Source organism: Microbispora sp. H10830 (assembly GCF_014161375.1).
Taxonomy (GTDB): Bacteria; Actinomycetota; Actinomycetes; order Streptosporangiales; family Streptosporangiaceae; genus Microbispora; species Microbispora catharanthi.
In genome coordinates this window covers 1-57,671 of sequence record NZ_JABBWX010000020.1, presented here as the reverse complement: position 1 = coordinate 57,671, position 57,671 = coordinate 1, and the positions used below count along the sequence as shown (strand labels likewise).

Annotated in this window: 49 protein-coding genes (1 of these 49 running past the window's edge); 28 read left to right on the top strand and 21 right to left on the bottom strand. The window is 72.1% G+C overall.

The annotated features are described in order from the left end of the window. Positions 1–828, bottom strand: partial view of a serine/threonine-protein kinase gene (locus tag HHX35_RS42845; RefSeq protein WP_220506292.1) — the 5' portion only. It extends 660 nt beyond the left edge of the window; 828 of the gene's 1,488 nt are visible here — the first part of the coding sequence; the start codon lies at positions 826–828; its stop codon lies beyond the left edge, outside the window. A gap of 32 nt (positions 829–860) precedes the next feature. Next, positions 861–1,829 carry a YihY/virulence factor BrkB family protein gene (locus HHX35_RS36445; protein ID WP_259405718.1) on the bottom strand — a complete coding sequence of 323 codons (969 nt, stop codon included), beginning with the start codon at positions 1,827–1,829 and terminating at the stop codon, positions 861–863. A 220-nt stretch (positions 1,830–2,049) separates the two neighbouring features. On the opposite strand from HHX35_RS36445, the gene HHX35_RS44095 reads away from it, so the two are divergent. The 5 genes from HHX35_RS44095 (at position 2,050) to HHX35_RS36425 (ending at position 5,861) form a co-directional block, all read left to right on the top strand. Continuing rightward, positions 2,050–2,184: a hypothetical protein gene (locus HHX35_RS44095; RefSeq protein WP_259405717.1), complete on the top strand. Its 135-nt coding sequence runs from the start codon at positions 2,050–2,052 to the stop codon at positions 2,182–2,184. Between the two features lie 311 nt (positions 2,185–2,495). Next, positions 2,496–4,178, top strand: a complete 1,683-nt coding sequence (locus tag HHX35_RS36440) for a nitrite/sulfite reductase (RefSeq protein WP_182903172.1) — start codon at positions 2,496–2,498, stop codon at positions 4,176–4,178. Next, entirely contained in the window at positions 4,142–4,330 is a 189-nt protein-coding gene (locus HHX35_RS36435) for an Insertion element protein (RefSeq protein WP_139574713.1), read from the top strand. The genes HHX35_RS36440 and HHX35_RS36435 overlap by 37 nt, the downstream gene beginning before the upstream one ends. 59 nt (positions 4,331–4,389) lie before the next feature. Then, positions 4,390–5,118, top strand: a complete 729-nt coding sequence (locus tag HHX35_RS36430) for a phosphoadenylyl-sulfate reductase (protein WP_182903171.1) — start codon at positions 4,390–4,392, stop codon at positions 5,116–5,118. Further along, a complete protein-coding gene (locus HHX35_RS36425) occupies positions 5,115–5,861 on the top strand; it encodes a sirohydrochlorin chelatase (RefSeq protein ID WP_310739544.1) in 747 nt (248 codons plus the stop codon). Before HHX35_RS36430 ends, HHX35_RS36425 begins: the two co-directional genes overlap by 4 nt. An 81-nt stretch (positions 5,862–5,942) precedes the next feature. Here the strand turns inward: HHX35_RS36425 and HHX35_RS36420 are convergent, their stop codons facing one another. Beyond that, a complete protein-coding gene (locus tag HHX35_RS36420) occupies positions 5,943–7,322 on the bottom strand; it encodes an MFS transporter (RefSeq protein ID WP_182903170.1) in 1,380 nt (459 codons plus the stop codon). Positions 7,323–7,615: 293 nt separating this feature from the next. Here HHX35_RS36420 and HHX35_RS36415 point away from each other — a divergent pair, with 293 nt between their 5' ends. Together HHX35_RS36415 and HHX35_RS36410 are read left to right on the top strand one after the other, a co-directional pair. After that, a complete protein-coding gene (locus tag HHX35_RS36415) occupies positions 7,616–8,503 on the top strand; it encodes a LysR family transcriptional regulator (RefSeq protein WP_182903169.1) in 888 nt (295 codons plus the stop codon). Between the two features lie 111 nt (positions 8,504–8,614). After that, positions 8,615–9,442 (top strand): class I SAM-dependent methyltransferase, encoded by an 828-nt coding sequence (locus HHX35_RS36410; protein ID WP_182903168.1) that lies wholly within the window; start codon positions 8,615–8,617, stop codon positions 9,440–9,442. 96 nt (positions 9,443–9,538) lie between these two features. On the opposite strand, the gene HHX35_RS44090 is transcribed toward HHX35_RS36410, so the two are convergent. Next, entirely contained in the window at positions 9,539–10,561 is a 1,023-nt protein-coding gene (locus tag HHX35_RS44090) for a hypothetical protein (protein WP_259405716.1), read from the bottom strand. Between the two features lie 77 nt (positions 10,562–10,638). Further along, positions 10,639–11,328, bottom strand: a complete 690-nt coding sequence (locus tag HHX35_RS36400) for a DUF1707 domain-containing protein (RefSeq protein WP_182903167.1) — start codon at positions 11,326–11,328, stop codon at positions 10,639–10,641. Positions 11,329–11,448: 120 nt separating this feature from the next. On the opposite strand from HHX35_RS36400, the gene HHX35_RS36395 reads away from it, so the two are divergent. The 6 genes from HHX35_RS36395 to HHX35_RS36370 all read left to right on the top strand — a co-directional run bounded on the left by HHX35_RS36395 (position 11,449) and on the right by HHX35_RS36370 (position 18,771). Further along, positions 11,449–12,954: an ankyrin repeat domain-containing protein gene (locus tag HHX35_RS36395; RefSeq protein ID WP_310739543.1), complete on the top strand. Its 1,506-nt coding sequence runs from the start codon at positions 11,449–11,451 to the stop codon at positions 12,952–12,954. 74 nt (positions 12,955–13,028) lie between these two features. Next, entirely contained in the window at positions 13,029–14,675 is a 1,647-nt protein-coding gene (locus HHX35_RS36390) for an isovaleryl-CoA dehydrogenase (protein WP_182903166.1), read from the top strand. 92 nt (positions 14,676–14,767) lie between these two features. Beyond that, positions 14,768–15,196, top strand: coding sequence for an OsmC family protein (locus HHX35_RS36385; RefSeq protein ID WP_079314144.1), 429 nt, complete (start codon positions 14,768–14,770; stop codon positions 15,194–15,196). A 115-nt stretch (positions 15,197–15,311) separates the two neighbouring features. Beyond that, on the top strand, positions 15,312–17,432 hold the full coding sequence (glgX, locus tag HHX35_RS36380; RefSeq protein WP_182903165.1) for a glycogen debranching protein GlgX: 2,121 nt from the start codon (positions 15,312–15,314) through the stop codon (positions 17,430–17,432). Between the two features lie 158 nt (positions 17,433–17,590). Next, positions 17,591–18,469, top strand: a complete 879-nt coding sequence (locus HHX35_RS36375; RefSeq protein ID WP_310739542.1) for an AzlC family ABC transporter permease — start codon at positions 17,591–17,593, stop codon at positions 18,467–18,469. Beyond that, positions 18,466–18,771 carry an AzlD domain-containing protein gene (locus HHX35_RS36370; RefSeq protein ID WP_182903164.1) on the top strand — a complete coding sequence of 102 codons (306 nt, stop codon included), beginning with the start codon at positions 18,466–18,468 and terminating at the stop codon, positions 18,769–18,771. Before HHX35_RS36375 ends, HHX35_RS36370 begins: the two co-directional genes overlap by 4 nt. A gap of 29 nt (positions 18,772–18,800) precedes the next feature. On the opposite strand, the gene HHX35_RS36365 is transcribed toward HHX35_RS36370, so the two are convergent. Beyond that, entirely contained in the window at positions 18,801–19,910 is a 1,110-nt protein-coding gene (locus HHX35_RS36365; protein WP_182903163.1) for an ATP-dependent DNA ligase, read from the bottom strand. Continuing rightward, positions 19,894–20,631, bottom strand: coding sequence for a pyrimidine reductase family protein (locus HHX35_RS36360; protein ID WP_182903162.1), 738 nt, complete (start codon positions 20,629–20,631; stop codon positions 19,894–19,896). The genes HHX35_RS36365 and HHX35_RS36360 overlap by 17 nt, the downstream gene beginning before the upstream one ends. A 324-nt stretch (positions 20,632–20,955) precedes the next feature. Here HHX35_RS36360 and HHX35_RS36355 point away from each other — a divergent pair, with 324 nt between their 5' ends. The 3 genes from HHX35_RS36355 to HHX35_RS36345 all read left to right on the top strand — a co-directional run bounded on the left by HHX35_RS36355 (position 20,956) and on the right by HHX35_RS36345 (position 24,312). Then, positions 20,956–21,822 carry a tyrosinase family protein gene (locus HHX35_RS36355; protein ID WP_182903161.1) on the top strand — a complete coding sequence of 289 codons (867 nt, stop codon included), beginning with the start codon at positions 20,956–20,958 and terminating at the stop codon, positions 21,820–21,822. Positions 21,823–22,043: 221 nt separating this feature from the next. After that, positions 22,044–22,883, top strand: a complete 840-nt coding sequence (locus HHX35_RS36350) for a class II glutamine amidotransferase (RefSeq protein WP_182903160.1) — start codon at positions 22,044–22,046, stop codon at positions 22,881–22,883. Positions 22,884–22,908: 25 nt separating this feature from the next. Next, the gene (locus HHX35_RS36345) at positions 22,909–24,312 is read left to right on the top strand and encodes a glutamate decarboxylase (RefSeq protein ID WP_182903159.1); all 1,404 of its coding nucleotides are present in this window, start codon (positions 22,909–22,911) and stop codon (positions 24,310–24,312) included. Positions 24,313–24,468: 156 nt separating this feature from the next. Here the strand turns inward: HHX35_RS36345 and HHX35_RS36340 are convergent, their stop codons facing one another. Next, entirely contained in the window at positions 24,469–24,753 is a 285-nt protein-coding gene (locus tag HHX35_RS36340) for a hypothetical protein (RefSeq protein ID WP_182903158.1), read from the bottom strand. Positions 24,754–25,242: 489 nt separating this feature from the next. After that, complete coding sequence (gene ligD / locus HHX35_RS36335) at positions 25,243–26,238, bottom strand: non-homologous end-joining DNA ligase (RefSeq protein WP_182903157.1); 996 nt, start codon at positions 26,236–26,238, stop codon at positions 25,243–25,245. A gap of 410 nt (positions 26,239–26,648) precedes the next feature. Here ligD and msrB point away from each other — a divergent pair, with 410 nt between their 5' ends. Then, positions 26,649–27,050, top strand: a complete 402-nt coding sequence (gene msrB, locus HHX35_RS36330) for a peptide-methionine (R)-S-oxide reductase MsrB (RefSeq protein WP_182903156.1) — start codon at positions 26,649–26,651, stop codon at positions 27,048–27,050. A gap of 3 nt (positions 27,051–27,053) precedes the next feature. Here the strand turns inward: msrB and HHX35_RS36325 are convergent, their stop codons facing one another. Then, on the bottom strand, positions 27,054–27,647 hold the full coding sequence (locus HHX35_RS36325; protein WP_182903155.1) for a hypothetical protein: 594 nt from the start codon (positions 27,645–27,647) through the stop codon (positions 27,054–27,056). 143 nt (positions 27,648–27,790) lie between these two features. Between HHX35_RS36325 and HHX35_RS44880 the strand changes: the two genes are divergently transcribed. The 3 genes from HHX35_RS44880 to HHX35_RS36310 all read left to right on the top strand — a co-directional run bounded on the left by HHX35_RS44880 (position 27,791) and on the right by HHX35_RS36310 (position 31,039). After that, positions 27,791–29,638: a sensor histidine kinase gene (locus HHX35_RS44880; protein ID WP_182903154.1), complete on the top strand. Its 1,848-nt coding sequence runs from the start codon at positions 27,791–27,793 to the stop codon at positions 29,636–29,638. Beyond that, complete coding sequence (locus HHX35_RS36315; RefSeq protein WP_310739541.1) at positions 29,623–30,276, top strand: response regulator transcription factor; 654 nt, start codon at positions 29,623–29,625, stop codon at positions 30,274–30,276. The genes HHX35_RS44880 and HHX35_RS36315 overlap by 16 nt, the downstream gene beginning before the upstream one ends. Positions 30,277–30,403: 127 nt before the next feature. Further along, positions 30,404–31,039: a hypothetical protein gene (locus HHX35_RS36310; protein ID WP_182903153.1), complete on the top strand. Its 636-nt coding sequence runs from the start codon at positions 30,404–30,406 to the stop codon at positions 31,037–31,039. Here the strand turns inward: HHX35_RS36310 and hemQ are convergent. Then, positions 31,011–31,712, bottom strand: coding sequence for a hydrogen peroxide-dependent heme synthase (hemQ, locus tag HHX35_RS36305; RefSeq protein WP_139574695.1), 702 nt, complete (start codon positions 31,710–31,712; stop codon positions 31,011–31,013). The genes HHX35_RS36310 and hemQ overlap by 29 nt on opposite strands. An 86-nt stretch (positions 31,713–31,798) precedes the next feature. Then, positions 31,799–33,229, bottom strand: a complete 1,431-nt coding sequence (hemG, locus tag HHX35_RS36300) for a protoporphyrinogen oxidase (RefSeq protein ID WP_182903152.1) — start codon at positions 33,227–33,229, stop codon at positions 31,799–31,801. A 276-nt stretch (positions 33,230–33,505) separates the two neighbouring features. On the opposite strand from hemG, the gene HHX35_RS36295 reads away from it, so the two are divergent. Next, positions 33,506–34,684 (top strand): ROK family transcriptional regulator, encoded by a 1,179-nt coding sequence (locus HHX35_RS36295; RefSeq protein ID WP_182903151.1) that lies wholly within the window; start codon positions 33,506–33,508, stop codon positions 34,682–34,684. 64 nt (positions 34,685–34,748) lie between these two features. Here the strand turns inward: HHX35_RS36295 and HHX35_RS36290 are convergent, their stop codons facing one another. From HHX35_RS36290 to HHX35_RS36260, 7 genes are read right to left on the bottom strand one after another with little or no spacing between them, the layout of a single operon-like run. Continuing rightward, entirely contained in the window at positions 34,749–36,074 is a 1,326-nt protein-coding gene (locus tag HHX35_RS36290) for an alkaline phosphatase family protein (RefSeq protein WP_182903150.1), read from the bottom strand. Next, on the bottom strand, positions 36,074–37,207 hold the full coding sequence (eboE, locus tag HHX35_RS36285) for a metabolite traffic protein EboE (RefSeq protein WP_182903149.1): 1,134 nt from the start codon (positions 37,205–37,207) through the stop codon (positions 36,074–36,076). Before eboE ends, HHX35_RS36290 begins: the two co-directional genes overlap by 1 nt. A 2-nt stretch (positions 37,208–37,209) precedes the next feature. Further along, positions 37,210–38,052, bottom strand: coding sequence for a TatD family hydrolase (locus tag HHX35_RS36280; protein WP_182903148.1), 843 nt, complete (start codon positions 38,050–38,052; stop codon positions 37,210–37,212). A gap of 5 nt (positions 38,053–38,057) precedes the next feature. Beyond that, positions 38,058–38,561 (bottom strand): EboA domain-containing protein, encoded by a 504-nt coding sequence (locus HHX35_RS36275; RefSeq protein ID WP_182903147.1) that lies wholly within the window; start codon positions 38,559–38,561, stop codon positions 38,058–38,060. Next, positions 38,527–39,378 (bottom strand): sugar phosphate isomerase/epimerase family protein, encoded by an 852-nt coding sequence (locus HHX35_RS36270; protein ID WP_310739540.1) that lies wholly within the window; start codon positions 39,376–39,378, stop codon positions 38,527–38,529. Before HHX35_RS36270 ends, HHX35_RS36275 begins: the two co-directional genes overlap by 35 nt. Beyond that, the gene (locus tag HHX35_RS36265) at positions 39,375–40,220 is read right to left on the bottom strand and encodes an SCO3242 family prenyltransferase (protein ID WP_182903146.1); all 846 of its coding nucleotides are present in this window, start codon (positions 40,218–40,220) and stop codon (positions 39,375–39,377) included. Before HHX35_RS36265 ends, HHX35_RS36270 begins: the two co-directional genes overlap by 4 nt. After that, positions 40,217–41,359, bottom strand: coding sequence for an inositol-3-phosphate synthase (locus tag HHX35_RS36260; RefSeq protein ID WP_182903145.1), 1,143 nt, complete (start codon positions 41,357–41,359; stop codon positions 40,217–40,219). The genes HHX35_RS36265 and HHX35_RS36260 overlap by 4 nt, the downstream gene beginning before the upstream one ends. 410 nt (positions 41,360–41,769) lie before the next feature. Between HHX35_RS36260 and HHX35_RS36255 the strand changes: the two genes are divergently transcribed. The 3 genes from HHX35_RS36255 (at position 41,770) to HHX35_RS36245 (ending at position 47,633) form a co-directional block, all read left to right on the top strand. Then, complete coding sequence (locus HHX35_RS36255; protein ID WP_182903144.1) at positions 41,770–42,909, top strand: sugar phosphate isomerase/epimerase; 1,140 nt, start codon at positions 41,770–41,772, stop codon at positions 42,907–42,909. A gap of 125 nt (positions 42,910–43,034) precedes the next feature. After that, positions 43,035–46,346 carry a PQQ-dependent sugar dehydrogenase gene (locus HHX35_RS36250; RefSeq protein ID WP_220506291.1) on the top strand — a complete coding sequence of 1,104 codons (3,312 nt, stop codon included), beginning with the start codon at positions 43,035–43,037 and terminating at the stop codon, positions 46,344–46,346. A 168-nt stretch (positions 46,347–46,514) separates the two neighbouring features. Continuing rightward, on the top strand, positions 46,515–47,633 hold the full coding sequence (locus HHX35_RS36245) for a DUF4349 domain-containing protein (protein ID WP_182903143.1): 1,119 nt from the start codon (positions 46,515–46,517) through the stop codon (positions 47,631–47,633). 11 nt (positions 47,634–47,644) lie between these two features. On the opposite strand, the gene hemE is transcribed toward HHX35_RS36245, so the two are convergent. After that, a complete protein-coding gene (hemE, locus tag HHX35_RS36240) occupies positions 47,645–48,682 on the bottom strand; it encodes a uroporphyrinogen decarboxylase (RefSeq protein ID WP_182903142.1) in 1,038 nt (345 codons plus the stop codon). A 567-nt stretch (positions 48,683–49,249) separates the two neighbouring features. Between hemE and HHX35_RS36235 the strand changes: the two genes are divergently transcribed. Both HHX35_RS36235 and HHX35_RS36230 read left to right on the top strand, forming a co-directional pair. Next, on the top strand, positions 49,250–49,846 hold the full coding sequence (locus HHX35_RS36235) for a DUF3000 domain-containing protein (RefSeq protein ID WP_139574684.1): 597 nt from the start codon (positions 49,250–49,252) through the stop codon (positions 49,844–49,846). Positions 49,847–49,849: 3 nt separating this feature from the next. Next, positions 49,850–51,073 carry an HRDC domain-containing protein gene (locus tag HHX35_RS36230; protein ID WP_182903141.1) on the top strand — a complete coding sequence of 408 codons (1,224 nt, stop codon included), beginning with the start codon at positions 49,850–49,852 and terminating at the stop codon, positions 51,071–51,073. 129 nt (positions 51,074–51,202) lie between these two features. Here the strand turns inward: HHX35_RS36230 and HHX35_RS36225 are convergent, their stop codons facing one another. Further along, the gene (locus HHX35_RS36225; protein ID WP_182903140.1) at positions 51,203–53,626 is read right to left on the bottom strand and encodes a hypothetical protein; all 2,424 of its coding nucleotides are present in this window, start codon (positions 53,624–53,626) and stop codon (positions 51,203–51,205) included. A gap of 237 nt (positions 53,627–53,863) precedes the next feature. Between HHX35_RS36225 and HHX35_RS36220 the strand changes: the two genes are divergently transcribed. Then, positions 53,864–55,048, top strand: coding sequence for a thiolase family protein (locus tag HHX35_RS36220; protein WP_182903139.1), 1,185 nt, complete (start codon positions 53,864–53,866; stop codon positions 55,046–55,048). After that, positions 55,045–57,150, top strand: coding sequence for a 3-hydroxyacyl-CoA dehydrogenase NAD-binding domain-containing protein (locus HHX35_RS36215; RefSeq protein WP_182903138.1), 2,106 nt, complete (start codon positions 55,045–55,047; stop codon positions 57,148–57,150). The genes HHX35_RS36220 and HHX35_RS36215 overlap by 4 nt, the downstream gene beginning before the upstream one ends. Positions 57,151–57,671 lie beyond the last annotated feature (521 nt).

The window sequence follows — 57,671 nt, the reverse complement described above, 5'->3', positions numbered from 1 at the left end:
GACCGCCACCTCCTCCCGGCCGAGCAGCCGGTCGAGAAGCCGCTGGGCGCTCGGCCGCCTGGCCGGGTCCTTGTCCAGCGCCTGCTCGACCAGGGTCCGCAGGCGCTCGTCCATCCCCGTCAGGTAGGGGACGTGGTGCGCGACCCGGTAGAGCACCTCCGGCATGGGGCCCGAGCCGAACGGCGGCCTGCCGGTGGCGGCGTACGCGACCACGCAGGCCCAGGCGAAGACGTCGGCCGCGGAGGTCACCGGCTCTCCCCGCGCCTGCTCGGGTGACATGTAACTGGGCGTCCCGATCACGGTGCCGGTCCGCTCGGCCAGCGTGTCGGCGAGGTGGGCGACGCCGAAGTCGATCACCCGGGGGCCGAGGGGCGAGAGCAGGATGTTGGACGGCTTGAGGTCGCGGTGCACGATCCCCGCCTCGTGGATGGCGGCGAGGGCCGTCGCGACGCCGACGGCGAGCGCGTCGAGGTTCGAGCCGGACAACGGCCCCTGCGCGTCGATCACCGACGACAGGTCAGGACCGTCGACGTACTCGGTGACGAGATAGTGCCGGTCGCCGTCCCGTCCGGCGTCGAGGAGCGGTGCGGTGCAGAACCTGGCGACCCGCTTGGCGGCCTCCGCCTCCTTGCGGAATCGGGCGCGGAACTCCTCCTGGGCGGCCAGCTCCGGCCGCATGACCTTGAGCGCCACCTGGCGGCCCCCGGGGTCGCGGGCGAGATAGACGATGCCCATGCCGCCCTCCCCCAGGCGGCGTACGGGGACGTAGGGGCCGATCGTGCGCCGGTGGGTCGCGGTGGGGTCACCGGTGGAAGGCTGTGCGTCCATCGACGCCATCCTTCCACCGCTACCGGGCTAGATCAGCCTTTATCGGACTTGCGGTGATGGTGCTCGTGCCTGGTGGCGCCGCCCAGCGGCCACAACCGGTCCACCTCCGCGTTCAGCGTCGCCCCGATGAGCACGGCGAGCGCGGTGATGTAGAGCCACAGCAGCACGGCGATCGGCGCCGCAAGCGAACCGTAGATCGACAGCGGGGTGAACCAGGCCGCCAGCACCTCGCGCAGGAACGCGGCGCACACGATCCAGATCACCAGCGCCAGCACGGCCCCCGGGGTCTCGCGCCACCAGCGCGTCCGGTGCGGCACGCTCACGTGGTAGAGCAGCGTGAGCATCAGCACCGAGCCGATCACGACCACGGGCCAGTAGAGAACGGTCACGAGCGCGGCGTACCTGGGCAGGGCGGTGGACATCAGGGTGGGCCCGATGACCAGGACCGGCATGACGACCAGCCCGATCAGCAGCGCGGCGAGATACAGGACGAACGACAGGACCCGGGTGCGGATGATCCCCCGGGTCTCCCCCAGGCCGTACGCGATGGATATCAGGTCCACATAGACGAACAGGGCCCGCGAGCCCGACCACAGCGACAGCAGGAAGCCGACGGAGATCAGTGAGACCTGACCGCCGCTCAGCACGTCGGCGAGCAGCGGCTTGACGACCCGCTGGACGGTGTTGTCGGTGAAAAGCAGCTCGGACTGGTCCACGACCCAGCGCCTGATCTCGGCGATGGCGGCCGGGCCGAGCAGCCCGCTCAGGTGGCCCATGACGCCGAGCAGCCCGAGCACGAACGGCGGCAGCGACAGCAGCGCGAAGAACGCCGCCTCGCCCGCGAGGCCGGTCACCCGGTAATTGACGCCCGCCATCGTGGTCGCCTTCACCAGGGCCCAGATGTTCCTGTCGCGCAGCCAGCTGAGACGCGCCCGGGCGAGCGCCATGCCCTTGCGCGTGATGTGCCGCGGCCTGCGCGACGGCGCGTCCGTGGAGGTCATGGCACCCAACCGGTCATGAGATATGGGCTCTACCCGCTGCCGCGGCGGTTAGTACGTGACCTGCGGGCGGATTGTCGCCGCCAAGAATAGGGGCCTGCGCCCCCTGCTCGCGAGAACCGTGTTCCCCACTTCACCTTTGGGGCGGTCATATCCGCCGGTCGTGCCTTCGGAGCGCCTCTCCGGTTCGCTCGGTTCGCAGCATGGCGTTCACAATGGAGACATGATCTGCCGAGCGTGCAGGGAGCACCGGCACGAGGAGTGCCGCGGCGGGTCCTGGTGCGACTGCCAGCATCAGGAGCCGTCCGAGAGTCAGCACGAGGCCGAGCCGCCGGAGAACTGGGTCCGCAAGGGCTGACGCGCGTCACATTGCCGTCACAATCCCGCATCCTGGACACGAACTTGGACATCGGGGATCTCAGAGGTATCGTTTGGGACATGCCAGCGGACCCGTTGCTCGTCGTGCGACGCCACGTCGATCTCCTGCGTGTCCGTAGCGCGATCTGTATCGACGCCGGCTGACCGTCGCCCTCCGCTGATCCATCCCGGGCGCTCGGCCAGGCGTCGTTTTCGTATGCCCTCACACTCGACGGCGAGGTGAGAGGCCGCCTGCGCCGGTGTCCGCCGAAACCCGATCTCAGACCGAGCCTCGGAGAAGGACGTGTGCCCATGAGCACCCCGGCCCGCCCGGCGAACCGCCACCACAAGCGCCCGCGCGGCGAAGGTCAGTGGGCTCTCGGTTACCGTGAGCCGCTGAACAAGAACGAGGAGAACAAGAAGGCCGATGACGGGCTGAACGTCCGCCAGCGGATCATCGACATCTACTCCAAGCGCGGCTTCGACTCCATCGACCCCGCCGACCTGCGCGGCCGCTTCCGCTGGTACGGCCTGTACACGCAGCGCAAGCCGGGCATCGACGGCGGCAAGACGGCCGTCCTTGAGCCCGAGGAGCTCGACGACCGCTACTTCATGATCCGCATCCGGACCGACGGCGGCCAGCTCAGCCTCGAGCAGCTCCGGGTGATCGCCGACGTCTCCAACGACTACGCCAGGGGCACCGCCGACGTCACCGACCGGCAGAACATCCAGCTCCACTGGGTGGAGATCGAGTCGGTGCCGGACATGTGGACGCGGCTGGAGGCCGTGGGCCTGTCCACCACCGAGGCGTGCGGTGACACGCCGCGCGGCATGCTCGGTTGCCCTCTGGCCGGGATCGACGCCGACGAGGTGATCGACGGACGGCCGCAGCTCCAGGAGATCCGCGAGCGGTACATCGGCGACCCGGCGTTCTCGAACCTGCCGCGCAAGTTCAAGACCGCGATCAGCGGCTGCGCCGCCCACTGCACGGTCCACGAGATCAACGACATCGCGTTCGTCGGCGTGGTGAACGAGCAGGGCGAGGCCGGCTTCGACCTGTGGGTGGGCGGCGGCCTGTCGACCAACCCGATGTTCGCCAAGCGGCTCGGCGTGTTCGTCCGGCCCGAGCAGGCCCACGAGGTGTGGGCCGGGGTCACCGGCATCTTCCGCGACTACGGCTACCGGCGGCTGCGCGGCAGGGCGCGGCTGAAGTTCCTGGTCAGCGACTGGGGCGCGGAGAAGTTCCGCGACGTGCTGCAGACCGAGTACCTCAAGTACGAGCTGCCCGACGGCCCGGCCCCCGCGGCGCCGCGGGGGGACCGGCGCGACCATGTCGGCGTCCACCTCCAGCGGGACGGCAACTACTACGTGGGCTTCGCGCCCCGCGTGGGCCGTCTCAGCGGCGACCTGCTGCACCGGATCGCCGACATCGCCGAGCGCCACGGGTCCACCCGGGTGGCGACCACGATCGAGCAGAAGATGGTCATCCTCGACGTCGCCCCCGACCAGGTGGAGTCGATCGTGGCCGAGCTGGAGGCGGCCGACCTGCGGGTCAACCCGTCCACCTTCCGCCGCCAGACGATGGCCTGCACCGGCATCGAGTACTGCAAGCTCGCGATCGTCGAGACCAAGAACGCCGCGTCGGAGCTGATCGACGAGCTGGAGCGGCGCCTGCCCGACTTCAACGAGCCGCTGACGATCAACCTCAACGGCTGCCCGAACTCCTGCGCCCGCATCCAGACGGCGGACATCGGGCTGAAGGGCCAGCTCGTCGTCAACGACAAGGGTGAGCAGGTCGGGGGCTACCAGGTCCACCTGGGCGGCTCGTTCGGGCTGAACCCGAGCTTCGGCCGGAAGGTCCGCGGCCTCAAGACCACGGCCGAGGACCTGCCCGACTACGTCGAGCGGGTCGTGCGCAACTACGAGAAGCAGAAGAACGACGGCGAGACCTTCGCCGAATGGGTCCAGCGCGCCGACGAGGCCGACCTCAAGTGACCACCGAGAGGGCCGCGCCGTTCTACTGCCCGTACTGCGGCGAGGAGGACCTGGAGCCCTACGTGACCGAGGAGGAGAGCCACGGATGGTACTGCAGGTCCTGCGCCCGTGCCTTCCGGGTGAAATTCCTCGGCCTCGGCGTGCGTTCGTGATCCCGAGGGCTTTCATCCAATCATCCGATGAACCAATGAACGACGTGTGAGGAGTAGCGATGTCGGTGGCGGAGATAGAGGCAGGGCTGGAGCGGCAGCGTGTGACGCTGGACCTCCAGGGCATCGTGGAGTCCGCGGCGCGCTTCCTTGAGGACGCGCCCGCCCGGGAGATCATCCGGTGGGCCGCGGCCACCTTCGGCGACCGCCTCTGTCTCACCTCGTCGATGAGCGACGCCCTGCTGATCGACCTGGTCAGCAGGGTCAAGCCCGGCGTCGACGTGCTGTTCATCGACACCGGCTACCACTTCGCCGAGACCATCGGCACGCGGGACGCGGTCGAGGCGGTCTACCAGGTCAACGTGATCAACGTGAAGCCGTCCAGGACGGTCGAGGAGCAGGACCGCGACCTGGGGCCGCGCCTGTACGGGCGCAACCCCGACCTGTGCTGCTTCCTGCGCAAGGTCGAGCCGCTCAACCGGGCGCTGGAGCCCTACCTCGCCTGGGTGTCGGGCATCCGCCGCGACGAGTCGCCCACCAGGGCGAACACCAAGGTCGTGGAGTGGGACGCCAAGCGGCAGATGGTGAAGGTCAACCCCATCGCCCGGTGGACGCAGGAGGACGTGGACAACTACATCGCCGACAACGGCGTTCTGATCAACCCGCTGCACTACGACGACTACCCCTCGATCGGCTGCGCCCCCTGCACCCGCAGGGTGGCTCCGGGCGAGGACCCGCGCAGTGGCCGCTGGGCCGGCCTCGGCAAGATCGAGTGCGGCATCCATCTGTGACGACCGTCCCGCACGCAGGCGCGCCGCTGATCGCGGTGGCGCACGGGTCCCGCGACCCGCGCGCCACCGCGACCGTGGAGGCGCTGCTCGACGGCGTACGGCGGGCGCGGCCCGGCCTGGACGTCCGCGCCGCCTATCTCGACCACGCCCCGCCGTCGCTGCCGCAGGCGCTGTCGGGGCTGGACGAGGCCGTCGTGCTCCCCCTGCTGCTCACCGCCGCCTACCACAGCCGGGTGGACATCCCGGCGGCGCTGCGGGAGGCGGCCGGCCGCACGCCACGGCTGCGGGCCGTCTGCGGCCCCACGCTCGGCCCGCACCCGCTGCTCGTCCGGGCCCTCGAACGCCGCCTCGCCGAGGCCGGTGTGGAGATCGGCGACCCGGACACCGCCGTGGTGCTCGTCTCGGCCGGCTCCAGCGACCGCCGGGCCAACGCCACGATCGCCGCCGTCGCCCGCGAATGGGCGCGCACCCGGCCCTGGGGGTCGGTGACCGCCGCCTACGCCTCGGCCGCCGCGCCCACGCCCCGGGACGAGGTCGTACGGCTGACGCGCGCGGGCGCCCCGAAGGTCGTGGTGGCGCCCTATCTGCTGGCCCCTGGCTACTTCGCCGACGTGGTGGAGCGCGACACCCTGGAGGCCGGGGCGCACGCCGTGGCGGGCGTTCTCGGCCCCGCCCCCGAACTGGTCGCGCTCCTGCTCGAACGCCACGCCCAGGCCGTACGCGAGGCCCGCGAAGCGGCTTAGCGGTCGCGTCCGTGAACCCTTCGGGGGTTAACGTGGCGACGTCGAGTGCGGCAGGCTGATGCTCGCAGTGGTCGAGCCGCATCACTCGGTGGCGGTCGTCCGCCGGGCGGTCCTGAGTGTCGTGAAGGCGGCCAGGCCGCCCAGCGCCGAGAGCACACTGAGGATCATCAGCGACAGACCGTACCCGGCCGCGAGCGCCTCGGACCTGTCCACTGGGACCGGGCGGGCGAGCAAAGCCCCGGTGTGCGCGGCCGCCACGGACAGGAACACGGCGACGCCGAGGGCGACGCCGAGCTGGTAGGCGGTCTGCCGCAGGGCGGCGGCCATGCCCTGTTCGTCCGGCGCGACACCGGACGAGACCGCGACGGTGGTGGCGACCGCGGCGCCGGTGAAGGACGCGCCGACCACGACGAGCCAGGGGAGCAGGAACAGATAGCCTCCCCCACCGGGGAACGTGCTCAGGAAGGCGATCGCCACTGCGGACAACAGCGACGTCCCGGTGAGCACGGCTCGCACTCCCAGGCGAGTGATCAGCGGTCCTGCCACCTTCACGCCTATGAGCAGGCCGGCGAGGCCGGTGGGGACGAAGGCGAACCCCGCCTGCAGCGGGCTGTAGTGGCGCGTCTGCTGGAGAAACAGGGTGCACAACAGGACGACGGCGCCGTTGAGCGCGCCGGTGACCATGGTCGCGACACCGGTGCCGGCGAACCACCGGGACCGCAGCATCGACAACCGGATCAGCGGATCACGGCGCCGGGTCTCGACGACGACGAACACACCGAGCAGGACGAGCGCCGCCACCACCGCGGCCGGGACGCCCACCGACGTCCAGCCGTGCTCGGACCCGTACGCGGGCGCCCAGACCGCCAGGGCGACGGCGGCGGTGACGAGGACCGCCCCGGTGACGTCCGGCACCCGGCGCTCGCCCTTCGGCGTGGTCGCGGCGATCACCCGCGCCGCCAGCACCGCGGCCAGCGCGGCGACCGGTACGTTGATGATGAAGATGCTGCGCCACCCGACCGTGTCGGCCAGCACGCCGCCGAGGATCTGCCCCGAGACGAACCCCAGGGAGGTGGCCGCGCCGAAGATCCCCAGCGCGCGGTTGCGTTCGGCGCCCTCGGTGAACGTGGTGGTCAGCAGGGCCAGCGCGGACGGGGCGAGGACCGCCGCGCTGAGGCCCTGCGCGACGCGGGCGGCGACGAGCACCACGGGCGCGTTCGCCAGCCCGCAGGCCAGCGAGGTCAGCGCGAACGCGAGCAGGCCGGCGACGAACATCCGGCGGTATCCGAGCAGATCGGCCAGCCGGCCGCCGAGGACGAGCACGCCCCCGAAGGCCGTCGCGTAGGCGGTGATCACTCCCTCGACGCCGACCGGGGAGAACCGGAGCGCGTGCTGGATGGTCGGGAGGGCGACGTTGACGATGGACGAGTCCAGGATGACCATGAATTGGGCCGTCACCATCAGCGCCAGAACGAGCCCCTGGCGCCTCGGCCTGCCGCCGTCGCCGCGGCTTGGGCCCGCGGCTTGGGGCCGGTGTCGCGTCGGTAGATTCTCGGGCATCTTCACCTTCGTGCCTCGTCCTCGCCGGGCACCTCGCCCCCTGTGGACCCCGTGCCGTAGGGACCCCGCTCGCCACTGACCCTCGCCGTTGGCGTATCGCGGGGATACTTCATGCTGCTGCCCAAGATCGTGTGGATCAACAGCGATCCGCGCGATGATCGATCAGTCTGGCTTATCGAAGGAAGGCCCCCGACATGGAACTCAGGGAGATCGAGACGTTCCTGGTCCTCGCCGACGAACTGCACTTCGGCCGTACGGCGCGACGGCTGAACCTCTCGCAGTCCAGGGTGAGCCAGCTCATTCGCGCCCTCGAGCGCCGGATCGGCGCCTCGCTGTTCGACCGGACGAGCCGCATAGTGACGCTGACCCCGATCGGCGCCCGGCTGCGCGACGGGCTCGGCCCTACGTACGCCCAGCTCAACGCCATCGTCGAGGACGCCCGCCGGGAGGCGGAGCGGCGCACCCGGTCGCTGCGCATCGGCTGCGCCGGGGCGGCCGGGGGCGACTGGCTCACCGACGCCATCGAGTCCTTCCGGGCCGGGCGTCCCGGGTGCCGGGTGGTGCTGGCGGAAAACCCGCTGGTCGACCCGTACGGTCCGCTTCTGCGGGGCGAGGCCGACCTGCTGGTCGCCCGGCTGCCGGTCGAGCAGCGGCCGGAGCTGACCGTTGGCCCGACCATCGCCCGGGAGGAGAGGCTGCTCGCGGTGCCCGCCGGTCATCCACTGGCCGAACGGGGCTCAGCGAGTGTGGAGGACCTGGCCGACCTGGGTGTGTTCGCGCTCAGATCGTCGCCAGAAGGTCTGTCCTGCCCGTTCGTCCCGCTCTACACACCGGGTGGCAGGCTGATCCCGCGCCGCGGCGCGTTCTCCAGTTACTCCGAGATGCTCGAACTGGTCGCGCGACGCGAGGGCGTGCATCCACTGGCCGTCTCGCTGCTGAAGTTCCACCGGCACCCCGACGTCGTCTTCGTGCCGATTCCCGACCTGCCCCCGGTCGAGGTCGCGCTGGTCTGGCCCACCGACGACCGGAACGCGGATGTACGGGCATTCACGGCCATCGTGAACGGAGCCCGCGCCGCCTGAGGACGAGAGCGGCAGTCCAGGGACAGGAAGATCATCATCGGCATGCCTGATGTGGACGGCAGTAGGCGACAGCAAGGACCTGGCCTCCCCACGGGCGGACATGATGGGGTTATGGATCACAGGCGAATGGAGTCGTACTTCGACGGGCGAGCCGCCGGTTACGGGCATCTGAGTTGGCACGCCGGCTACGCCGAGCGGCTGGTGGAGCTCGCGGGCCTGACGCCCGGCATGCGCGTGCTGGACGCCGCCACCGGCACGGGGCTGGCGGCGCTGGCCGCGGCACGGGCGGTCGGTCCCTCCGGTCAGGTGGTCGGCGTGGACATCTCGGCCGGGATGCTGCAGCAGGCCGACCGGCTGCTCACCGCGTCCGGTCTGACCAACGTGAGCTATGTGAAGGCGGACGCCACCGCTCTCGACGGGTTCGACGACGAGGCGTTCGACGTGGTCCTGTGCTGTGCGGGGATGCTCTATCTGCCGGCCTCGACGGCGTTCGCCGCCTGGCATCGGGTGCTGAAGCCGGGCGGGCTTCTCTGCTTCTCCGCGATGCGGGCCGGCTTCCCCCGCGCGGCTCGCGTTTTCCGCGAATGCGCCAGGGGCTTCGGCCTCGCCCTCACCGATCCGATGGCTGAGGTGGGCGCGGAGGAGAGCAGTCGCGCGGCGGTGACCAAGGCGGGCTTCGTCTACGAACGGGCCGTGCCGGATGTGATCGCGCTCCCGCCCAGAAGCGCGGCGGACCTGTGGCGGGGCCATGTGGTGAACCCGAACTACTTCGAAGTCGCGTCGCTCTCCTCGGAGGAAACGGCCGCCTTCGAGGCGCGCTACCTTGCTCGGGTCGCCGAGTTGCTGAACGAGCCGGACGCCTTCGATCTGCCGGTCATGTACGTCTACGCCCGTAAGCCCAGTCAGGCGGGCCGCCGGGAACCGCGGCAGCCGGCCTAGGGTCGCCGAGCCCGGGCGGAGCGGCCGCCGACCAGCCACGCCTCGGGGTTGAGCAGCAACCGAACGGCCGGTCACAGGATTTACGGACGCGACCACTCAGTCCACGGGCAGCGGGAAGCCGGTGGGCCGGTCGCAGGCCGAGGACAGGATCTCCTGCCCGTTCGGCTTGCGGATCACGATGTCCCTGTCACAGTTGATCGGCGTCGGCGCCGAGCGCAGCAGCCACGCCTCCCGGATCGTCACTTTGGCGCCGGTGCGGTACTCGCCGGTCTCCGCGATGACACGCTCGGCCTCCTGCTCGCCGAGCGCGGGAATCGGCGCGCCCGACTCGCCGTCCGCCGCCACCCTCTGGACCGGCACCAGCGCCACGGCCACCTCGTTGCGTCCCGCGAGATCCCTGCCGGACTCGTCGATCCACGAGATCGGGTGGTCGACATGGTCGCTCTGGACGCCGCAGACGCCCTGGGCCTCCAGCCGGCCGTTCAGCCAGACGAACCCGTACGACGGCTCACGGCAGTCGACCCGCACGTTCACCGACTCGCTGATGCCCCTGTAGGGGAACCGCAGGACGCGTCCGCCCGTCTCGGTCTCCTTTGCGAGGAACACCCGTTGCCCCGCGAGGTACGACACCCCCGGAGTCAGCGAAGGGCCGGGCATGGCGGCGGCGGCCGGGCGGTCGTCGGGTGCGATCGTGACCGTACGCGGCGCCGTCGCCACCGTCACCACGGCGGCCAGGCCGGCGGCCTTCGGCGGCAGGCAGGTGAGGGCCTGCCGTACGGCGTCGCGGGAGCCGAGCAGGTCGGCGGAGTCGCCGACGGCCGGTTCCGGCAGCACGTCGGTCGGCCGCTCGCCCCGCCAGCGCCTGCGCCACCAGGAGGCGTGGGTGTTGGCCAGGATGCGGTAGACGTACGGGTCGGGGTTCTCGCCGACCCTGCGCCAGGCGAGCCACGCCTTGGCCAGCGCCGTCTGGAGAGGTCCTCGGCGGTGGCCCAGTCGCGGCAGAGCAGGTAAGCCGTCCGCAGCAGTCGGTCCGAGCGCTGCTGCACGTAGCGCTCGAAGTCGGCCCGGTCGCGCATGTGCGGCCCCCAGGTTCTCGGTGATCCCTTGGTGAACGGTCACCGATGACTACTCCCTGGGAGCGTCCCGCCGTTGCCTCGTACGGCCATCCGGCCGGCGGCGGATCAGTGCAACACGGATCAGTGCAGGCCGTGGTGGCGGCGGTCGGGGATCTCGTATCCCCCTTGGCCCGGGCGCTGACGGCGCTCCTGCCACCATTCGCTCCATGCGAACCAGCCGCGCTTGATCGGCTCGGCCCGGGAGTCGCCGATGATCTTCACGTCGCCCATCAGCACGTACGCCGTGACCTTGACGACGGGAGCGAACTGGCCGCGGGGCGCCTCGACCACCTGGACCTTCTTGTCCCCCATGATCGTGAGGCCGGAGAGTTCGACGTCGACGCCGTCCGGCACGATGATCTTCACGTCGCCCATCACGCAGGTGGCGACGATGTCCACCTCACGCCCGCGCACCTCGGCCTGGCGCAGGTCGAGGACCACGTCGCCCATCACGCAGACCGCGCCGATGCCGTCGTCGATCCGCCAGGTGCCGGTCCTCTTGGCGTCGCCCATCACCGCCACGATCCACTTGCGCATCCTGCCCTGCGGGGTGGCCGGTACGGCAGGCGCGGGAGCGGGAGCGGGAGCCCCGCCCGGCAGGTCGGCGGTGATCTGCGCGAGCTCGCCGTGGGTCTGCGCCAGATAGGCGGCCTCGGTCCGCTCGGTCAGCTCCGCGAGGGTCAGCCGCCCCTCCGCGGACGCCACGCGCAGCCGTTCCACCACGGACTCGCGTTCGGCGTCGGACGCCCGCATGCCACCCGGATCGTTCACGCCCTTCACCGTATCCCGCCCGGACCCGGTCTCCCTCCTCCCTGGGAACGATCCTGCGAGCGATCCGCGGAGACGATCCCTGCGGACGAGGCCCGGAAGGGACTGTGTGAGCATGGAATCGTGACCCGCAGCAGGTTGCTGGAGGCGATAGCGGGAGGGGACGTCGCGCGGGTGGCGGCGATGCTGCACCCGGACACCGCCGTGAACCCCGCTCAGGGGACGACGCCGCTCTATCGGGCGGCCGTCGGCGGTCACCACGACATCGTCAGGCTGCTCCTGGAGTACGGCGCCGACCCGGACCAGCCGAGCGGGGGGCACGAGGAGGGCCTTCCGCTCTGCGCGGCGGCGTGCTGGGACCATGCCGAGACCGTGCAGGCGCTGCTCGACGGCGGCGCCGACCCCGACGCGGCTGAGGAGGGCGGCTGGACGGCCCTGCTGTGGGCCGCGGCCAACGGCAACCTGGAGTCGGCCGACATCCTGCTCGACGCCGGGGCCGATCCCGGCCGGGCCGACGACGACGGCGACACCCCGCTGACGCTGGCCGCGATCTTCGGGGCGTACGGGATCGTCTGGTCACTGCTGGAGCACGGCGCCGACCCGTCCGCGCCGGGCTGGGACGGCGCGACCCCGCTGGAGATCGCCGCCCGGCTGGCGGCGGTGGATCTCGAAGCCGTGTTGCGCGAGGAGGTCTCCGCGAGAGTGGAGGGCGACTACACGGTGCTGGTGGCCCACGCCTCCGCTCCGGACGGCACCCGGCGGGTCACGGTCGAGGCGCGCGGCGCCGACGGCGGCTACGCGATCACGCGCCAGCACGGGCACGCCGCCGTCGCGACGGTCCTGGAGGCGGCTCTCGGCCTGCGGCCGCGCGCGGACGTGCTGCTCGGTCGCGCGCTGCCCTACCGCGACCTGGACGAGGACGACGAGACGTGGTGGGCGGCCGTCCACGCGCTCCAGTCCCGCCACGACGAGGAGACGTTCCTGACGCTGGCCCGGCTGTGCGAGAGCGACGACCCGATGGAGCGGGAGTTCGGCGTCGACGTGCTCGCCGAATTCGGTCAGGAGTCAGGCTTCGGCAAGCAGACGGGGCTCGGTGAGCCGGGGCACGACCCCTACCGGGACCGCACTCTGGAGATCCTGCGCGACCTGGCCCGGCAGGAGACCGAGCCCGCGGTCGTCGAGGCGCTGCTCCACGCGTTCGGCCACCAGGCCGACGAACGGGCGCTCCCCGAGGTGCTGGAGATCGTCAACAGCCCGGGCCGGGAGCCCACGGTCCACGACCCCATCGCGCTCGCCGCGGTCCTGCCTCCGGACGACGAGGACGGGCTGACCACGCTGATCCGGCTGAGCCGGTGCGCCGACGACGAGGTGCGCGACTGGGCCACGATGGGCATCGCGGGGCTGCCCGCCGACACCGCCTCCATCAGGGACGCCCTGGTCACCCGGCTGACCGACCGCGATCTGACGACGGTGGCCGAGGCCGCCCGGGGCCTGGCCGGGCGTGGGGACCGGCGCGCGATCGAGGGCGTCCACCGGGTGCTGTGCGAGGCGGGCGCCGACCAGGACTACGCCCGCGACCTCGCGCTGGAGGCGGCCCAGGAGCTCGGCCTGGAGATTTCGGGGGCCTGACCGTTTGGCGCCCGGTGTTTGTCCCGGCCCTTCGAGATGTTGAGATGGAGTCCCGGCATGTTGGACGTCCTGGTATGGACGATTCCCGGCATCGACCACAGGAGGACCCAGTGACCCACGACGTGACCAACCAGGTGCCCCCGCTGACCGGCCACGACGTCTCGGCCGACCCGGCGCTGCTGGCGGGGCTCGCCAGGGAGGGGGCGGACTGGGCGGCCGGGGAACTGCGCCAGCTCGGCCTGCTGGCCGGTTCTGCGAAGGCGCAGGAGTGGGGGCGGCTGGCCAACGAGCACCCGCCCGTGCTGCGCACCCACGACCGGTACGGCAACAGGATCGACGAGGTCGAGTTCCACCCGGCCTGGCACGAGCTCATGACGGTGGCGGTCGAGAGCGGCGCGCACGCCGCGCCCTGGACGTCGGCCCGGCCGGGTGCGCACGTCGCCAGGGCCGCCAAGTTCTTCACCTGGTCGCAGGTCGAGGCCGGGCACGGCTGCCCGATCTCCATGACGTACGCCGCCGTGGCCGCGCTGCGGCACTCGCCGTCGCTGCGGGCGGAGTGGGAACCGCTGCTGGCCTCCCGCACGTACGACTTCGGGCTGCGCCCGCCGCGGGACAAGCGCGGCGTGCTGGCCGGGATGGCCATGACCGAGAAGCAGGGCGGCTCCGACGTGCGGGCCAACAGCACCAGGGCCGATCCGCTGGGCGACGGGACCTTCGCGCTGACCGGCCACAAGTGGTTCAACTCCGCCCCGATGTGCGATGTGTTCCTGGTGCTCGCCCAGGCTCCGGGCGGGCTGTCGTGCTTCCTGCTCCCCCGCGTGCTGCCCGACGGCACCCGCAACGCGATGCGCCTGATGCGGCTGAAGGACAAGCTCGGCAACCGGTCGAACGCCTCGGCCGAGGTCGAGTACGAGGGCGCCGTGGCCTACCTGGTCGGCGAGGAGGGCCGGGGCGTCCGGACGATCATCGAGATGGTGAACATGACCAGGCTCGACTGCGTGATCGGCTCGGCCGCCGGCATGCGGTACGGCCTGACGCAGGCGCTCCACCACACCCGCCACCGCAGGGCGTTCGGCCGGACACTCGCCGAGCAGCCGCTGATGCGCTCGGTGCTCGCCGACCTGGCGCTGGAGTCGGAGGCGGCGACCACGCTCATGACGCGCCTGGCCGGGGCGACCGACCGGGCAATCGGGGGCGACGCGGCCGAGGGCCTGTTCCGCCGGGCCGCCCTCGCCGCCGGCAAATACTGGGTGTGCAAGCGGGCGCCGGTCCACGCGGCCGAGGCGCTGGAGTGCCTCGGCGGCAACGGGTACGTCGAGGAGTCGCAGATGCCCCGGCTGTTCCGGGAGTCGCCGCTGAACGGCATCTGGGAGGGCTCGGGCAACGTGGCCGCCCTCGACATGATGCGCGTGATGGCCAGGGAGCCGGAGGCGGTCGAGGCGTTCTTCGCCGAGGTGGCGCTGGCCCAGGACAGGAGGGTCGCCGACGCGGCCGAACGGGTGCTGAAGAGGCTCGCCTCGGCGGGAGAGGCCGACGCGCGCCGGGTGGCCGAGGAGATGACGCTGGTCCTGCAGGCGTCCCTGCTCGTGCGGTACGCCCCCGCCGCGGTGGCCGACGCGTTCTGCGCGTCACGCCTGTCCGGCGACTGGGGGCGCGCCTTCGGCACGCTGCCCTCCGGCCTCGACCTGGAGGCGATCCTTGAGCGCGCGGCGCCGGCGTGAGCCGACCGGCCATGCCGGTGAGCCCATCGCGTCGGCGGCGGCGTTAAGGTCGCTGCTGACGGATTAAGACTCGCTAGTGAAGGGAAGTCGCCATGGCGACCACTCGTACCGCGACGACGCAGTGGAAGGGCGCGCTGCTCGACGGTTCGGGCACCGTTTCGCTCGACTCCTCCGGGGTCGGCACCTTCGACGTCTCCTGGCCCTCGCGGGCGGAGGAGGCCAACGGCAAGACGAGCCCGGAGGAGCTGATCGCCGCCGCCCACTCCTCGTGCTTCTCGATGGCCCTGTCCAACGGCCTGGCCAAGGCCGGCACGCCGCCGCAGTCGCTGGAGACCCGGGCGGATGTGACCTTCCAGCCGGGTGAGGGCATCACCGGCATCGTGATCTCCGTCCGCGGGCAGGTGCCCGGCATCTCGGCCGAGGACTTCCAGCAGGCCGCCGAGACGGCCAAGGCGAACTGCCCGGTGAGCAAGGCGCTCGCCGGCACGACGATCACCCTGAACGCCGAACTCGTCGGCTGAGCACCAGCGGGAGCCCCCGCCGGACCCGATCCGGCGGGGGCTCCCGCGTTCCCGGGCGAGAGCAGGGGTCGTCTCGGGTGACACGATTCGCCCCGGCAGTGGAGAATGAGGTTACATGCGCGAGGTTTGGCCTGGAGAGCCCTACCCGCTCGGCGCCACCTGGGATGGTGTGGGCACCAACTTCTCGGTGTTCTCGGAGGCGGCCGAGCGGGTCGAGCTGTGCCTGTACGACGACAGAGGCGAAGAGACCCGCGTCGACCTGCCCGAGGTCGACGGGTTCGTCTGGCACGGCTACGTGCCGGGGATCATGCCCGGCCAGCGGTACGGCTTCCGCGTGCACGGTCCCTACCGGCCCGACCACGGGCACCGGTGCAATCCGTCCAAGCTGCTGCTCGACCCGTACGCCAAGGCGATCGAGGGCTCGGTGCGGTGGAACGAGTCGCTGTTCTCCTACCACTTCGCCGACCCGGCGCGGCTCAACACCGTGGACTCCGCGCCGTACATGCCGAAGAACGTGGTCGTGAACCCCTTCTTCGAGTGGGGCAACGACCGGCCGCCCCGCACGCCTTATCACGAGACGGTGATCTACGAGGCGCACGTGCGCGGCCTGACCATGCGCCATCCCGCCGTCCCCGAGCGGCAGCGGGGCACCTACGCGGGGCTCTCGCACCCGGCGGTGCTCGACCACCTCCAGTCGATCGGCGTGACGGCGGTCGAGCTCATGCCCGTCCACCAGTTCGTGCCGGAGCACTTCCTGGTCGCCCGAGGGCTGACCAACTACTGGGGCTACAACACGATCGCCTACATGGCGCCGCACAACACGTACGCCAGCTCAGGGCAGCGCGGCGAGCAGGTCCAGGAGTTCAAGGCGATGGTGCGCGCCCTGCACGAGGCGGGCATCGAGGTGATCCTCGACGTCGTCTACAACCACACCGCCGAGGGCGACCACATGGGCCCCACGCTGGGCTTCCGGGGCATCGACAACGTCGCCTACTACCGCCTGCGCGAGGAGGACCGCCGCTACTACCTCGACTACACCGGGTGCGGCAACTCGCTGAACGTCCGCTCGCCCCACGCGCTTCAGCTGATCATGGACTCGCTGCGCTACTGGGTGCTCGACATGCACGTGGACGGCTTCCGCTTCGACCTCGCCGCCGCGCTGGCCCGGGAGCTGCACGACGTCGACCGGCTGAGCGCGTTCTTCGACCTCATCCAGCAGGACCCGGTGATCTCGCAGGTCAAGCTGATCGCCGAACCGTGGGACGTCGGCCCCGGCGGTTACCAGGTCGGGAACTTCCCGCCGTTGTGGACCGAATGGAACGGAAAGTACCGCGACTCCGTGCGGGACTTCTGGCGCGGGGCCTCCCAGGCGCTGCCCGAGTTCGCCTCGCGGCTGGCCGGGTCGAGCGACCTGTACGCCAGCAGCGGCCGCCGCCCGGTCGCCTCGATCAACTTCGTGACCGCCCACGACGGGTTCACCCTCACCGATCTCGTGTCGTACGACCACAAGCACAACGAGGCCAACGGCGAGGGCAACCGCGACGGCACGGACGACAACCGCTCCTGGAACTGCGGCGCCGAGGGCCCGGTGGAGGATCCCGGCATCGTACGGCTGCGCCGCCGGCAGCGGCGCAACCTCCTCACCACGCTGTTCGTGTCCCAGGGCGTGCCGATGCTGCTGGCGGGCGACGAGTTCGGCCGCACCCAGCACGGCAACAACAACGCCTACTGCCAGGACAACGACACCTCCTGGATCGACTGGTCGCTGATCCGGCAGGAGGGCGACCTGCTCGACTTCGTCCGCCGCCTGGCCGCGTTACGGCGGGCGCATCCCGTCTTCCGGCGGCGCCGGTTCTTCCAGGGCCGCACGGTCGGTGACGGCAGCAGGGACGTCATCTGGCTCACGCCGTCCGGCACGGAGATGACCGACGGCGACTGGCACACGGGCTACGCGAAGTCGCTGGCGGTGTACGTCAACGGCGACGCGATCAGCGAGCCCGGCCCGCGCGGCGAGCGGATCAGCGACGAGACGTTCCTGCTGCTGATCAACGCGCACCACGAGAACCTGACCTTCGCCCTCCCCGGCCCGGAGTTGGGGGCCGCCTGGCGTCCCGTCCTCGACACCGCCGACGAGGACGTCCGCGACGACCCGTACGCCGAGGAGACCCTGCCCGCCGGGGCCAAGGTCTGCCTCGCCGACCGGTCCATGCGGGTCCTGGTCTGCGCCGGCGGCTGAGCCGTCCCCGCCGCCGCCCCGGGCCCGCCGCGAGGCCGGGAGGCCGGGTCGCGGACGGGCACGACCCCGGGGGCCTGCGTGCCGTACGGGTCGGTGTCGTGAACTCGGCACTTACCCCCATAGGGGACATTCCTGCACACTTCGTTACTCTCGGGCGGGTGACCACGACACCAGTGCAGGCCGGCCTGCCGCCGAAGCCCCGGGCGGCGGTCGTGCGGGACGCCCTCGGGGTCGGCACGGCCGTCGGCCTGTCGGGCTTCGCGTTCGGCGTCACCTCGGCGGGTGCGGGGATGACCGTCGTCCAGACCTGCGTGCTGTCGCTGTTCGTGTTCACCGGGGCGTCCCAGTTCGCGCTGGTGGGCGCGCTCGGCACCGGCGGGAACCCGCTTGCCGCCGCGGCCGGGGCGCTGCTGCTCGGCGTCCGGAACGCCTTCTACGGGCTGCGGCTGTCGCAGTTGCTCGGGCTCCCCAAATCGGTCCGCCCGCTCGCCGCGCAGTGGGTGATCGACGAGACCTCCGCCGTGGCCCTGGCCCAGCCCGACCGGCGCCTCGCCCGCCTCGGGTTCACGGTCACCGGGGTCAGCCTGTACGCCGGATGGAACATCACCACGTTCCTGGGCGCGCTGGGCGCCTCCGCGCTCGGCGATCCGGCGGCCTGGGGGCTCGACGCCGCCGGCCCGGCCGTCTTCCTCGCCCTGCTCCTCCCCATGCTCCGGGCCCGTTCCTCCTCCGCGCCTGCCACCGCTCCCCCTGCCGCTCCTGCGACTTCTCCGGCACCGGCCGATGACGCGGCCCGCCCGCAGGCGGCGCCGCCCGGCACACCGCCGGCCCGGGCCCCGCTCGTCCGGACGCTCATCCGGACGCTCATCCGGCGCGAGGAGGCGGCGGTGGCGGTGCTGGCCGTCGTGCTCGCCCTCGCCTGCGTGCCGTTCGTGCCCGCGGGCGTGCCGGTGCTGGTGGCCGTGCTCGCCGCGCCCGCGGTGCTGGCCGCGTCACGGCTCCTCGCGCGCCGCTCGCCCCGAGGAGTACGCCGATGATCTGGGTCGCGATCGTCGTCACGGCGGCCGGATGCTACGCCGTGAAGCTGCTCGGCCTTTCGGTGCCGGCGGCGGTGCTGGAGCGGCCGCTCGTCCGCAAGCTGGCCGCCCTGGTGCCGATCGCGGCGCTGGCCGCGCTGATCGCCCTGCAGACCTTCGCCGACGGCCGCACGCTCGTCGTCGACGCCAGGGCCGCCGGGCTCGCCGCGGCGGCCGTCGCGTTGCTGCTGCGCGCGCCGTTCCTGGTGATCGTCGCGGCCGCCGTCGTCGTCACCGCCGCCGTCCGCGCGCTGGCCGGCTGACGGCCAGGCCGACTGATCGGCCCGGCCGGTCAGCGGGCGAGGATCTTGTCGAGGTCGTAGCTCACCGGACGTTCGAGCTGTTCGTAGGTGCAGGACGCCGGGGTGCGGTCCGGGCGCCAGCGGCGGAACTGGGCGGTGTGACGGAACCGGTCGCCCTCCATGTGGTCGTAGGCCACCTCGACCACCTGCTCCGGCCGCAGCGGGATGAACGACAGATCCTTCTTGGCGTTCCACCGCGACACGGCGCCGGGCAGGCGCTGGCCCTCGGCGCCGCCCGCCGCGACCTCGGCCCAGTGTCCCCACGGATGCTCGCTCAGGTCCTCCACCCGGTAGGGCGCGAGCTCCTCGACGAGTTCCTCACGCCGCTTCATCGGGAACGATGCGGCGACGCCCACGTGGTGCAGGCGGCCGTCCGGCGAGTAGAGCCCGAGCAGCAGAGAGCCGACGACCGGCCCCGACTTGTGCTCGCGGTAGCCCGCCACCACGCAGTCGGCCGTCCGCTCGTGCTTGACCTTGAACATCACCCGCTTGTCCGGCGTGTACGGCTGGTCGCCCGGCTTGACGACGATGCCGTCCAGACCGGCGCCCTCGAACGCGTCGAACCACTCGGCGGCCCTGCTCTCGTCCTGGGTGACCGGCGTGAGCCGTACGGACCGGCCCGCGCCCGCCAGCACCTCCTCCAGCCGGGCCCTCCGCTCCGAGAACGGCGCCTCCATGAGGTCCTCCGTCCCGGTGGCGAGCAGGTCGAAGGCGACGAAGGACGCGGGCGTGTTCTCGGCCAGCAGCCGCACCCGGGACTGCGCGGGATGGATGCGCTGCTGCAACGCGTCGAAGTCGAGCGCCTGTCCCCTGATCAGCACGATCTCGCCGTCCACGACGCACTTGGGCGGCAGCTCCCGCCTGACGGCCTCGACCAGCTCGGGGAAGTAGCGCGTGAAGGGCCGCTCGTTCCTGCTGCCCAGGAAGACCTCGTCGCCGTCGCGGAAGACGATGCAGCGGAAGCCGTCCCACTTCGGCTCGTAGTAGAGCGTGCCGTCCTGCTTCGGCAGCCCCTTGACGGCCTTGGCGAGCATCGGCGCGACCGGCGGCACGACCGGCAGGTCGAGGTCGGGGATCTGCGGCTCAACCGGAAGCTTCATCCTGCGCCTCCCTGATGTATCGGCAGAAGAGGAAGCCGTCCTCTTCGAGCACCCCGGCGAGGGTCAGCGGCGTGCGCGATGCGACGCCGTCCAGTATGCGCGCCGCGTCGCCGCCGGCCAGCAGCGGGCTCACGGTCAGCGCCAGCTCGTCGACGAGGCCGGCGGCGGCCAGCTGCGCGTTCACCCGGGGGCCGCCCTCGCACAGGACGCGGCCGAGGCCCCGGTCGCGCAGCTCGCTCACGGCCGTCGCGAGATCGACCCGCTCGTCGCCCGCGACGATCAGGTCGGCCCTCGCGGCCGCCTCCTCGCGGCGGTCCTTCGGCGCCGACTCCGTCGTGATCACGATCGTCCTGGCGTACGGCTCCGCCTCGGTGAACAGCGAGCTGCCGAGGTCGAGGTCGAGGCGGCGGGTGACGACGGCGATGGGCGGCGCCGGGGGCCTGCCCTCCCGCAGGGCCCGCCACGACTCGCGCGGGCGGGCCGGGCGGTATCCCTCGGTGCGGACGGTGGCGGCCCCGGCCAGCACCACGTCGGCCAGGCCGCGCAGCAGTCCGAAGATCCGCTTGTCGGCCGGGCCGGACAGGCCCTCCGAGTGGCCCTCGACCCAGGCCGCGCCGTCGGCGCTGGCCACCATGTTGAGGCGCAACCAGTGGTCACGCGGATAGGCGTAGGCGGCGGGGATGTCCGGCTCGTCCTCGGCGTAGGGGTGGATGCGGCGCACGCTTCCTACAGTGGCACACCGCACCGACAACACCGCCGCGACGCCCCCGTGCCGCCCCCGTGCCGCCCCCACGACGCCTTCTCCGCCGCGACGCCGCCCGCCTCGCCCGCCGCCGCGGCCCCACCAGCGCACCGTTCCCTGCCGCCACCGTTCCGTCTGCCGCCGCCCTTCTCTGCCGCCACCCTCTTCTGCCGCCACGGCCACGGCCGGTCCCTCTCATGGCCGACACGGCGCAAAATCCAGCACCCCGGCGGCTTCGCCGTTCTAATCTTTCGGCCGATCGGAACAGGCCACGGAATCCGGTGATATTCGGGGGGCGGATATATGCGCGGGCCGAGCAGGCGGGAGCTGCTGGCATCGGCGGTGTTGGGCACGGCGGCGATCGCGTTCGGGGTGCGCGGGACGGCGGCGCACGCGGACCCGGCCCGGCCACCGGCCCGCAGGCGGGTCGGCGACATGACCAAGGAGCAGTGGGAGGCGTTCGTCCGGGCGGTGCGCGCGCTGAAGGCGCGGGGAACCTACGACGCGCTGGTCAAGACCTACGCGGACGACTTCGCGGCCACCCATGCCAACGGCTTCTTCCTGCCGTGGCAGCGCAGATATCTCCTGCACTTCGAGCGGGAGCTCCAGCGCATCGATCCGGCCGTGTGCGTGCCCTACTGGGACTGGCCCCGCGACGGCCGGGCGCCGGAGCGCTCGGCGGTGTTGTCGAAGGCGTATTTCGGGGGAAACGGGAGCGCGAAGCACGATCAGGCCGTGCTCGACGGCGCGTTCGCCGGGTGGACCGCCAAAGTCCCGCGGGTTCATCCGCTCCGGCGTTCGTACGCCGACGGCGGGAAGATTCCCCCATGGGCCTCGCCCGATCTCATCGCGAACATGCTGAAAAATCCGGACTTCCAGGTGTTCAACATGCAGCTGGAAATCCACATCGGCGCGGTGCAGATGGGCATAGGAGGGGACCTGGCCCAGTCCGCCGCCCCGAACGACCCCCTGTACTGGGTCGTCGCCTGCTTCGGCGACCTGCTGTGGCACATGTGGCGCTCACGTCATCCCGAGGCTCCTGTCCGGTCGGCGTACGGGGACGTCACCGAGGAGAGCCGCCTGCCCCGATACGGCGACCCGGTCGCGAACGTCCTTGACGTCGAGAAGCTGGGCTACCGCTACGACGGCGTGTGGCCGCGTACGCGCTGACGCCGGGTACACCCCCCGGAATGCGCCTCACCGCGCGTACGGACCTGCCCGCATGGGAACGGCAGATCAGAGGGCGCCATGGCGGTGCAGCCGGATCAGCGGGCGTTCGACGGCGCCGAGAGCCCGATCGAGCGGAAGCGGGTCGTGTACATCCATCGAGGCCGTGGCGGCCCCACCCGCACGGGATACCGGACGGGCTTGTGTGACGGGGGACAGGACACATGTGCCGCTGGCTGGCCTACTGTGGGGCGCCGATCGCTTTGGAGAAACTGCTCTACGAGCCGGAGCACTCACTGATCGACCAGAGTCTCCACGCCAGGTACGGCAAGGAGACGGTGAACGGCGACGGGTTCGGCGTCGGCTACTACGGCGGTGACGGCGACGTGCCGCCCGCGGTGTTCAAGGACACCAAGCCCGCGTGGGGCGACCGCAACCTCCGCGAACTCGCCCGCCATGTGCGGTCGCCGCTGTTCATGGCGCACGTGCGCGCGTCTTCTGGAACGGCGATACAACAGACGAACTGCCATCCGTTCAGACACGGCTCATGGCTGTGGATGCACAACGGCGCGATCTCCGGGTTCGGCCGCGTCAAACGGGACCTCGTCATGGCCATCGCCCCGGATCTGTTCCCGGCGATCGAGGGGTCCACGGACTCGGAGGTCATGTTCTTCCTGGCGCTCACGTTCGGGCTGCCCGAGGACCCGCCGGGGGCGGTGGAGCGGATGGCCGGCCTCGTGGAGCGGACAGGGCGGAGACACGACGTGGAGCACCCGCTCCAGATGTCGCTGGCCACATCGAACGGCGAGCGGCTGTGGTCCTTCCGCTACTCCAGCGACCATCGTTCGCGGTCGCTCTTCCACAGCGGGAGCACCCAGGCTCTCCGGCATCTGCATCCGGAGGTCTTCGAGTCCGTGGAGCTCTCCGACGACGCTCGGGTCGTCGTGTCAGAACCCCTGCGCGATCTGCCCGGCCTGTGGCTGAAGGTTCCGGAGTCGACGTACACAGTGGTCGAACCCGGCGTCTTCGAGATGCATCCCTTCAGCCCGGCGGCACCTGGATGACAGAGGCGACGGAGAGGAGAGAACGGTGACCTCACAGGAAGGCAGGCAAGCCAGGCATCGGCCGGTATGGGTGAATCCGTTCATCGGGGCGGCCAACCCCGCCTCCGGAATCACGGCGGTTCCCTCCCGGCGGCGGCTGCCCGGGGGGCCCACGGCACCCGCCACCGTGTCCCGGCTCATCCGCGACGAGCTGATGCTGGACGGGAACCCTCGGCTCAACCTCGCCACGTTCGTGAGCACCTGGATGGAGCCGGAGGCGCACGCGCTCATGGGCGACATCGCCGACAGGAACCTCGTCGACAGGGACGAGTATCCCGCGACGGCCGAGCTGGAGCAGCGCTGCATCCCGATGCTCCGGCACCTGTGGAACGCCCCCGACCCGGACGCCTCGCTCGGGACCTCCACCGTCGGGTCCAGCGAGGCGTGCATGCTCGGCGGGATGGCGCTCAAACGCCGCTGGTCGCAGCGCAACGCCGACCGCTACGCCGCCGGGGCGCGGCCCAACCTGGTCATGGGCGTCAACATCCAGGTGTGCTGGAAGAAGTTCTGCAACTACTGGGAAGTGGAGCCCCGCCTGGTCCCCATGGAGGGCGACCGGTTCCATTTGGGCGCCGAAGAGGCGGCCGAGCGGTGCGACGAGAACACCATCGGCGTCGTCGCCGTCCTGGGCTCCACGATGGACGGAAGCTACGAGCCGGTCGCCGACATCTGCGCGGCACTCGACGTGCTCGAGGAACGCACGGGGTGGTCCGTGCCCGTGCACGTGGACGCCGCGTCGGGCGGAATGATCGCCCCCTTCCTCGAACCGGACCTGGTGTGGGATTTCCGCCTTCCGCGTGTGGCCTCCATCAACGTCTCGGGTCACAAGTACGGGATGGTCTACCCGGGGCTCGGGTGGGTCCTGTGGCGGGACCGGGACGCGCTCCCCGGAGACCTGGTGGAGCACGTGGACTATCTCGGCGGAGACGTGGCGACGTTCACGCTCAACTTCTCCCGGTCCGGATCGCAGGTCGTCGCGCAGTACTACAACTTCCTGCGGCTCGGCTACGAGGGCTTCCGCGAGGTGCAGGGAGCCCTCCGGCAGGTGGCGACCCACCTCGCCGGGCAGATCGAGGGCCTCGGCTGCTTCCGGCTCCTCACCCGCGGCGACGAGTTGCCGGTGTTCGCCTTCACCACCGCCGACGACGTCACCCGGTTCAACGTCTACGACGTCTCCCGGCGGCTGCGGGAGTGGGGCTGGCTGGTGCCGGCGTACGCCTTCCCGCCCAACCGGGAGGACCTGCGTGTGCTGAGGGTGGTGTGCCGCAACGGGTTCTCGCTCGATCTGGCCGACCGCCTGGTGGACGACCTACGCGGCCTGCTGCCCTGGCTGCACAGGCAGTCCGCGCCCATGTTCGGCCCGGACGACGCCACGAGCTTCCACCACTGACACCACGAGCTTCCACCACTGCCGCACCGCCCGCGCCAGGAGCGGCCCCGCTTCTCCCGAAATCGAGAGAGGCGGGGCCGCTCCGCGTTCCGATCGGTTTCCGGGATGCCCGGCGGCGTCTCCGGAGGCGCGTTCCTCGATGGACGCGGCCGCGCGTCAGGCCCTCGTGGTGGCGCGGGCCCTGCCGGTCGTCGGGGCGACGGTCTCCCTCTCCCGCTCCTGCCTCTCCTGCTGGCGAGCGGACCTGGAGAGGTCCTCCAGCTCGTGCGCGGTCTCCTCGAACTCCTGCGCGGCCTCCCGGCTCATCCTGCTCACGATCCTGCGGCCGCGGACGGCCATGTCCTCGTACACCTCGCCGGCCTTGGCGAGCGCGTACGGGCCGACGCCCGCGAGGGCGCAGAACGGCTTGGACATCGTGATCCTCTTGACCGGTGTCGTCACTTGGTCACTCTCCATACATATCGGTCTAGCGGCGGCTTCCAGCTGTTCCAGCCAGGGGAGAACGGCGCGGCGTCAGGAAGGCGGCGTGCCGAGGGCTTCCATCCCGGACCTGATGTTGTCGGCGGCCTGCGCCGGGCTGATGTCCGCAGCCCTGGAGGCCTTCCGCAGATCCGTCCAGGTGATGTGGTCGGGATTCCCGTGGTCGTCGTCAGGCTCGCCGCAGCCGCAGCTCAGGCACATCCGGATGTCTCCCCCCGCTCGGTCTTGTGCACAACGGCCCCGCCCTCCGCAGCGGTATGAGGGCGAGGCTCTTCGGGTGTTCCAGGTTCGTCCGTGCGCGGTCTTGCCCGGGGACGGGCGCCCGCTCCCCCGTCGGCGAGCGCTCGCCAGGACCATCCCCGCACCCGTCTCCAGGGACACCGGGCGGGAATGCAAGAGCCGATCAAGAGCAGAGACAGGCGGACAAAATCGTCACCCGGCCGGTCACGATCAGCTGGACGGCCTCGCCTTGCTGGGCTGGACGCGCCTCGGCTCGCCGGGCATCTTCGGGTAGTTCGGCGGATACGGCATGTCGCCCCGGTCGTCGGCGTCGTACCACTCCAGCAGCGTGCCGATGTCGTGGGCCCGGTCGTCGATCGCCCGCTGCACGTCGCCCAGCTTGGCGAACCGCTCCGGCATCGTCGTGATGTCGAAGTCGCGCGGGTCGCAGCCGGCCAGTTCCTCCCAGGTCACGGGAGCGGAGACCCGGGCGTCCGGCCGGGCGCGGACCGAGTAGGCGGCCACCACCGTGCGGTCGCGGGCGTTCTGGTTGTAGTCGATGAAGACCTTCTCCCCCCGCTCCTCCTTCCACCAGGCGCTCGTCGCGAGGTCCGAGCGCCGCTCGACCTCGCGGGCGAGAGCGATCGCGGCGTACCGCACCTCGGTGAAGGTCCAGCGGGGCTCGATGCGCACGTTCACGTGGATGCCGCGGCTGCCGGAGGTCTTGGGGAAGCCCGTCATGCCCAGCTCGTCGAGGATCTCCTTGACCGTGAAGGCCACCGTGCGGGCCTGCTCGAACGAGGTGCCGGGCTGCGGGTCGATGTCGATGCGCAGTTCGTCGGGGTGGTCGAGGTCGGCGCGGCGGGCGTGCCACGGGTGGAAGTCGATCGTGCCGAGGTTGGCGCACCAGGCGATGGCCGCCACCTCGGTCGGGCAGAACGCGTCGGCCGTGCGCCCGCTCGGGAAGCGCACGGTGACGGTCTCGATCCAGTCGGGATGCCGGGGCATCCGCTTCTGGTAGATCGCCTCGGTGCCGACGCCGTCGGGGTGCCGCTTGAGGTAGGTCGGCCGCTCCCGCAGAGCGCGCAGCACGCCGTCCCCCACGCTCACGTAGTACTCCACCAGGTCGCGCTTGGTGGCGCCGATCTCCGGGAAGTAGACCTTGTCAGGATTGGTGACCTTGACGGTGCGGCCACCCACCTCTATCTCGATGTACGGCGAAGCCATGGAGGTGACCCTACCCGGATGAGGGGGTCCGTCCCGGGCTGCCGACGGCGGCCGGACCGGGCGCTCCCACGGCCGCGCCCTCCCGGCGCAGGCTCGTGGTCGCGTACGGCGCGCTCGCGTTCGGACGGCGCCGCACGCGACGGGACGGACCACGGCGGCCGCCCGCGGGCGGCCTCCTCTCACCGTCCGGCGGCGTCCAGCACGGGTCGGGTGCTTCGCCGCCCTGACGGCGGTGCGGGTGACCGCCCCCGCGCGGGTGACGGCGATCAACCCCCTCGTCAGTGAAGACGCCGGAAGACCCGGGAAAGGATGCCTCGATCCGCGAACACGTGCGGGGAAGATCCCGGGCCTCCCTGGAGTTCCTCACTTCGTAACCCCCTCGAGGGGCCGCCGAAGGCAGGGTGGTGAGCATGGAGAAGGTCATCAGGAGCGACGCCGAGTGGCGCGCGCAGCTTTCCCCCGAGGAGTACCGGGTCCTCCGGCAGGCAGGGACCGAGCGCCCGTTCAGCGGCGAGTACGTCGACACCAAGACCGTCGGCGTCTACTCCTGCCGCGCCTGCGGGGCGGAGCTGTTCCGGTCGGAGGCCAAGTTCGAGTCGCACTGCGGCTGGCCGTCGTTCTACGAGCCGTCCGAGTCGGACACCGTGACCCTGCACGAGGACGACTCGCTCGGCATGCGCCGGGTGGAGGTCCGCTGCGCCCGCTGCGACTCGCACCTCGGGCACGTGTTCCACGGCGAGGGCTACGCCACGCCGACCGACGACCGGTACTGCATCAACTCCGTCTGCCTGACCCTGCGGCCGGGCCGGTGAAGCCTACTTCGGCTTGGGGTAGGTGACCCGGCAGTCGTCGTCGCTCGGGCCGAGGACGTTGGCGAGGACGGGGTTGCCGTTCTCGCCGAACCTGGACTGGACGAACACCACGGGGTTCGCCTCCCCCCGCTCGGCCAGGTACTCCAGGCCGCGCTTGCACAGGGTGATCGCGGCCTTGGAGTTGTCGGCGTTCTCCGGGAGGTTCGTGTAGATGCGCAGGTAGCGGCCCTCGGTGCGGATGTCCTTGACCCGCTTGGCGGTCTTGTCCTTCCACCTGCTGCGGAAGTAGGCCTCCGCCTTGGTGTCGGTGTACTTCGACGGTCCCGACGCCTTCTCCTCGGCCGCCTTCTTGTCCCGCTTGGTGGTCGCCTTCTTGCCGGTGTCGACGCTGGCGACGGTCAGCTCGCCGGCCGGGGAGGCCTGCGGCGTGGGCGCGGCGACCACGTGCCCGGGCGCCGCGTCGGAACGCGACAGCGGCCAGGCGATCGCGACGGCTCCGACGGCGAAGGCGGCCACCCCCAGGGACACCTCGACGACGTGCGAACGGGCCCGCCTCTTGCGACGGCGCCCCCTGGAACGTGCCAGCCCGCTTGCCACTCTGCCTCACATGGACGTCGATTCTTCGTCACAGTATGGCAAAGACTTCGAGCCGCCAAGACCGTTTCCGACGCTTCGCGCAAGATCCGCCAGAATGTCCTTTCTGAACGGGTCCTGTTCCCCGCCGTTCACAGGGAGGGTGCGTGCCGGCCGTCATGTCCTGGCTCGTGTTCGGGCTGGCCTGCGTCCTGGTCGCGACCGGCGGGGCGCTGGGCGGCGCCGACCCGGTGGACGCGGCGGTCGCGCTCGGTTTCACCCCGCTCGGCGCCTATCTGGTGGCCCATCGCAGGGGCGGTGCCGTCGGTCCCTGCTGCCTCGTGACCGTCCTCGGCGCGGTCGCCTACTTCGCCGACTCCTACTCCCTCCGGCCCGGCCTTCCCGGCGCCCGGTGGGCCGCCTGGGTGGGCACGTGGACCTGGGCCCCCGCGCTGCTGACCGTGTGCTGCGTCCTGCTGCCGCTCGTGCCGGACGGCCGCCTGCCCGGGCGGGCCTGGCGGCCGGTGGCGGCGGCGGGAGTGACCGCCACCGCGGCGTTCACGGTCGTGGCCGCACTGGTGCCGGAGGGCGCCGACCGGCCGTTCGCGGTCGAGGCCCTGGCTCCCGTGCGGGACGCGCTGCCGGTGGTCGTCGTGATCCTCGCCGCGACCTCGCTCGCCTGCGCGGCCGGGCTCGTCGTCCGCACGGCCAGGGCGCAGGGCGAGCAGCGCACCCAGCTGCTGTGGATCTGCCTCGGCGCCGCCGCGTTCGTGGCGGGGGTCTTCCTGCCGGCCGTCACCCGGCTGCCCGCCGCCGGCGTGCCGTTCGTCCTGGCCCTGCCGGCCTGTGTCGGCGTGGCGATGCTCCGCCACGACCTGTACGGGACCGGGCCGTGGCTGCGCCGTGTGCTGACCCTGGGGCTGCTGACCGGGGCGCTGGCCCTGCTGTACTTCACGGTGACCGGGCTCACCGGGGCGCACGTCGCCGCCGCGGCGGCCGTGGCGGTCGTCGTCGAGCCGCTGCACCGCTGGCTGCGCAGGGCCTCCGGCCGCATCCTGTACGGCGGCGGGGCCGACCCCGAGGCCGTGCACGCCCGGCTGGGCGCCCGCCTGGCCGCGACCTCTGAGCCCGGGGAGATCCTCGCCGCCGTCGCCGACGCCGTGGCCGAGGCGACCCGGGCTCCCTACGTGCGGGCCGAGCTGGGCGCGCCCGGCGAGCCGCTGAAGGTCGTCGAGCGGGGAACGCCCGCCCCGCTCGGCGTGTCGGTGCCGCTGCGCTTCCAGGACGAGGTCCTCGGCACTCTCGGATCGTCGGGAGGCGACGCACGGGTGCTCGCCCCGCTCGCGTCGCACGCCGGTGCCGCGCTCGCCGCCGCCCACCGCGCCGCGGCGCTGCAACGCTCGCGGACGCTGCTGGTCACGGCCAGGGAGGAGGAGCGGCGGCGGATCAGCAGGGACCTGCACGACGGGCTGGGCGCCTTCCTCGCGGGCATCGGCTTCACGGTGGACGCCGCGGGCAACGCGGTGAAGGCCGACCCGGAGCGGGCGCGCGGCCTGCTGACCCAGATCAGGACCCAGGTGGCCGAGGCGGGGGCGGGGGTACGCCGCCTGGTGCGGGGGCTGCGGCCGCCCGAGCTGGCCCAGCTCGGCCTGGCCGGGGCCGTCGAGCACACCGCCGCCACGCTGGGCGACGGCGGGGTGGAGATCGAGATCACGGCCGCGGATGCGAGCGGCCTGCCTGCCGCCGTGGAGGTCACGGCCTATCTGGTGGCCCGCGAGGCGCTGACCAACGCGGTGCGCCACGGCGGGCCCCGCCGCTGCGCCGTACGGCTGGGCCGGGTCGCGGACGGGTTCGAGCTGAGCGTGCGCGACGACGGGCGCGGGCTCGGGCCGGAGGCCGTCCCGGGAGTCGGGCTGACCTCGATGCGGGAGCGGGTGGAGGAACTGGACGGAAGGCTGACGATCGAAGCCGCCCGCGGCGGCGGAACGGTGGTGACCGCGTGGATTCCCCTGTGATCAGGCTGCTCGTCGTCGACGATCACCCGGTGGTCCGCGACGGGCTCGGGGCGCTGATGTCGACCGTGGAGGGCATCGAGGTCGTCGCGGTGGCCGAGGACGGCCTGCGGGCGCTCGCGGCCGTCCGCGAGCACTCCCCCGACGTCGTGCTGATGGACATCGCGATGCCGAACATGGACGGCATCGAGACGACCCGGCGGCTGTCGGCCGGGCCACGGCCGCCGAGCGTGGTCATGCTCACGATGTCGGACGACGACCTGTCGCTGCTGGCGGCCGTCCGCGCGGGGGCCAGGGGCTACCTGCTCAAGAACGCCGCGCAGGAGGACGTGGTCGCCGCGGTGCGCGCGGCGGCCCGGGGCCAGGCCGTCTTCGGGACCGGCGCGGCCGAGTCCGTGATCAAGCTGCTGCACGCGCCGCCCCGCGTCTCCCCCCGGCCGTTCCCCGCGCTCACCGACCGGGAGTACGAGATCCTCGGACTCGTCGCATCGGGCCTGGGCAACCAGGCGATCGCGGCGCGCCTGGGCCTCAGCGCGAAGACCGTGGCCAACACCGTCTCCGGCGTCCTGGTCAAGCTCGGCGTACGCGACCGGGCGGAGGCGGTCGCCGCCGCCCGCGCCGCGGGACTCGCCACTGGCTGAGCGCGTCCGGGCGTCCCGTGGACGCGGGAGGCGTTCCCGGGCAGGCGGGAACATCGGCTCCTCCGGCCGGGATGGTCGCGGCACGAATCTGGACGGGCAACGACAGCACCCTCCGGAGGAGAAACTCATGGACGCCACCGCGTCGCCCGGCGCTCCCGCCGGCCACACCACCCCCGACGATCGGGCCGGGGGCACGGACGACCCGGCCGGCACGCGCGCCCCGGGTCGCCGGAATCCCGTCACCGCCGCTCCGGCCGTCGCCGCGGCGGCGGCGCTGACGCTCGGCGTGACGCAGATCCTGCACACGCAGACGGTGCCGTTCGCCTCGGTGGGCGACTACGTCTGCGAGGGCGCCTACGCCCTCTATCTGACGGCGGCGGTCGCGGCCGTCCTGGCCCTGCGCCGCGTCCACGGCCGGGCGCGGGGCTGGGGGCGGATCGGCGACGCCGGGGCCCTGCTGTACGGCCTCGGCCACGCGGTCGTCGCGATCCCGGTGACCGCCACCTTCGTCCTCGCCACGAACCCGCCGGACCCGCTCGGCGCGCTGTACGCGCCGGGGATCGTGCTGTGGCTGGCCGGCCTGGTCCCGCTGGCGGTCGCGGCCTTCCGCTCCGCGCTGGTTCCCCGCGCCGTCGCCGTCGCCCTCCCGGCGACGCTGCCGCTGACGATGGCGCTCGGCCAGGCCGGTCCCCTGGTCGAGGCCCTGACCTGGGCCGTCCTGGGGTGGTCGATGGCTAGGGCAGCGCGGCGACGAGCTCGCTGACCGGCTTGCGGGTGCCGGTGTAGAAGGGGATCTCGATCCTGGTGTGCCGCCTCGCCTCGGCTCCGCGCAGGTGGCGCATCAGGTCGACGATCCGGTGCAGCTCGTCGGCTTCGAAGGCCAGCATCCACTCGTAGTCGTTCAGCGCGAAGCAGGCGACCGTGTTGGACCGCACGTCGGGGTACTCGCGCGCCATCATGCCGTGCTCGGCGAGCATCCTGCGCCGCTCGGAGTCCTCCAGCAGGTACCACTCCAGGGACCGGACGAAGGGGTAGACGCAGACGAAGCCCCTGGGCTCCTCCTCGGCGAGGAAGGCCGGGATGTGGGACTTGTTGAACTCGGCGGGACGGTGCAGGGCCATGGCCGACCAGACCGGCTCACTGGCGCGACCGAGGGCGGTGCGGCGGAAGCGGGTGTAGGTCTCCTGCAGGTCCTCGGGCGAGGAGGCGTGCCACCAGAACATGAAGTCGGCGTCGGCGCGGAAGCCGGCCACGTCGTAGCAGCCTCGGGTCGTCACATCCTTGCCCGCCGCCTGCGCCAGCAGTTCCTCGACCTCGTCGGCCACGCCCTCGCGGGCGGCGGGAAGCTGGTCGCGCAGCCGGAAGACCGACCACATCGTGTAGCGGATGACCAGGTTGAGATCGCGCGCCTTGGGCCGCGGGGCAGGCTCCGTCATGCCTCCATTCTGCCGGTAGGGGGTGGTGGTCCGGCCGCCGGGTGCCGCCGATCAGGCGCGTCGGCGCCCGCCGCCCACGCGGCCGGTCAGGCTTCGGAGGGCGGTGCGCCGTGGGCCTCCCGCAGGTGCTCCAGGACGAGCTTGGCGGCGGTGCGGGCGGTCGCGACGCAGGCCGGGATGCCGACTCCCTCGTACGCGGCGCCGCAGACGGCGAGGCCGGGCTGCCCGGCGATCGCGGCACGCACGCGGGCGATCCGGTCGAGGTGGCCCACCTCGTACTGCGGGAGCGCGCCGCCCCAGCGGGTCACCCGGGTGTCCAGCGGCAGGCCCCGCACACCCATGATCTCGGCCATCTCGTTCATCGCCAGGGCCGTCAGCTCGGCGTCGTCGCGCTGGAGCACGAGTTCCTCGCCCAGGCGGCCGACCGAGCACCGTACGATCATGACGTTGCGGTCGGCCTCGGCCAGATGGGGCCATTTGACGCTGCTGAACGTCGCGGCCTTGACCGGCCTGCCCTCGACCGGCGGCACCAGGTAGCCGCTGCCCTCCGGGGGCTCGGGGAAAGCCGCCCTGGGATAGGCGAGGGTGACGATCGCCATGCTGGCGTACTCGATCGCGGCCAGTTCCGCCGCCGCCTTGGGCACCTCGCGCCCGAGCAGGCGGGAGGCGGGCCGCGCGGGGACCGCCAGGACGACGGCGTCGGCGTCGATCACCTCCTCGTCCCTGGTGGGACCGGTGACCAGCCGCCAGCCGTCCGGCGTGCGGATCAGGTCGCGCACGGTGACGCCGGTGCGGATCTGCGCGCCCGACTCCTTGGCCACCGCGGCGGGCAGCGCGCCCATGCCGTTCCTGAGCGTGGTGAAGACCGGCCCGGCGTCCGCGGGGGCCTCCGCGGTGATGCTCCTGGCCGCCTGCAGCAGCGACCGCTCGGTGCGGGCGACGGCGGCGATCCGCGGCATGGTGGCGTCCAGCGACAGCATGTCGGCCCGGCCCGCGTAGACGCCGCCGAGCAGCGGCTCGACCAGCCGGTCGACGACCTCGCTCCCCATCCGGGCCCGGATGTACGCCGTCACGGAGACGTCACCGGTCACGAGCGTGGGCGGCAGGAACTGGTCGAGGGGCACCCGGGCGAGTCCGGCCGGCGACAGGACGCCCGAGCGCGCGAGGGCGACCACGTCCGAGGGGACGCCCATCACCTGCTGCCGGGGCAGCGGGCGCAGCGACCCGCGCGACAGGACGGAGGCCCGGGTCGTGCCGGGGTCCACCAGGTCGTCGCCGAGGCCGGCCAGCCGGGCCAGTTCCTTGCCCTCGGGCCGCCGCGCCAGCATCGACTCGGCGCCCGCGTCGACCTCCACTCCCGCCACCTGCGAGGCGTGCAGCTTGCCTCCGACTCTCGGCGCCGCCTCCAGCACCGTGACGCGCAGGCCGGCGTCGGCCCGGTTCAGGTGCAGCGCCGCGGCCAGACCCGCGATGCCCCCGCCGACGACGACCACATGACGACCCGCAATCCCGTCCATGGGGCCAAAGCTACCGGCCCGTACGCCCGGGTCCCGCACCGGCGCGGGGCGTGTCCGCCGCGAAGCGGGGAAGCTCGCCGCCACCGAGAGAGCACGGATAGTCACGTATAGGAACACTGACCGACAAAGCCGACAGGAACGCAAGATTCTCAGAAACTTTTCACCTGCAGGGTAAAAAGTAAGGCTTCGCTGTAATAAAGTTGTTGTAGTCAGAGCAGAAGTACGGCCACTTCTGGCACGCACCCGATTCCCGACCCGAAGAGCGGCGTGAAGCGAATGACGGCTCGCCCCGAGAACCCGCACCAGGCGCGGATCCTGCGCCTCCTGCGTCAGGACGGCGCGCGTTCACGCGCCGAACTCGGCGAGGTGGCCCGTCTGTCACCGTCGAAGCTCGCACTCGAACTCGACCGGCTGACCAAGCTGAACCTCCTCGAATCCGGCGGGCTCGCGGCCTCGCGGGGCGGCCGGCGGTCGGGCATCGTACGGATCGCCTCGCACCTGCGTTTCGTCGGCATCGACATCGGCGCCACGTCCATCGACGTCGGGGTGACCAACGGCGAACTGGAGGTGCTCGGCCATCTGTCGAAGCCCGCGGACGTGCGGGACGGCCCCGAGGCCGTGCTGGAGCAGGCCCTCGAGCTCGTCGGCAAGCTGCGGACCGGCGAGACGACCGAGATCCACGGCGTCGGGATCGGCGTCCCCGGCCCGGTGAGCTTCCTCGACAGGACACCGGTCTCGCCCCCGATCATGCCGGGCTGGGACCGCTTCCCCGTGCGGGAGACGCTGAGCCGCGAGTTCGGCTGCCCGGTGCTCGTGGACAACGACGTGAACATCATGGCACTCGGCGAGCTGCACGCGGGCCTCGCCAGGGCCGTCGGCGACTTCCTGCTCGTGAAGATCGGCACCGGCGTCGGCTGCGGCATCGTCGTCGACGGCGAGATCTACCGCGGGGTCACCGGCAGCGCCGGTGACATCGGCCACATCCGGGTGTCCGACGACGGCCCGCTGTGCACGTGCGGCAACACGGGCTGCCTTGAGGCGTACTTCGGCGGCGCGGCGCTGGCCCGCGACGCGCAGGCCGCCGCGGAGGCGGGCGAGTCCCCCTTTCTCGCGGAACGGCTCGCACACGAGGAAACGCTGACGGCCGAGGACGTCGCCGCGGCGGCGGCCTCGGGTGACGCCGCCGCCGTACGGATGATCCGCGAGGGCGGCCGGCACGTGGGCATGGTGCTGGCCTCGCTCGTGAGCTTCTTCAACCCCGGCCTGGTGATCATCGGAGGTGGGGTGGCCGGCCTGGGCCACGCGCTGCTCGCGGAGATCCGCAGCGTCGTCTACCAGCGCTCGCTGCCGCTGGCGACCGGCAACCTGCCCATCGTCTTGTCCGAGCTCGGCGACACGGCCGGGATCATCGGCGCGACCCGGCTGATCAGCGACCACGTCTTCTCCGTCGAGTGAGCCCGCGGCCTCCGGACGCGGAACGGCCGCCGCCCCCGAGGGGACGGCGGCCGTCTTCACAGGCTCAGCCCTTCAGTAGCCGCGTGAGCAGGCCCTTGACCTCGGTCGCGGCGTAGGCGTCCCTGTCGAAGGGGCCGAGCAGCACCGGCCCGTCCGCCGCCGCGTCGGGCAGGCGGCCGTGGCTGCCGCGCACCGGCTCCGGGTCGAGCGGCACCACCGACATCATGTAGCGCATGCCCAGCTTCTTGCGGGCCAGCGCCGTGCCGGCGCGCAGCTTCACGAGCGGGTCGTTCGGGTCCATGAACAGCTCCGCCGGGTCGTATCCGGGCTTGCGGTGGATCTCCACGAGCTTCGCGAAGTCGGGCGCCCGATCGTCGGACAGCCAGTAGTAGTAGGTGAACCACGCGTCCGGCTCCGCCACGGCGACGAGGTCCCCGGCCCGCTCGTGGTCGAGGCCGTACTTCGCCTTGCCCTCCTGGCCCAGCACCTCGTCCACGCCCGGCAGCTCGGCCACGATGTCCCGTACGCGGGGCAGGTCGGCGGTGTCGTTCACGTAGACGTGGGCGACCTGGTGGTCGGCGACCGCGAAGGCCCGCGAGGCCCAGGGGTCGAGATACTCCATGCCGTCCTGGGTGTAGACCTCAAGCAGCCCGGCCCGGCGCAGCGCGCGGTTGACGTCGACGGGGCGGGACGCGTTGGTGATGCCGTACTCGGACAGCACGACCACGGTGGCGTCCTCCCGCAGCAGCGGCGCGAGCGCGGCGTCGACCTCCCGTGCCGCGGCGACGGCCTGGGGCGCGTCGGGCCCGAAGCGCTGCAGGTCGTAGTCGAGGTGCGGGATGTAGACCATGAGCAGGTCGGGCCGCTCCTTCGCGAGGATCCGGCGGGCGGCCGCGATGATCCACTTGGACGAGGTGATGCTCGCCGTCGGCCCCCAGTAGGTGAACAGCGGGAACTCGCCCAGCTCGGCGACCAGGTCGTCGTGCAGCGACGGCGGCCTGGTGTAGCAGTCGGGCTCCTTGCGCCCGTCGGCGTAGTAGATCGGGCGCGGGGTGACGATGAAGTCGCTGGAGCCGCCCATGGCGTACCACCAGCAGACGTTGGCGGTCCGGATCCCGGGCACCGCGTCCCACAGCTGCTCGCCCTGGATCAGCCGGTTGTGCTGCCGCCACAGGAAGATCTCGCCCAGGTCCCGGAAGTACCAGCCGTTGCCGACGATGCCGTGGTCACGCGGCATCGATCCGGTCAGCAGCGTGGCCTGGACGGAACAGGTCACGGCGGGCAGCACGGGCCGCAGCGACGCGGCGGTGCCGACCTTGGACACGTTCGGCATGTGCGCCAGCAGGCGCGGGGTCAGGCCGACGACGTTCACGACGACGACGGGCGCCATCAGATCTCCTTAAGTCCGAGGGCGGCGAGCCGCCGCCGGGTCCAGTCCAGCTCGGCCGCGATGCCCTCGGCGACGTCCACCGGGCCGGGCAGCACGCTCCAGGTGTAGGTCTCGACCTCGAGGTGCCGGGTGAGGGGCGCGGTGAGCGGGGCAGCGAGGTCCCCGTCCGGGGTCATGAGCCGCCCGAGCAGCTCCTCCAGGTACGGAGTGGTCGTGGTGAGCGGGGGCGGGGGCGCGGCGTGCAGCGGCATGTGGAAGTGCGTGCGCCACGGCAGGTCCGCCGGGAGCCCGCCGGCCAGCGCCTCCGGCAGGTCGTCGGCGTATCCGGCCGCGCAGCGCGTCTGGTGGAGATACCGCTCCTCCTCGTACGCCGCCAGGGCCCGCTGGCCGCCCGGCGGCGCCTCGACGGCGGACGAGACCTGGAGCTTGACGATGGGGAGCCCCAGACCGGCCGCGTCGGCGGCCTCCTCGAAGCCGACGGCGAGGTGGCAGGCGTCCAGGCAGACGCCGAGATGCGCGGGGTCCGTGCCTGCCAGCAGCTCGACCGCCTGGGGGGTGGTCTCCACGATGCAGCCCGGCTCGGGCTCGAAGCCGACGCGGATCGTCTTGCCGGTGCGCTCCGCCAGCGCCCGCAGGCCCTGGGTGAGCGCGTCCAGGTTGGCGGCGACGGCCGCGGCCTTGTCCGGCGTCCAGCCGGCGCGCCAGGCGAGGGGCAGGGTCGAGATCGAGCCCTCGGTCACGTCGTCCGGCAGCAGCGCGGTGAGGATCTCGGCCAGGTCGAGGGTGTAGGCGAGCCGCTGCGGCTCCGCCCAGTCGGGCCGGTACACCCGGAGTTTCACGACCTGGTCGTGGAAGCCCTGATAGGGGAAGCCGTTGAGGGTGACGACCTCCAGCCCCAGCTCGTCCAGCCGGGCGCGCAGCCGCGCCAGCTCGGCGGGGTCGGCCCGCAGCGCCCGCGCCGCGCCGGACGACAGCCACAGCCCGAGGCCGAGCACCGGCGCGCCGGTCAGCGCCCGCACCCGGGCGGCGACTCCGGACAGCTGCTCGTGGATCCCGGCGAGGTCCTCGGCGGGGTGGACGTTGGTGCAGTAGGCCAGGTGGACGACGGAGCCGGAGGGATGCAGCAGGCGCATGATCAGCGCGTCCCGCGCAGGATCGTGTTGCCCTCGTAGTCGCCGCCCGACTCGACGTCGTCCAGCGACAGGCGGCCGCTCCGGCCATAGAACGCGACGGGGTTGCGCCACAGCACCCGGTCCACGTCGTCGTCGGTGAACCCGGCGGCCAGCATGGCCTCGCCGACCTCGCGGGTCTTGAGCACGTCGCTGCGTCCCCAGTCGGCGGCGGAGTTCACGATCATCCGCTCGGTGCCGTACTCCTTGAGGATCGCCACCATCCGCTGGGGGTCCATCTTCGTGTCCGGGTAGATCGAGAAGCCCATCCAGCAGCCGGCCTCGTGGACCATGCCGACGGTCAGCTCGTTGAGGTGGTCGACCAGCACCACGCCGGGGTCCATGCCCTTGACCACGTCGAGCGTGCGCCGGGTGCCGGCCGCCTTGTCGCGGTGCGGCGTGTGCACGAGCACCGGCAGGCCGTGCTCCTCGGCGAGCGCGAGCTGGGCCTCGAAGACGCGGTCCTCCTCCGGCGTCATCGAGTCGTAGCCCACCTCGCCGACCGCTACCACCGAGTCCTTCAGCAGGTAGCGGGGCAGCTCGTCCAGCACGCCCGCGCAGCGCGGGTCGTTGGCCTCCTTCGGGTTGAGCGCGAGCGTGCAGTGGTGGCGGATGCCGTACTGCGCGGCGCGGTAGGGCTCCCAGCCCAGCAGCGCGTCGAAGTAGTCGAGGAAGCTGCCGACGTTCGTGCGCGGCTGGCCGAGCCAGAAGGCGGGCTCCACGACGGCACGGACCCCGGCGGCGTACATGCGCTCGTAGTCGTCCGTCGTGCGGGACGTCATGTGGACGTGGGGGTCGAAGATCCTCATCGGAATCAGAGCCTCTCGAGAACGTCGGGGGGAACGGGACGCCCGGCCGCGCGGCGCTCGGCGGCGAAGTCGGCGAGCATGCGCCGCAGCTCCTCGTCGAACCGGCGGCCGAGGCCCTCGACCGACGCGAGCGGGACGGACATGAAGACGCACTTGAGCACGCCCTGCCGGAAGGCGTGGTCGTCCAGCCAGGCCGAGCCGTACGGGCCGAGCGCGGCGGCGACCAGCCGGGTGTCGTTGGTCCGCAGGGCGTCGTGGACGAGCGGGAGAGCGGCCGGACCGAGGTCGAGCTGCGGAAGCGACTCCAGGATCTCCAGCCGCTCCCCCGCGTCGCCCTGCCAGTAGAGCTTCATGACGGCCGCCGCCGGGTCGGGCAGGGCCTTCGCCAGCGCGCCGAGCAGCTCGGTGCGGGCGCCGGGGCCGCCCTCCCGCGCGGCCCGTGGGAACAGCGCGTAGACGGTCTCCGGGTCGCGCTCAACGTCGGCTACGGCCCGCGCCAGCCAGGTCATGTGCCCTCCTCAGGAATTCGATCGACCTTCTCGCCACCTCGGGCGCCGCGTGGCTGTGCCTGGCCAGTTCGACGGCGACCAGCCCGCCGAAGCCGTCCAGGGCGGCGAGCACGGGCGGGAAGTCGATCTCGCCCTCGCCGAACTCGAGGTGCTCGTGGACGCCCCGCCGCATGTCCTCGATCTGCACGTGCACCAGGTGCGGCAGCGCCCGCTCGACGCACTCGGGCACGTCGTACGGCTCCAGGCAGCGGCAGTGCCCGATGTCGAGGGTGAGGCCGAACCTCGGGTGCCCGCCGAGCAGGTCGCGCAGCCGTTCGTATCCGGCGAGGTCCGCCACGAGCATGCCCGGCTCGGGCTCGAACCCGAGCGTGACGCCCACCTCGTCCGCTTCGGAGAGCAGGCGCTCGCAGTGCCGTACGAGCCGGTCCCACGCCTCGGCCTCGGGCACCTCTGGCGGCCGGATGCCACTCCACAGGTGCACCACGGGGGCGCCGAGGTCGGCCGCGATCCGCATGGCCTCGCACACGAAGCGCACCCGCGCCTCGGCCTCGTCGTGGAGCAGGGTCGGGAAGTGCTTGCGCCGGGGGTCGAGCGTGTAACGGCCACCCGTCTCCACGGCGAGGGCCAGGCCGAGCCGCCCGGCCAGCGCCGCGATGCGCCCGGCCTCCGCCGGGGACGCGCCGGGCATGAGATGCCCGTGGTCGAGCGTGACCGCGGCGCCGGTGTAGCCGAGGTCGGCGAGCACCTCCAGCGTCTGGTCGAGTGGATGGTCGCGGAAGCCGTTGGTGCAGTAGGCCCAGTTCATAGGCACGCTCACGACGTGGCCACCTTCGCAGACAGCCACCGGCCGGCCGGCAGCGCGGCCAGCAGCGCCGCCGCCTGGGCGAGCCTGCCCCGCCCGGCCACCGCGGCCGCCTGCAGCGGGATCAGGCCGAGGATGCTCATCCGCACCGCCTGCCGCACCTGCTCGGGGTCGGGGTCGGCGCGCAGCGCCGCCTGGGCCCCTCCTGCGGTGGCGAGATAGCCGGCGATCATCACGGCGGCACCCAGCCGCCCGGTGGTCTCGCCGCCGCGGCAGGCGACGGCGGCCAGGGCCGCGGACGCGCCGGTCGCGGCCAGCGCCTGGGTGACGATCGCGGGGGTGGCGCCGTCGACCTCGGCCGTGCCGAGCACGGTGAGCCCGTAGGTGTGCGCGCCGACGGCCAGCGCCATGGGGGCGGCCGCCCGGGTGTCGGGACCCGCCCCGAGCAGGACGTCGAGCACCCGGCAGGCCGCCATCGCGGCGGGGCCCGCCGGGGTGTGCTTGAGCTTCAGGTCGTAGGCCCACACAGAGCCCGCGAGCAGGCTCGCGACCGCGAGCCCGCGCCGCCCGCCGAAGACCGCGGCGGCGGCCACACCGGCGCCGGTGAGCGCGGCGGCGAGGCCGAGCGCCCCTCCCGGGCTGATCCTGCCGGAGGGGATGGGCCGCTCCGGGCGCTCCTTCGCGTCGAGCTCCCGGTCGGACCAGTCGTTGAGCGCCATTCCGGCCCAATAGAGCAGCACCGACGCGACGGCGAGACCGGGCCGGGCCGATCGCCCGGCCGCCGCCGCCCCCGCGAGCGTGTCGCCGGGGACCGACAGCGCGGCGGGCGCGCGGACCAGCTCCAGCCAGGCCCTCACCGGTGTTCGCCTGTCAGCGACCGGGCGAAGTCCACCAGGCGGACGTACTGGGTGGGCAGGTCGTGCCCCGCGCCGCCCAGCGGGTCCTTGAAGAAGTAGCCGAGCTCGGGGAGCACGCCGCTGTGCCCGGCCTCGTGAGCCCGCGCGACGAGCCGGACGAGGTCGAGGACGAGCGGGGCGGCGAGCGCCGAGTCGCAGCCCTGCCAGGTGAACTGCATGGTCATCCGGACGCCGAGGAATCCTTCGAACGTGATGTGGTCCCAGGCGGTCTTCCACTCGCCGAGGTCGGCCACGTAGTCGATGTGCGTCAGGCCCTCGACGTCCTCGCCCACGATCGCGGGGACGGCCCGCGCCTTGCTCGCCGACTTGCTCTCCCGGGCGGCGGGATCGGACAGCGTGGCGCCGTCGCCGCCGCCGAGGAGGTTGAGCCCCGACCACGAGCGGACCCGCAGCGCGCGGCCGGCGAACATCGGCGCGAGCGCGCTCTTGACCAGCGTCTCCCCGGTCTTGCCGTCGCGTCCCGCGTACGGCAGGCCGCCCCGCCGGGCCAGCTCGTCCAGCGCGGGCGGCGTCGGGCCCGCCGAGGGGGTGAACGCGACGTAGCCGCATCCGGCCGTGAAGGCCGCGTAGGCGTACAGGGAGCTGGCGGGCAGCGCGTCCCGGCCGGACGCGAGCGCCTCCTCCAGGTCGGCGAGCGTGGCGTACGGCACCTCGGCGGGGGGCTCGGTCGACGACACGTCCACCACGACGACGCGGGACAGGCCGTGCCGCTCCCGGAAGTCCGCGATGTCGCCGGCCAGTCGCCGCGCGGCCTGCGCCTGGCTCTCCTCGCCGGGGACATAGCCGTGCCTGATCTCGGCCTCGGCGGCGTCGAGGTCGGCGGCGAGCAGGCTCGCCAGGACGGGAGGGAGCACGCCCGCCTGGGCGAGCAGCTCGGCCCTCTTGCGCAGCGGTGTGGCGACCACGTCGTGACCGCCGAACACCAGGTCACCCAGGGGGGTGAAGTCCCCGGGGAAGTCCGCGGCCTCGATGACACAGCCGGTGGGCGGGGCCGCTCCCGCGCGAACCGCTGCCGCCCCGACCACCGCCGTGGTCGCGACGGACCCCCGGGCGCCGACCAGCCAGACACCGATGGGCACTGTAACTCTCCCGTCAACTCGGGTATGAAGGATGACCCCGGAACATTCGGATAGTAAGAGGGATCTTTCGTCACTGACAAGGAAAAGTTTCTCGCGGGGGTACAGAAAGTTCACCCACCAGCGCGACGAGACCCCGGCCGCCGACCCTCACGGCCGCTCCGCGGCGGGGGCCGCGGCGGCAGCCGACGCGTGAGCCCTCACCGAACCTCGGACTTTGTCCTCTGGGAAGAGAAAGTTCAAAAGATCATGGAAAAACTTCTTCCCCGTTAAGTAAAAGTCGCGTAACTTGCTCGCCAAGTGCTCCGCACAGTCACAAGGGGCCGGAGTGAGGCGAAGGAGCGGAGTCACCCGCGGCACGCCCGCGTCATCGGGGGATCAAGGTTCTTCACGCAGATGGAGTTGGCAAGACGATGAGCGCGTACGAAGAAGAGATGGAGACGGCCGGCAACCTCGGACGCAGGCTGGGGCTGAACCGCCGCCAGTTCCTCGCGGCCACGACCGGCATGGCGGCGGCCGCCGCCGTGGCCGCGGCCGGCCCGATGAAGTCCGCCGCGCGTGCGGCGACCGCGGGCAACGGCGTGCTCGTTCCGCCCGGTAAGCGGGGCATCATCCTGTACACCGTCCGCGACGCCATCTCGCGTGACCCGGGGTCGACCACCCTCCCGTCCGGCTTCCGCGCCGTGCTGCAGGAGCTCAGCCGGATCGGCTACAAGCAGGTGGAGTTCGCCGGCTACGGCCAGCACGCCAACGCCGAGGGCGGCGCCAGCCTGGAGAGCGTCGAGGGCGCCCGCCTGATGCGCACCTGGCTGGACGACAACGGCCTGGAGGCCGAGGGCAACCACGGCTTCATCCCCGGCTCCTGGCCGCTGAGCCAGGCGGACCTCGACCGCTTCAAGCTCCACCTGGAGATCGCCAACATCCTCGGCATGGGCCACGTGGGCACCGGCAGCGACCCGACCGGCAGCGCCTACAAGGCCGACTGGGACGTCGCCGCCGAGAAGTGGAACACGCTCGGCGAGCTCGCCACCGCGGCCGGCCTCAAGCTGTACACGCACAACCACGACGTGGCCTACAGCTTCCTGCTCGACAGCGGCCCGCTCGACGACCGGGGCCGGCCCACCCGCTCCTCCGGCATCCGGCGCCTCGAGTACTTCCTGCAGCAGACCGACCCCGGCAAGGTCTGGCTGGAGATGGACATCTTCTGGGCGCACGTGGCCCAGTACAAGTACAAGACCTACACCGCGGCCGACGGCTCCACCCAGACGCAGGTCTTCAACCCGCTCGGCGTCGTGCAGGCCCAGACGATGCGGTTCCCGCTGTTCCACGCCAAGGACGGCAAGATCAACACCGGTACCTCCAACGGCTACGACATGGTTCCGTTCGGCACCGGCGACATCGACTACAAGAGCTTCTTCTCCGAGATGGGCGCCAAGGGCTACCACAACCCGATGTACGAGCAGGACAACGCCCCCGGCGGCACCGCCAACCCGGCGCAGTCGCTGCAGTACGCGGAGCTGAGCTACAGCAACATCGCCAAGCTCCGCGGCTGAGGCCCGCCCGAGCAGTTCGGCTGGTCATCTGAGTATGGCGGACCGCCACGCGTTCGACCCGTTCCACCGGCACGCGGCGGCCCGCCTTTTCCTGCCACCCCCCTGAAAGAAGAGGCGCAGCAGACTTGAAGCGTACTCGCATACTGGTCGGCGGTCTCGCCGCCGCGTTGACGCTCCCGTTCGCGGCGACGCTCACCGCCGCTCCGGCCCAGGCGCACGAAGACGCGCTGCACTGGGAGAACTACGAGAAGGTCACCCTCACCAAGGACGTCGGCGAGCCGATCGACATGGCGATCCTGCCGGACAGCCGGGTGCTGCACACCGCCCGCAACGGCGACATCCGGATGACCGACCCCGCCACCGGCGTCACCAAGGTCGTCAACACGATCGACGTCTACAACAACTCCGAAGACGGCCTGCAGACGATCGGCCTCGACCCCGACTTCGCGAACAACAAGTGGGTCTACGTCTACTACGCGCCCAGGAAGATGACCGGGCCGTACCCGGAGACGACTCCGACCGGCTCCGCGCCCAACTCCCTGCCCGCGGGCGCCGACGAGTCGTACTGGGACCAGTGGAAGGGCTACAACCAGCTCTCCCGGTTCAAGTGGGACGGCGACAAGCTCGACCTGTCCACCGAGCAGGTCATCATCAAGGTCGGGACCAACCGCGGGCAGTGCTGCCACGTCGCGGGTGACTTCGACTGGGACGACGACGGCAACCTCTACCTGGCCACCGGTGACAACACCCCGGCCAGCACCCCCGGCGCCAACGGCATGGCGCCCAACAACGACGCCCCCGGCATGAACCCCGGCTTCGACGACCGTCGCGGCGCGGGCAACACCAACGACCTGCGCGGCAAGATCCTGCGGATCAAGGTGGGCGCGGACGGCTCCTACACCGTCCCGGACGGCAACCTGTTCCCGAAGGGCACCGCCAAGACCAGGCCCGAGATCTTCGTGATGGGCGTGCGGAACCCGTTCCGCATGGACGTCGACGGGAAGACCGGCACGCTGTCGTGGGGCGACTACGGACCGGACGCCGGCGCCGCCGACCCCAACCGCGGCCCGATGGGGTACGTCGAGTGGAACGTCACCCCGCTGAACAAGCCGATGAACGGCGGCTGGCCGTACTGCACCGGCGACAACTTCAACTACAACCACTGGGACTACGCGAACTCCAAGCCGCGTGAGTTCTTCGACTGCGCGGGCGGCCCGACCAACGACTCCGTGTGGAACACCGGCCTGGAGAAGCTGCCGCCCGCGACCCCGGCCGACCTGTACTACGGCGACCGCGCGAGCGACCAGCCGGCCGAGTGGTCCGGGCTGACCGAGTTCGATCCGAAGCAGAACGGCCAGGCCCCGATGGGCGGCCCGGTCTACCACTACGACGCGGACAACCCCTCGACGACGAAGTTCCCCGCATACTGGGACAACAAGTTCTTCTTCGGCGAGTTCTCCCAGGACTACCTGGCGGCGTTCACCGTGTCCGGCGCGGACGGCCCGGTGTCGAAGATCGAGCAGTTCCTGCCGAACGCCGACCTGACCACCATGGCGATGCCCATCACGGACAACCCGATGGACCTCGAGTTCGGCCCCGACGGGGCGCTGTACGTGCTCGAGTACGGCGACGGCTTCTTCCGCGCCAACCCCGACTCGGGCCTCTATCGCATCGACTACTCGCCCGGCAACAAGGCCCCGCAGGCGAAGATCACCGTTGACAGGACGTCGGGCAGCAGCGCGCCGCTCACCGTCCAGTTCAGCGGCGCCAAGTCCTCCGACTCGGAGGCCGGCGACCTCACCTACGAGTGGGACTTCGACGGCAACGGCACCTTCGACGCCAAGGGCGTGACCGCGGGCCACACCTACGACAAGCTCGGGCAGTACACCGCCAGGCTCCGCGTCACCGACGCGGGCGGCAGGTTCGGCCTCGCCACGACCGAGATCACCGTCGGCAACACCGCGCCCACGGTCAGCATCGAGACCCCCGGCGACGGCGGGTTCATCGACTGGGGCAACGCGGTTCCGTTCAAGGTCAAGGTGACCGACCAGGAGGACGGCGACAACCCGACCTGCAGCAGGGTCGCGTGGACCTTCGGCCTCGGCCACGACACGCACGCCCACCCGATCACCACGGGCACCGGCTGCACCGTCACCTGGGCGACCCCGGCCGACGCGCCCGAGCACGGCGAGACCGAGAACATCTTCGGCGTCGTCGTGGTCAGCTACCGCGACAACGGCGCCAACGGCATCCCCGGCGCGAGCAGCGACGCGACGCTGATCCTCAACCCGAAGCTCATGCAGGCCGAGCACGGGGACGACAGCAAGGGCGTCACCAAGACCCAGGACGAGACGGCGTCCGGCCTCAACAAGGTCACCTCGTTCGACGCCGGCGACTACATCGGCTACGACCCGGTGAACCTCAGCGGCATCACGTCCGTGAAGACCGTGGCCACCGGCGCGGGCACCCTGTCGCTGCGCTGGAACTCGCCGACCGCGGCCCCGTTCGCGACCGTCGCGATCCCGGCCGGCTCCGGCTGGCAGACGGTGACCACCGACCTGAAGAACGCCCCCACGGGCAGCGGCAAGCTGTACGTCACCTCGACCGGCGGCGTGGACGTGGACGCGTTCACCTTCGCGGGCGACGGCGTCGCCGACAAGACCCCGCCGACCGTCACGGCCACGCTCAACCCGGCCCAGCCGAACGGTGAGAACGGCTGGTACACCGGCAACGTGACGATGACGGTCGCCGCGACCGACAACGGCACGGTGTCGAGCAGGCAGTACTCGATCAACGGCGGCACCACCTGGCTGAGCGCCAACAACGCGGTGACGTTCAGCACCGAGGGCGCCACGGAGGTCCGCTACCGGGCCACCGACAGCGGCGGCAACGTCGGGCAGGGCACCCTCACCGTGAAGATCGACAAGACCGCGCCCGCGCTGACCGTCAGCGGCGTCGAGTCCGGTGACCACGGCGACTCGACCTCGATCACGCCCGTCTTCTCCGCCACGGACGCCGCGTCCGGGGTGGCGAGCGTGACCGCGGCCGTCGGCGACCTGCAGGTCGAGTCGGGCGAGGCGCTCGCCCTGTGGAAGCTGCCGCTCGGCGAGAACGAGCTGGTCGTGACCGCCAAGGACAAGGCCGGGCACGCCACGAAGAAGACGGCGGCCTTCACCGTCACGACCTCCTTCGAGGACGTGAAGGCCCTCCTCACCGCCTTCCGGAGCGCCGGCACGGTGACCGAGGACGGCGACGTCCTGATCGCGCAGCTCGACCAGGCGGCCAGCCAGGCCGGCATGGGCAAGAAGGACAACGCGATCAAGGCCCTGGAGCGGTTCACCGGCTTCGCCGGTGAACCCAAGAGGGTGACCGACAAGGCCGCGAGCGACGCGCTCATCCGCGACGCGAAGGCGCTCATCGAGCGGCTGCGCGGCTAGCCAGACGTCCCGTGGGTCCGGCCCGGCCCGGCCGGACCCACGGGACCCACACCCCCCACAGCCCTCTCACCCCCCGAAAACAGAGGCGCCGGCGACCACGGCGGCATCGTGATGCCATCGTGATCGCCGGCGCCGAACTGTCCACATCGGTGAGCCGATGTAAAGGACATGAGGCGAATCCGGTACGGCGCGGCGGCCCTGACGGCCGTCGCCTTTCTGTTGACGGGGTGCGGCGGCTCGGGCGAATCCAGCAGCGACACGGCCGGCAGCGCCGCCGCTCCCGTGGCGCCGGCCGGGGAGGCCGCCACGGCCGGGGCCACGGACCAGAGCGGGAAACGGGCGCCCGCCACGGATGACGCGAGCGGCGGGCAGGAAAAGACCAGGATCGACCCGGCCGACCGGGCGATCATCTACCAGGCCGAGCTCACCGTCGAGGCCAAGGACGTCACGGCGGCGGCCGATCGCGCGAAGGCGATAGTGACGGGCGCGGGCGGGTACGTCGCCGAGGAGCGCAGCGAGTCGGTCTCCGGCGGCGACCGGTCGACGATCGCGTTCAAGGTGCCCCCGGCGCGCTACGCCGACGTGCTGGCCCAGCTCGGACGCGACCTCGGCACGCGCACGTCGGTGCAGCAGAACGCGCAGGACGTCACCGAGGAGGTCGCCGACGTCGCCAGCCGGGTGAAGTCGGCCGAGGCCGCGCTCGGGCAGTTCCGCACGCTGCTGTCGAAGGCGAACAAGATCGGCGAGATCCTGGAGATCGAGCGGGAGATCTCCAGCCGCGAGGCCGATCTGGAGTCGCTGCAGGCCAGGCAGAAGGCCCTGGAGGCGCAGACCGGCATGGCCACCGTGACGCTCACCCTGGTGCTCCCGCCGAAGCCCTGGACCCGGCCCGAGAAGAAGGAGGACGAGACCGGCTTCCTCGCGGGCCTGCGCGCCGGGTGGGACACCCTGACCGCGTCGACCGTGATGGCGCTGACCGTGCTGGGCGCGCTGCTGCCCTGGATCGTCGTGGCCGGGGTGGTGTGGCTGGCCGTCCGGGTCGTCATGCGCCGGATGCGCCGCCGTGCCGCCCCGCCGGCCGGTTCCGTGCCCCCCGGTTCCGTACCCCCAGGGCCCGTACCCCCCGGGCCCGTTCCTCCCGGGCACGGACCCGGCTTCCCGGCGGGTCCCGCGCCCACGGGCGGCCCCGCCGGGCAGCCGCACCTCGGCTCACCGGAGCCGGCTCCCCGCGAGGACCGGGACGAGAACCAGGATCAGGGCCGGGAATCCGAGCGCACGCCGGGATAGGGACCTGGCGCTCAGCGGGCCGACGACTCGTGGACGAAGTCGGTGAGCCGGGCGAGCTGGTCGGGGTCGGTCGAGGGAAGCACGCCGTGGCCGAGGTTGAACACGTGCCCCTCGGCCACCCGGCCGCGTTCGAGCACGTCCCTGGCCCGCCTCTCGACGACCTCCCAGGGCGCGAGCAGGATCGCCGGGTCGAGGTTGCCCTGCAGGGCCTTGCCCGCGCCCACGCGCAGCGCGGCCTCGTCGAGCGGCACCCGCCAGTCGACGCCCACCACGTCGGCGCCGGCCTCGCCCATGAGGCCGAGCAGCTCGCCGGTGCCGACGCCGAAGTGGATGCGCGGCACGCCGAGGTCCGCCAGGCCGGCGAAGACCCTGCCGGTGTGCGGCAGCACGTAGGTGCGGTAGTCCTGCGGCGCGACCGCGCCCACCCACGAGTCGAAGAGCTGGACGGCCGAGGCCCCCGCCGCCACCTGCACGCGCAGGAAGGCGAGCGTGATCGCGCCGAGCCGCTCCATCAGCTCGTGCCACAGCTCGGGCTCGCCGTACATCATGGCCTTGGTGCGGTCGTGGTTCTTGGAGGGGCCGCCCTCGATCAGGTACGACGCGAGCGTGAAGGGCCCTCCGGCGAAGCCGATCAGCGGGGTGCCGCCCAGCTCGCCGGTGAGCGCGCCGATCGCCTCCGTCACGTAGGGGACGTCGTCCGGCTCCAGCGGCCGCAGGATCTCCATGCCCGCCTTGTCGCGGATGGGGGTTCCGACGACCGGGCCGACGCCCGGCTTGATGTCGAGGTCGACGCCGACGGCCTTGAGCGGGACCACGATGTCGCTGAAGAAGATCGCCGCGTCCGTGCCGTACCTGCGGACCGGCTGCATGGTGATCTCGACCACGAGGTCGGGCGTGGCGCAGGCGGTGAGCATCTCGACGCCCGCGCGCACCCGGCGGTACTCGGGCAGTGACCGCCCGGCCTGGCGCATGTACCACACCGGCGTGTACGGAACGGGCTCGCGCCGGCACGCGCGAATGAAAACGGAATCGGCGAGCTGGGGTTTCACGGCACCAGCCTGCCATGTCCCCACACCGCCCGGTGCCTGGACCCACGACCTGGGGCTCCAGAACGACGCGAGGATGGCCGTTGATCGCGTAAGGTGAACCCCATCCCCTCCTGTGAGTCATCTCACAGCTCGGTAATGTGTTCGCCAATCGGCCATCCGGCATCGATTCCAATACCACTTTCGAGACACGCCGAGTGCGATGCGGGGAAATGTCGCCGGGACGTGCCAACGTCGGATCAGTCCCGAGCGACCGCCACGACCGTGGATCCGACGAGAGGCCCCGGAGCGATGACTTCGATGTGGAGTTCCCCCGAACGCCGCACTGAGCACTGTGCCGGCAGCGACGCCGCGCGCCCCGCCTGCCCGAGCGGCGCGCCGCGCGCGACGGGGCGGCGAGAGCGCGCGGACGGCCGCGGCGACCGCCGGGACCGCACGCGCGGACGCGCCCCGGCACGGACGGCCGACCGGGTGACGGCTCGACTGGCGGCGACGGTTTGACGACTTCCGATGCCCCCCACAGCCACCCCCCTGCTTCGCGCTCTCCCGAATCCGACCTACTCTTCCGTCATGACCCTCGGTGAACCGCCCGCGCCTCCCGCCGCCTTCCGGCGCGCGCTGGAGACGTTGCGCCCCGCCGAGGTACGGCCGGAGATCGAGCTGGAGGACATCCCCGCGCCCCAGCGGCTCGCGCCGTATTCCGGTGCGGTCGGGGCCTCCGTGTACCGTGACGACGACGAACTCGCCGTCGGCCGCCTGATCATGCTGTTCGACCCCGAGGGCCAGCGCGGCTGGGAGGGGCCGTTCCGCCTCGTCGCCTACGTACGCGCCGACATGGAGCCGGAGATGACCACAGACCCGCTGCTGGGGCCGGTGGCCTGGAGCTGGCTGACCGAGGCGCTCGACGCCCACGGCGCGAGGTACGCCGCGGTGGGCGGCACGGTCACCCGCGCCGTCTCGGAGGGGTTCGGCGGCAAGGCGGACGACCCCGTCACCACCGAGATCGAGCTGCGGGCCTCGTGGTCGCCGCTCGACGAGGACCTGTCGTCGCACGCGGCCGCCTGGTGCGACCTCATGTGCCTGGCCGCCGGCATTCCCCCGCTGCCGCCCGACGTCGCCACGCTGCATCGGCGCCCCGCCCGCCGAGATGATCCGAAAGTTCCTTAGCCCGTGACAGAACCCGTAGTCCAGCCTCTGTTGGAGCCGCGCGAGGGAATCCCGCCCGTCATCGAGGACTCCGCCGCGCTCGCGGCCGCCGTGGACGCCTTCGCCCGTGGGACGGGGCCGGTGGCCGTCGACGCCGAGCGTGCCTCCGGATACCGCTACAGCGGCCGCGCCTACCTGGTGCAGCTGCGCCGGGCCGGTGCGGGCACCGCGCTGATCGACCCCGTCAAGTGTCCCGACCTGTCGGCCCTGGACGAGGCCGTGCGCGACACCGAGATCGTCCTGCACGCCGCGAACCAGGATCTGCCGTGCCTGGCCGAGCTGGGCTTCCGCCCGCGGCGGCTGTTCGACACCGAGCTGGCCGGGCGGCTGCTCGGCTACGAGCGGGTCGGGCTGGGGACCATGGTCGAGCTCGTCCTCGGCCTGCGGCTGGAGAAGGGGCACTCCGCGGCCGACTGGTCGGCCCGCCCGCTGCCGGAGGACTGGCTGCGCTACGCGGCGCTCGACGTGGAGGTGCTGGTCGAGCTCCGCGACGTCCTGCACGAGGAGCTGGCCACCACCGGCAAGCTGGAGTGGGCGCTGGAGGAGTTCACGTCGATCCTGGCCGCTCCCGCCCATCCCCCGCGTACCGACCCGTGGCGGCGCACCTCGGGCATCCACCGGGTGCGCACGCTGCGCGGGCTCGCCGTGGTGCGGGAGCTGTGGACGCTGCGCGACCAGATCGCGCGGGAGGCCGACCTCGCGCCGGGCCGCGTGCTGCCCGACTCGGCGATCGTGCAGGCCGCCCTCGACCAGCCGCGCACGACCAAGGCCCTCACCGAGATCAACCCGTTCGTCGGCCGCAGCGCCCGCCGCCACCTCAACGACTGGCTGGCGGCGGTGAACCGGGCCCGCACGATGCCGGAGGCGGCGCTGCCGCAGCCCGTGGGGCCCGGGGACGGCCCTCCCCCGGCCAACCGGTGGGCCGACCGCGACCCGGCCGCCGCCAAGCGGCTCGCGGCGGCGCGGGCCGTCGTCGCCGCGCTCGCCGACGAACACCGCATGCCGACAGAGAACCTGCTCCAGCCCGACGCTGTGCGCAGGCTGACCTGGGAGCCGCCCGCGCCGATCAGCGAGGAGAGCGTGGCGGCGCGGCTGCGCTCACTGGGCGCGCGGGAGTGGCAGATCGGCCTGACCGTCCACCCGCTGGCCAAGGCACTGGAGCGGCTGGAGATCAAGGGAGAGGTGTGACATGCGGGGCTACGGCCCGGACGGGAAGTCCCCCTTCGGCTACCGCCTGGAGTTCCTCGAACCGGCGTGAGCACGTGGCGGCTCCCGGATGCGCGGCCGTCGCCGGCGCGCCCCCGGGAGCCTGTTCACTCAGCGCACGTCGTCGTCGTTCACGACGAGCCGGGCGAAGCCGCCGCCGATGGTCGCGTTGACCGGCACCGAGGCGACCACCTGGTAGGACTGCGGCGCCGACGCCACCGCGGTGTCGCCGTTGACGGGCACCCGGAAGGACGCCTCCAGGGACCTGGCCGGGATGACGACCTCCTGCGCCGCCGAGGCGATCACCGGGGCGGCCCCGGTCGCGATCGTCTGGATCTGGACCGTCACCGGCGTGGCGCTCTTCTCCGACAGCCGCACCCTCATCGTGGCCGTGCCCGGCCCGTCGCCCTCGTCCACCGTGGCGCCCTCCACCGACACCTGCGGCAGCCTGTCGGTGCGGGCCTCACCCGCGGCCGTCGTGGTGAACGCGAGATCCGCGAGGTAGACCGCGCCCTTCCGGCTCGCACCCGAGATCCGGATCTCGCTGATCTGCTGTGGCTTGACGCCGGTGAGCGAGCTCAGCGGGACGCGGACCGTGCGCAGCCAGGTCTTGGGCAGCGGCGAGGACGTGCCGGGGAACGCCGTGAGCGCGTCGCCGACCTCGGACACCTTGACCGTGCGGGACGCGCCGCGCCTGTCGACGATCTCGACCGCGAGGTCAACGTCGCCGGTCGCCGTCTCGTCCCTCGCCGCGCGGAAGGTGAGCGCGTCGTAGCGGGAGACGTTCTGGTCCGGCGTGTCCAGCGGCACCGTCACCGTGCCCGTGGGGTCGCTCCAGGAGAACCGCAGTACCGGTGTCGAGGCGACGTTGTTCGCGTACGTCGCGGGCGTCCAGGACGGCGCCTGCGCGGTGGTCAGCGTGGAGGCGCAGGACGGCAGGCCGCTCTGCGGCGAGCGGTCGAGCATCCCGGCGCAGACCACCGCGGTGGCCGAGCCGGAGACCCGCGTGGACGGCGCGAGCGACGCGAAGGAGGCAACGTCGAGGCGCTTGCCCGCGGGGGCCTGGGCGACCGCGGGCACGACGGCCCGCCCGGCGGAGGCGGTGGTGCCGCCGCTGCCGTCGAACAGCGGCAGCAGGCCCTGCTCGCCGCCCTGGACCAGGCGGAAGAACCCCGCGATGTACGCGGTGCCGACCGCGTACTGCTCGGCGGCGGTCAGCCGCGACGGCGCGGCGCCGCCGCAGACCAGGTCGTTGCGGTTCGACCAGTCGTCGGACGCGGGCGCGTGCGCCACGCCCGGCGTCCACTCGGTGTTGAAGAAATTGTGGTCGGCACCCATGACCATCAGCGAGGAGCGGAAGGCCGGGTCACCGTCCACGGCGTACCGGGAGTCGTCGTAGAAGTGCTGGCCCTGCTGGTTGGAGACGTCCCCGTCGCAGTACGGCAGGATGACGGCCATCGGCGTGCCGGGCAGGGTCGCCCGCGCGAAGTCCGTCGGGGCGAGCGGGAGCACCGCCCTGATGCCGTACGGCCTGGCCCTGCCCGCGTTCATCAGCGCGGCCTTGACGACGCCCTCGCCTCCGCGTGAGTGGCCCATCAGTCCGACGTCGGACATGTCGAGGCGGCCCTTGAACAGGCTCACCAGCTTCGCGTCGCCCACGCCCTCGTCGGCGTCGGCGAGCAGGTCGAGGTGCCGCATGACGACCTCGCCCCGGGCCAGCGCGCCCCGGTCCTCGCTGTAGGGGTTGTCGGCGGCGTTGACGCCGTTGGCGCTGACCGACACGACGACGTATCCGTGGCCGGCGAGCACGTCGGCGGGGCCGTCGTAGCCCTGGTAGCTGGCGATGGGCCGCTGCCCCGCCGGGCAGGGCCACTGGGTGTTGAACGTCGTCCAGGCCGTGGGGTCGTAGCAGGCCGAGTGGCGGCCGTGCAGGAAGACGACCAGCGGACGCCTGCCGCGGGCGCCTTCCGGCAGGTAGACCTTCGCCCGGATCTCGGCCTGACGGCCGCCGAGCCCCTCCAGGGTGATGGCGGTGTCGCCGAGGTCGTACTCGTCGTGGGTCACGGCGTACGGACCGGGCTCGGCGGGGTCGACAGGCACGGGAGCCGGCCTGCCGTGCGTCTTGGCGGGCGGGTCGGCGGGCGTGGGCGCGGCCTTGCCGGCGGCCGCCGCGGTGGCCTCGGGCACCTCGCCGTTCCAGGCCACGTCGACGGACGACGCCGTGGCGACGGCGGGGTCGGGGGTGACGACGGTCAGCGTCATGCCGTCGGGCGACTCCTCGGCCGGGCCGAGCGACCGGCCGTCCGCCGCGAGTTCGGGGACGGCGTCGCGGACCGGCAGCGGCGTGTTCAGGTGCAGGGTGACCCGGTGGCCGCCGCCGACGGGTTCGACGGTCCAGGTGCCGTCCTCGCCGGGTGAGCCGGGCGAGCCGGGCGGCGCGGCGTGCGCGGATCCCGTGAGAAGGGAGGTGGACAGGGTCGCGGCCGTGACGGCCGCGGCGAGCGCCTTGGCCCAGGCGCGCACAGGAGAGCGCATTGGTTCCTTTTCGAGTGCAATGCCCCAAGAAAGCCGCCCACGAGAGCTACAGGAGGGATTCTTGAGGTTTGAGGGGTTGCACCCCGAATGAGATCGCCACTGGCGACATGCGCTGATTCCTGCCAGTTTCCGACCGGTTAACGATCATTCACAGGCGCGGCGGACCCGCCGATCCCGGGACCGGTTACTGACCAGTAGCATAGGGGCCGGAAGCTACCGACAAGTAGGAGCGAACCCGTGCCTGCGTCCCGTGAAGTCGTCTTCGTCGACGGCGTTCGGACGCCTTTCGGCAAGTCGGGCCCGAAGGGCCTGTACGCCGAGACGCGTGCCGACGACCTGGTAGTCCGCGTCATCCGCGAGCTGATGCGGCGCAACCCCGGCCTCCCGCCGGGGCGGGTGGACGAGGTGGCCATCGCGGCCACCACCCAGATCGGCGACCAGGGCCTGACCATCGGCAGGTCCGCGGCGGTGCTCGCCGGCCTGCCGAAGTCGGTCCCCGGCTACGCCGTCGACCGCATGTGCGCCGGCGCGATGACCGCCGTCACCACGGTGGCGGGCGGCATCTCCTTCGGCGCGTACGACGTGGCCATCGCCGGCGGCGTCGAGCACATGGGCCGCCACCCGATGGGCGAGGGGGTGGACCCCAACCCCCGGTTCCTGTCCGAGCAGCTCGTGGACGGCTCGGCCCTGGTCATGGGCATGACCGCGGAGAACCTGCACGACCGATACCCGTCCATCACCAAGGAGCGCGCCGACGCCTTCGCCGTCGCCTCCCAGGAGAAGGTCGCCAAGGCGTACGCCGACGGCAGGATCCAGCGCGACCTGGTGCCGGTGGCCGCCCGCAAGGCCGCCGAGGGCTGGGGCCTGGCCACCGTGGACGAGGCGCCGCGCCCCGGCACGACGCTGGAGGGCCTGCGCACGCTCAAGACGCCGTTCCGCGCGCACGGGCGGGTCACGGCGGGCAACGCCTCCGGCATCAACGACGGCGCGACCGGCTGCATCGTGGCCGCCGAGGACGTGGCCGGGGAGCTGGGCCTGACCCCGCGCATGCGCCTGGTGTCCTACGCCTTCGCCGGCGTGGACCCCGAGGTGATGGGCATCGGCCCGATCCCCTCCACCGAGCGCGCGCTGCGCCTGGCCGGGCTGTCCATCGACGACATCGGCCTGTTCGAGATCAACGAGGCGTTCGCCGTACAGGTGCTGGCCTTCCTCGAGCACTTCGGCATCGCCGACGACGACCCGCGCGTCAACCCGTACGGCGGCGCGATCGCGTTCGGCCACCCGCTCGCGTCGTCGGGCGTCCGGCTGATGATCCAGCTCTCGCGCGCGTTCGCCGAGCGTCCCGACGTCCGCTACGGGATCACCACGATGTGCGTCGGCATGGGCATGGGCGGCACGGTCATCTGGGAGAACCTCGCATGAGCACGATCGAGACCTGGAAGGCCCTCCTGGAGGGCAAGAACGCCGACGAGGTCGTCACCAAGGCGCTCGTGCGCGACGTCGAACTGCCGTACGGCGCGGGCACGATGGCCCTGATCACGCTCGACAACGGCCTCGACCACACCAAGCCCAACACCTTCGGCCCGCACGGCCTGCTCGCGCTGAACGACGCGCTCGACGCGATCGCCGCGCGCTCCGACCTCGCGGCCGTCGGCGTCGTCGGCAAGCCGTTCATCTTCGCCGTCGGAGCCGACCTCAAGGGCGCGGCGGCGGTGTCCTCCCGCGAGGAGGCGCTGGCCATCGGACAGCTCGGGCATCACGTGTTCCGCCGCCTCGGCGAGCTGGACGTGCCGTCGTTCGCGTTCGTCAACGGCGCGGCGATGGGCGGCGGGCTGGAGATCGCCCTGCACTGCACCTACCGCACCGTGTCGTCGGGCGTCCCGGCCGTCGCGACGCCGGAGTGCTTCCTCGGCCTGGTGCCCGGCTGGGGCGGCACCCAGCTCCTCCCCCGCCTGATCGGCCCGGAGAAGGCACTGAAGCTGATCGTCGAGAACCCGCTGTCGCAGAATCGGATGATCAAGGGCCGCGACGCGTTCGCCCTCGGGATCGCCGACGCGATGTTCGAGCCGGCCGATTTCCTCGAGGAGTCGCTGCGGTGGGCGGCCCAGGTGCTGCGCGGCGAGGTGACCGTCGAGCGGGCCGACCACACCGCCGCGGACTGGGCGCCGGTGATCGACCAGGCCAGGACCCTCGTCGATCTCAAGCTGCGCGGGGCCTCCCCCGCGCCCTACCGGGCGCTCGATCTCATGGCCCTGGCCCGTACGGCGTCGCGCGACGAGGGCTTCGCCGCCGAGGACGAGGCGCTGGCCGACCTGCTCATGAGCGACGAGCTGCGGGCCGGGCTGTACGCCTTCGACCTGGTGCAGCGCCGGGCCAAGCGACCGGCCGGCGCGCCGGACAGGTCGCTCGCCCGCCCGGTCACCAAGGTCGGCGTCGTGGGCGCCGGGCTGATGGCCTCGCAGCTCGCGCTGCTGTTCGCCCGCCGCCTGGAGGTCCCGGTCGTGCTGACCGACCTCGACCAGGCCCGGCTCGACAAGGGCGTCGGCTACGTGCACGCCGAGGTCGACAAGCTGCTGGGCAAGGGCCGGATCTCCGCCGACCAGGCCAACCGGTTGAAGGGCCTGGTGACGGGGTCGCTGGCCAAGGACGCCTTCGCCGACGCCGACTTCGTGATCGAGGCGGTGTTCGAGGACCTCGGCGTGAAGCAGAAGGTCTTCGCCGAGGTGGAGGAGGTCGTCTCCGAGACCTGCGTGCTCGCCACCAACACCTCCTCGCTGTCGGTCACCGACATGGCGGCCGGCCTGCGGCACCCGGAGCGGGTGGTGGGCTTCCACTTCTTCAACCCGGTCGCGGTGCTGCCGCTGCTGGAGATCGTCCGGGGCGCCGCCACCGACGACGCGACGCTGGCCACGGCCTTCGCGGTCGGCAAGACGCTGAAGAAGTCGTGCGTGCTGGTCAAGGACGCGCCCGCGTTCGTCGTCAACCGGCTGCTGACGAGGTTCATGGGCGAGGTCACGGCGGCGGCCGACGAGGGCACCCCGCTGGAGGTCGCCGACCACGCGCTCGACTCGCTCGGCCTGCCGATGACGCCGTTCGCGCTGCTCCAGCTCGTCGGCCCGGCCGTCGCGCTGCACGTCGCCGAGACGATGCACGCGGCGTTCCCGGACCGGTTCGGCGTCTCGGAGAACCTCGCCAAGCTGGTCGCGGCGGGCAAGCCGGGCCTCTACGGCCCGGACTTCCAGATCGACCCGGAGGTGCGGGCGCTGTTCGAGGGCGGCTCGTCTCCCTCGACGGCGGACGATGTGCGGCTGCGCGCGCTCCGGGCCCTCGCCCAGGAGATCAGGCTCATGCTCGACGAGGGCGTGGTCTCGGCCCCGCAGGACATCGACCTGTGCATGATCCTCGGTGCGGGCTGGCCGTTCCACACCGGCGGCATCACTCCGTACCTCGACCGGACGGGCATCTCCGAGGAGGTCACCGGCTCCCGCTTCCTGGAGTCCGGCGTCGCCTCCGTACCGGCCTGAGTTCTCCTACACGAGCCGCCCGGCCCGAGCTGACACGGCCCGCGCCGGGCGGCCCGCCTGATCCTTCCGCCACGGACCCGCGAACCACGAGACCGCGGACCCACCAGGCCCTCCATCCACAGGGCCGCGCGGAGCAGCGGGGCCCCGCACCACAGGGCCCCGACCGAGCCGCCGCGCCACCCGGCGCGGCGGCTCCTCATTACCGAAGCTGCGACCTGGGTGGGCTCTGAAGCCCTGGAACGCCGAGGATGTCACCCCTCCTCTGTAGTCTCTATGAGCAGGAAGGGAGCAGGACATGACAGCGCAGCCGCACGACTTCGTGCCCGGAGAGAAGCCGTTGCCGGAGAAGAACCTGCGGGCCATACGCGCCGCGCTGACCATCCCCCAGGACCGTGGGTGATGTCCCGCTGAGTGGTGTAACTCGCTGCTGATCATGTGGGGTCGGCGAGTTGTGGGTTGGTGTGACTATGACGCGGCCAGGGCGGTGTGCGCCAGGGGTTCGGCCGGATCGTCTGCGGGTG

Excerpts from the sequence above, each read along its gene's own strand:
- ligD (WP_182903157.1), bottom strand. The coding sequence starts at position 26,238 with ATGGCTTCGCCGTACATCGAGATAGAGGTGGGTGGCCGCACCGTCAAG.
- glgX (WP_182903165.1), top strand. The coding sequence starts at position 15,312 with ATGCGCGAGGTTTGGCCTGGAGAGCCCTACCCGCTCGGCGCCACCTGG.
- HHX35_RS36365 (WP_182903163.1), bottom strand. The coding sequence starts at position 19,910 with ATGAAGCTTCCGGTTGAGCCGCAGATCCCCGACCTCGACCTGCCGGTC.
- HHX35_RS36275 (WP_182903147.1), bottom strand. The coding sequence starts at position 38,561 with ATGACCTGGCTGGCGCGGGCCGTAGCCGACGTTGAGCGCGACCCGGAG.
- HHX35_RS36295 (WP_182903151.1), top strand. The coding sequence starts at position 33,506 with ATGACGGCTCGCCCCGAGAACCCGCACCAGGCGCGGATCCTGCGCCTC.
- HHX35_RS36410 (WP_182903168.1), top strand. The coding sequence starts at position 8,615 with ATGGATCACAGGCGAATGGAGTCGTACTTCGACGGGCGAGCCGCCGGT.
- HHX35_RS36440 (WP_182903172.1), top strand. The coding sequence starts at position 2,496 with ATGAGCACCCCGGCCCGCCCGGCGAACCGCCACCACAAGCGCCCGCGC.
- HHX35_RS36225 (WP_182903140.1), bottom strand. The coding sequence starts at position 53,626 with ATGCGCTCTCCTGTGCGCGCCTGGGCCAAGGCGCTCGCCGCGGCCGTC.
- HHX35_RS36445 (WP_259405718.1), bottom strand. The coding sequence starts at position 1,829 with ATGACCTCCACGGACGCGCCGTCGCGCAGGCCGCGGCACATCACGCGC.
- HHX35_RS36245 (WP_182903143.1), top strand. The coding sequence starts at position 46,515 with ATGAGGCGAATCCGGTACGGCGCGGCGGCCCTGACGGCCGTCGCCTTT.
- HHX35_RS36420 (WP_182903170.1), bottom strand. The coding sequence starts at position 7,322 with ATGGTGACGGCCCAATTCATGGTCATCCTGGACTCGTCCATCGTCAAC.
- HHX35_RS36385 (WP_079314144.1), top strand. The coding sequence starts at position 14,768 with ATGGCGACCACTCGTACCGCGACGACGCAGTGGAAGGGCGCGCTGCTC.
- hemG (WP_182903152.1), bottom strand. The coding sequence starts at position 33,229 with ATGGACGGGATTGCGGGTCGTCATGTGGTCGTCGTCGGCGGGGGCATC.
- msrB (WP_182903156.1), top strand. The coding sequence starts at position 26,649 with ATGGAGAAGGTCATCAGGAGCGACGCCGAGTGGCGCGCGCAGCTTTCC.
- HHX35_RS36390 (WP_182903166.1), top strand. The coding sequence starts at position 13,029 with ATGGACGATTCCCGGCATCGACCACAGGAGGACCCAGTGACCCACGAC.
- HHX35_RS36355 (WP_182903161.1), top strand. The coding sequence starts at position 20,956 with ATGCGCGGGCCGAGCAGGCGGGAGCTGCTGGCATCGGCGGTGTTGGGC.
- HHX35_RS36215 (WP_182903138.1), top strand. The coding sequence starts at position 55,045 with ATGAGCACGATCGAGACCTGGAAGGCCCTCCTGGAGGGCAAGAACGCC.
- HHX35_RS36350 (WP_182903160.1), top strand. The coding sequence starts at position 22,044 with ATGTGCCGCTGGCTGGCCTACTGTGGGGCGCCGATCGCTTTGGAGAAA.
- HHX35_RS36415 (WP_182903169.1), top strand. The coding sequence starts at position 7,616 with ATGGAACTCAGGGAGATCGAGACGTTCCTGGTCCTCGCCGACGAACTG.
- HHX35_RS36370 (WP_182903164.1), top strand. The coding sequence starts at position 18,466 with ATGATCTGGGTCGCGATCGTCGTCACGGCGGCCGGATGCTACGCCGTG.
- HHX35_RS36255 (WP_182903144.1), top strand. The coding sequence starts at position 41,770 with ATGAGCGCGTACGAAGAAGAGATGGAGACGGCCGGCAACCTCGGACGC.
- HHX35_RS36310 (WP_182903153.1), top strand. The coding sequence starts at position 30,404 with ATGGACGCCACCGCGTCGCCCGGCGCTCCCGCCGGCCACACCACCCCC.
- HHX35_RS36435 (WP_139574713.1), top strand. The coding sequence starts at position 4,142 with ATGGGTCCAGCGCGCCGACGAGGCCGACCTCAAGTGACCACCGAGAGG.
- hemQ (WP_139574695.1), bottom strand. The coding sequence starts at position 31,712 with ATGACGGAGCCTGCCCCGCGGCCCAAGGCGCGCGATCTCAACCTGGTC.
- HHX35_RS36235 (WP_139574684.1), top strand. The coding sequence starts at position 49,250 with ATGACCCTCGGTGAACCGCCCGCGCCTCCCGCCGCCTTCCGGCGCGCG.
- HHX35_RS36430 (WP_182903171.1), top strand. The coding sequence starts at position 4,390 with ATGTCGGTGGCGGAGATAGAGGCAGGGCTGGAGCGGCAGCGTGTGACG.
- HHX35_RS36290 (WP_182903150.1), bottom strand. The coding sequence starts at position 36,074 with ATGGCGCCCGTCGTCGTCGTGAACGTCGTCGGCCTGACCCCGCGCCTG.
- HHX35_RS36280 (WP_182903148.1), bottom strand. The coding sequence starts at position 38,052 with ATGAGGATCTTCGACCCCCACGTCCACATGACGTCCCGCACGACGGAC.
- HHX35_RS44095 (WP_259405717.1), top strand. The coding sequence starts at position 2,050 with ATGATCTGCCGAGCGTGCAGGGAGCACCGGCACGAGGAGTGCCGCGGC.
- eboE (WP_182903149.1), bottom strand. The coding sequence starts at position 37,207 with ATGCGCCTGCTGCATCCCTCCGGCTCCGTCGTCCACCTGGCCTACTGC.